We start from the raw sequence: 55,975 nt of genomic DNA, 5'->3' as shown, positions 1-55,975 counted from the left end.
TCGTCGCGGCCAGTTGCACCAGGTAGTCGTGGCACCGGGCGGCGCGCCGCGAGTCCTCCTCCATGACCGTGCGGAAGAAGTCGGCGATCTCCGTCTTGCCGGCGTTCTCCGCGTCGCGGACGTACTGCCCGTAGTCGTGCCCGCCCTTCAGCGCGTGGTACTGCACCGAGATCAGGTCGTAGGCGACGTCGCTGAATCCCGTCTCTCCGGTCGCCATGTCCATCACCTCCGGATCGGCTCACTGGACCGTCCGGGGTTTCCACGGACGGCGCGGGGAAACAGCCTCCGGCGCGATCCGTGCGCCTCCCGTCCCGCCGCGGTCGCCGGTCGCCCGGACCGCCTGCCCCGCCGGGGCTGCGAGCGGGAGCCGCGCAGGCTCCGGGAGCAGCCGGTGGTGATGCAGGAGTGGATGCGCGTCACCGGCGCCCGGCCGGTCGTCGTCTTCGAGGGCCGCGAGGCCGCGGGCAAGGGCGGCGCCATCAAACGCGTCACCGAGCACCTCAACCCGCGGCCGGGCCGGGCCTGCCGCCCCGCCCGCTGCGGGAGACGCAGACCCACGTGCCCGACCACGCGGCCTCGCCGCCGGGGGCGGACGGGACGGAATGACCGGGAGCGCGGCCGTGGCGCGGACCGGGCCGCACTCCCGGCCCGCGCCCCGCACGCCCGGCGTACGGGGGTGCCGCCGGGCGCACGGGCCGCCGGGAACCGCCCGCTTTCCGCGGGCTCCGGGCACGCGGCGCGCGGCCTGGGCTCCGCCCCACCGCGTCCGCCGGCCGTTCCCGGGGCCGTCACCAGGACACCACGCGCGCGGCACGGGCCACAGGACCGACCGGACCCTCCGGCAGGGCCGGACGTCCCGCGCACGGCACACCCGGACGGGGGAGTCCTAGGCTGGAGGCATGCGCGGGGACGCGGTCACCCTGTTCCTCTGCGGCGACGTGATGCTCGGCCGCGGCGTCGACCAGATCCTCCCGCATCCCGGCGACCCGGAGCTGCGGGAGACGTACGTCCGCGACGCCCGCGCCTACGTCGAACTGGCGGAGGCGGCGAACGGGCCGATCCCCGCCCCGGTCGACCCCTCCTGGCCCTGGGGCGAGGCCCTGGAGACGCTCGACGCGGCCGCGCCCGCCGCCCGCGTGCTCAACCTGGAGACGAGCGTCACCCGCAGCGGCGACTTCGCCCCAGGCAAGGGCGTCCACTACCGGATGGACCCGGACAACCTGCCCTGTCTGACGGCCGTCCGCCCCGACGTCTGCGTCCTGGCGAACAACCACGTCCTGGACTTCGGCCGCACCGGTCTGGAGGAGACCCTCGACGCGCTGGCGGACGCGGGCGTGGCGACGGCCGGGGCGGGACGGAACGCCGCCGCGGCGCGCCGCCCCGCGACCGTCCCCCTCGGCGGAGACCGCCGGCTGCTGGTGTTCTCCCTCGGCATGCCCTCCAGCGGCATACCGCCCGGCTGGGCCGCGACCGGCGACCGGGCCGGCGTGGACGTCGCGGCCGGAGCCTCACCGGCCGCGGCCGAGGCGGTGGCCGGCCGGATACGGCAGATCAGGCGGCCCGGCGACGTGGCGGTCGTCTCGGTCCACTGGGGCCCCAACTGGGGGTACCGGGTCCCGGGCGACGAGGTCCGTTTCGCGCACGCGCTGATCGACGGCGGCGCGGACGTCGTCCACGGCCACTCCTCGCACCACCCCCGCCCCCTGGAGGCGTACCGGGGCGGACTCGTCCTGTACGGCTGCGGCGACCTGGTCAACGACTACGAGGGCATCACCGGCCACGAGCGGTACCGGGACGACCTGCGGCTGCTGTACCTGGTCCGGCTGTACGGGGACGGCCGTCCGCCCGGGGTGCGGATGGTGCCCTTCCAGGCGCGGCGGATGCGGCTGCGGCACGCCCCGGATCAGGACTCCCGGTGGCTGGGGGCGGTCCTGGACCGGGCCTGCCGCGGCCTGGGCACGCGCGTCGACCGCGAGCCGGACGGCACGCTCGTCCCGCGGTGGCCGTAGGAAGACGTCGTAGGAGGATGCGGCAGGAGGACGCGGCAGGAACGTCGTAGGAGGACGCCGTGGGAGGACGCCGTACCGGGGCCGCCCGGCCGGCGTACCGCGGGCCGCCGGGAGGCGCACCGCCGCCCAACAGCCGGTGAACACTCGCCGGGAGCCCGGCTTCCCGCTTCGGCGGGGGGCCGGGCGATCGTATGTTTGGCGGCCCGGTCCATGTTCTCCAGGGGGAGGAGCGGCAGTGGGCGTCTTCCGGTGGGAGATCATCCTCGCGGTGCTCGGTGTGGTGGTCCCGATCGCCGCCGCGCTGTACGAGTTCGTCTTCGTCGGCCGCAAACGGCTCGGCTACCGGGTGCAGATGGACACCACGGCCACCGACGCGGTCCACTCCCGGTACGCGGGAGCCCTCCAGCAGCTGCAGGACGGGGACGGCACACGGCTGGCCGACCCGTCGTTCGTCCTGCTGCGCGTCGAGAACAGCGGCGCGACCCACATCGACAGCGGCGACTACGCGGCCCTGCCCGACGACAAGGTCGGCATCCGCGTCAGGTTCCCCGGCCGCAGGGTGGCCGGGATGGTGGTGACGGAGCTCAGCGACGACTTCCTGCGCCCCTGCTTCGCCGACGGCTCGGGCCTGAGCGTCCGCGACGGCGTCATCGAACTCCCCAAGGTGCCGCTCAACCGCTCCGCGCACTACAAGGTCCTGGCGGCCCTGGAGCGCACCGGGGAGGAGGGGAGCGGGAGCGGCCCGCGGGCGGAGTTCGACCCTCCCGAGGTCGTCGGCGGCATCAAGGGCGGAGTCGGGAACGGGGGCATCCAGGAGACCAGGAGCCAGACGGGGACGTCCTGGCGGGCCGTCGCGCTGATCTGCTTCCTCGTGCTGGTCGTCCTCGGCCAGCTCGCCGTCGCCCTCGGCGGCGACGACGCCGCCGCCCTGGACTGCGCCGAGGGGAAACTCGTCCTCTCCGGTTCCACGGCCTTCGGACCCGTACTGCGGGACGCCGCGGAGGCGTACCGGAAGACCTGCCCGGACGCGGAGTTCGCCGTCCGCACCGAGGCCAGCTCCGAGGGCCTGGAGGAACTGGACCGGGCGGGACGGGAGCAGGGCTCCGGAAGCCCCGCCCAACTGGCGTTCACGGACGGGGAGAAGGGAGGGGCCTACCCGCGGCTGCTGCCGCGCCCCGTCGCCTTCTCCCTCTTCACCCTCGTCGTCAACGGGGAGGCGGGGGTCCACGACCTCTCCCTGGAACAGATCAGGAGGATCTACGACGGGAAGGTCGCCAACTGGAAGGAACTGGGGGGCAACGACCTGCCGGTCCTCCTCGTCGGCCGCCTGAACGACTCCGGCACGCGCCGGGCCTTCGAGCAGAAGGTCCTCGGCGCCCAGGAGCCGCCGCTCACCTCCGACGACTGCCGCACCCCCAGGCCCGGCGCGGCATCCGGCCCGATCCGCTGCGAACGGAGCTCCACCGGCGGGGTGCTGGACGCCGTCGAGCAGGTCCCCGGGGCACTCGGCTACAGCGCGCTCGGGGAGGCGGCCGACCGCCGGGACCTGCGACCGGTGAGCATCGACGGCCACCGGGCCACCCTGGAGGGGGCCGACCACGGCGCCTACCCCTTCTGGGAGACGGAGTACGCCCACACCTACGGCGAGCCCCCGGCCGACTCCCTGGCCGCCGGCTTCCTGCGCTACCTGACGAACGAGGTCGGCAAGGACATCGTGCGCTCCCACGGGCACCGGCCCTGCGCCGAACTGCAGAACCCCGTGCTGTGCCGCCCCACGGGGCAGGCCGGGCCCCGGCCCGCGTCCCCGCCCGCCTCGCCGCCCGCGTCCGGCGGGGAGACGGACGGCGGGTGACGGGGAGTCAGGCGAGCCGGCCTCCGCGCGGGGCGAGGGGTTCGGTGGTGCGGTCGGCGGAGTCGTAGCTGCGGGCGGCGGTGAGGAGGCCCGGCAGCGGGCCGCGCAGCGGCGCGGGCAGCAGGTCGGCGTCCGGAAGGTCCCACGAGGCGCGGCGGGTGCGGCCGAGGGTGAGGTGCGGCACCCACCGGCCGGGGGCGTGGAGCGGATTCATCCGGCCCGCCTCCGGCGTCCCGGCCAGCGCCCGCCAGACCTCCCCGTGGAGGAGCAGCAGTCCGGGGCCGGGGCGGACGGCCCAGGCCAGCACCCGCACCCGCCCGGGGAACCGCAGCAGCCCCTCCAGGCGGATCCGCACCGGCAGCGCCGCGTCCAGGACCTCCTCCAGCCGCGCCCGCACCGCGTCCGGCAGCGCCTCGCCGGTGGCCAGGGTGAGATGGGGGCGGTTCGTCGGGTGCGGGTGCCCGGCCTGGCTCGGCAGACCCGCCTCGGCCAGGTGGCGCCACGCCTCCCGCACCGCCCGGTCGGTCGCGTCGTCCGGAAGCAGTTCCACGGTGCGCACACGGCCAGCGTACGGCCGCTCCCCGGACGGGGCCCGTTGGCCGGTTCCACACCCCTGCCGGGGGCCTTGAGGGGGTACACGGACGGTGCGGCGGGGAAGGCCGCCGACGATTCCGGGAGTGACAGATGACCGTCGAGAAGACGAGCGTGCTCGTTCTGGACTGCGCCGAGCCCGAGGCGCTGGCGGAGTTCTACGCCGGCCTGCTGGACGCCGGGGTGCGCCGGGGCGTGGACCCCGACCTGGTGGAGGTGACCGGGCACGACGGGGTGCGGATGGCCATCCGGCGCGACCGCGGCCTGACGCCCCCGAGCTGGCCCCGCCCGGACGACTCGCTCCAGGCGCACCTCCACGTCCTGGTGTCGCGGCACGACATGGACGAGGCGGAGCGCGAGGCCATCGCCCTGGGGGCGCGTCCGGTCGAGACCAGGGACAACGGGGGACCGCGCGACATCCGCCTCTACTCCGACCCGGCCGGGCACACCTTCGCCCTGGTGGCCCGGGAGGGCCGCACGGAGGACTGAGCCGCCCCCTCCCGCCGTGGCGCGGCCGCGCCACGGCCCGGCGCGGTGACGATTCCGCTGTTCCAGCCCGCCGAGGCGCGGGACGGGCTCCCCGGTACGGGCCGGCGCCCGCCGGCCCGGACCCGTTCCCGGCGCCCCGCGGCCCCACCGGAGGAGTGCGCGCGTGACCCGGTCCCCCCGAGGCGGCCCGCCCGCCGCCCCCCGGCACCGTCCGGCGGCGCTCCCCGGCGCCCGCCGGCGCACCGGCCCGGCCGCCGGGAGGACGCGGTGACGAGGACGCCGCCCGGCGCCCCGCGCCGCCCCGAGACGCTGCTGGTGATGGACCCCGGCACGCTGCGCACCCAGTTCGGGGAGGCCGAGTGGGCCAGGCTCCGCGCCACCGCCTCTCTCGGCGAGCCCGCCGCCGCCCATGAACTCGCCTCCCCCGCGGTGCGCGCGCGCCTGGCCGGCACGGAGGTGCTGGTCACCTCCTGGGGCTGCCCCCCGCTGGACGAGGAGGTGCTGCGCGCCGCCCCGCGGCTGCGCGCGGTGCTGCACGCCGCCGGCAGCGTGCGCCACCACGTCGGCGACGCCGTCTTCGACCGGGGGCTGCTGGTGACCACCGCCGCCGACGCCAATGCCGAGCCCGTCGCCCACTACACCCTCGCCGCGATCCTGTGGGCGTTCAAGAAGGTGCCGTTCCTGGCCGCCGACGCCCGCGGCTTCCGCGACGACTGGAGCTACCGCGAGCGGCACGGGGAACCGAGCGGCAGGGACCGCACCGTGGTGCTGGTGGGCTTCTCCCGCGTGGGCCGCCGGGTCGCGCGCCTGCTGACCGGGCTCGGCCTGGCCCGGGTGCTGGTCGTGGACCCCGTCGCCGACCCCGGCGCGATCCGCCGGGCCGGAGCCGAGCACGCCACCCTGGAGCGGGCGCTGCCCGAGGCCGACGTGCTGAGCCTCCACGCTCCCTCCCTCCCGGGGACCCGGCACATGATCGGGGCCGCCGAACTGGCCGCGCTGCCGCCCGGCGCGGTCCTGGTCAACACCGCGCGCGGCGCCCTCGTGGACACCGCCGCGCTGGAACGCGCCTGCGCCGGACGGGAGCTGTACGCGATCCTGGACGTCACCGACCCGGAGCCGCTGCCGGCCTCCTCCCCGCTGTACGACCTGCCCAATGTGGTGATCACCCCGCACGTCGCCGGCTCCCTGGGCGCGGAGACGCGGCGGATGGCCGCGGCGGCGCTGGAGGAGCTGGAGCGGTACGCGGCCGGGCTGCCGCCCCGCGCCCCCGTCACCCGGGAGGCCCTGGAGACGCAGGCGTGAACCGTCCGCGGCGGACGGCCCGGCGGACGGCCCGGCGGGCGGCGCCGGGGGATTCCGGGCGCCCGGCCGCGGCGGCCGGTACGCCGCGTGCCACGGGGCGGCGGTGTGACGGAGTGACCCCGGGTCGCGGCCGACCGGTCCGAGCGGCATCTTCCCCGAGCCTCTGGTATGCCTTGAATGCCAGCAAATGCCACAAAACGGACTGGAGATCACCGTGGCCGGACGCAACACGCTCGCCCGCAGCCTGCACGACCTGGGAATGGGCGCATGGTTCGGGGGCTCCCTGATGGGCGCCATCGGTCTGAACGGCGTCGCACGAGAGTGGGAGGACGAGAAGACCGGAAACAGGATCGCGAGCATCGGATGGGCGAAGTGGACCCCCGCCAACGGGGTGGCCATCGCCGCCCACCTCGTCGGCGCCGTGTCCCTGCTGGCGTCCGACTTCTACCGGGTGGGGCACCAGCGGGGGGTGGGCGCGATGTCGGTGGCCAAGACCGCCGTCACCGCCGCGGCCATGGGCGCCACCGCCTACAGCCGTGTGCTGGGCAAGAGGATCGAGAAGGCGTCGTCACCCGACCCGGAGGCGCCCACCGGGTCCGAGGAGCACCACGCGGCCGTCGAGGACATCGAGCGGCAGCTCCGCTGGGCGCAGTGGAGCATTCCGGTCCTGACCGGGACGCTGACCGTCATCAGCGCCCTGGCGGGCGAGCAGCAGCGGCCGACGCAGCAGAAGCTCGGGATGCTGCGCAAGGCCGCCGAACGCCTGGACCTGGACTGACGCCTTCCGCACGGCGGCGCCCCGGCCGCCCGGGTGTCCGCGTTCGGCGACCCGGGCGGCCGGAGTACCGGGTGGAGCGCCGGAGCCCGCGGCGCGAACGGCGCACGGCCGCGCCGCCCGCGCGCCGTTCGCGCCCTGGACAGGCGGACGGCCGTGGACGAGCCTTGCGGAGGCGGCGCCCCGGACACCGCCTCCCCACGGGGAACGCACTCGGGAAAGGCGTTCGGTGAGGTTCAGTTACGTATTGCTTCCCGACCACCCGCTCCAGGAGTCCCTCGCGTCGATCAGGCTCGCCGACGAACTCGGCTTCCACGCCTGCTACGCGGCCGACGAGACGTGGCACAAGGACATGTGGCTGCTCTTCGCCGCCGCCGCCGTGCAGACCGGCCGCATCCGCCTCGGCCCCAGCCTGTCCTCCGTGGTCCTGCGCGAACCCACCCTGATCGCCCAGGCGCTGGCCACCCTCGACGAACTCTCCGGAGGCCGTGCCGAAGGCGTGCTGTCCTGCGGGAACTTCGGCCTGCTGGCGCAGTACGGCGTCGACTGGTCGCGCATCAGGCCGCTGTCGCGCACCAAGGAGGCGCTGCACGTGGTGCGCACCCTGCTCGACGAGGGCGCCATCGACCACAGCGGCGAATTCTTCACCTACGACGGGCTGTTCACCTTCGCCCGGCCCGTGCAGGAGCACCTGCCCGTCAAGCTCGGCGCGATGCGCGGCCCGAAGTCGTTCGAGGCGGCCGGGGAGCTCTCCGACGGCTGCCACCACGCGCTGGGCTACACCCGCGAGGCCCACGACTACGCCGTCCGGCACATCAGGGCGGGCGCGGAACGCGCGGGGAAGGACTGGCGGAGCCTGGACATCGGGGCCTGGATCGTCTTCGCCACCGGCGCGGACGGCGCCGCGGCGAAGGAGGCGGCCCGCTCGATGGTCGGCATCTACGCCTCCTCGATGCCGGAGGAGCAGCTGCGGCGCAACGGCGTCGAACCCGAGGAGCTGAAACCGGTGATCGAGGCGATCGCCGCGGGCGACCTGGCCCGGGGCATCGAACTGACCTCACCCGAGGTCGCCGAGCGGCTGTCGGTGTCCGGCACCCCCGAGGAGTGCCTGGAGCGGATCCGCCAGGACATCGAACCCAGCGGCGTCAACCACGTCATCTGCGCCGTCACCGACAGCGTCCTGGTCAAGGCCTTCACCGGCCGGCAGGTGGACGGCGTGGCGAGCGTGGACGAACAGCTCCGGCTGATCCACGAGCGGATCATGCCCGCCTGGGGCTGACCCGGCTCCGGAACCTCCCGAGCGGGGGCGGGGGCGGCGCCCGGCGGTTTCGGGCCGCCGGGCCCGGTTATCCGGACCTCTGAAGGAGCCGGCCCGGCCCGCGGCCGGGTACGCGGGCCCGGCCGTCCGGCCCGCCGTCCCCAGGAGGTAATCGATGGACCACTCGCGTGTGCCCGTTCTGGAGGCGCTGGAGGAGTTCCGGCGCCGGGGGGACGTGGTGTACGGGCCTCCCGGGCACAAGCAGGGCCGGGGCGTCGACCCCAGGGTGCTGGAGATCCTGGGGAAGGACCTCTTCCGCGACGACGTCCTCTCCCTCAACGGCCTGGACGACCGCCGCCAGTCCCAGGGGGTCGTCAGCCAGGCGGAGGAGCTGATGGCGGACGCCGTCGGAGCCGACAAGGCGTTCTTCTCCACCTGCGGCAGCTCCCTGTCGGTCAAGACGGCCATGCTGGCGGTGGCCGGCCCGGGCGAGAAGATCCTGATCTCGCGGAACGCGCACAAGTCCGTGATCGCCGCCGTCATCGTCAACGGCGTCGACCCGGTGTGGGTGCACCCCAAGTTCGACGGCGAACGGCACCTGGCGCACCCGCCGGAGCCCGACGACGTGCGGCGGGCCCTGGAGGACCACCCGGACGCCAAGGGCATGCTGCTGATCACCCCCACGGACTGGGGCACCTGCGCGGACATCCGGGGCGTCGCCGAGGTGTGCCACGAGCGCGACGTCGCCCTCATCGTCGACGAGGCGTGGGGCGCGCACCTGCCCTTCCACCCCGATCTGCCGGCCTGGGGCATGGACGTGGGGGCCGATCTGGTGGTCACCAGCGTCCACAAGATGGGCGGCGCCGTCGAGCAGAGCTCCGTCTTCCACCTCAAGGGCGACCGGGTCTCGCCCGACGTCCTCAAGCAGCGCGAGGACCTGTTGGGCACCACCAGCGCCTCCTCGCTGGTCTTCGCCACCCTCGACGGATGGCGACGCCAGATGGTCGAGCAGGGGCACGAACTGCTGGGCGAGGCGCTGCGCCGCGCGGCCCGTGTCCGCGAGGCGGTCGCGGACATGCCCGGACTGCGGCTCCTCGACCGGGAGGTCGTCGAGGAGGGCCTGGCGGCGGAGCTGGACCCGCTGAAGATCAGCATCGACGTGCGGGAGCTGGGCATCAGCGGCATGCAGGCGGCCGAGTGGCTCCGCGCCGACCGCCACATCGACGTCGGCGCCGCCGACGCCTGCCGGATCAACGCCCAGATCACCCACGCGGACGACGACCGGACCGAGGAACTGCTGGTCGAGTCGCTGCGGAAGCTGGTCGACGAGGCCGGCTCCATCGAGCGGCAGCCCCGGGTGGTGCTTCCCGAACCGGGGGCGCTGGAACTGGAGCAGGCGGTCCTGCCGCGCGAGGCGTTCTTCGGGCCGGCCGAGCAGGTCCCCGCGGAGAAGGCCGTCGGACGCGTCGCCGCGGAGATGCTCAGCCCCTACCCGCCCGGCGTTCCGGCCGTGGCCCCGGGCGAGGTCGTCACCGCGGAGGTGGTGGAGTACCTGCGCAGCGGGGTCGCGGCCGGCATGCTGATCCCCGACGCCGCCGACCCCGAGGTGAGGACCATCCGGGTGATGGCCCGCTGACGGCGCTGCCCGCCCCGGGGCTCAGACGCGGTCCCCGAAGAGCGGCTCGCAGGGCTCGGCGCCGTCCGTGCCGGCCGCGACCGGCACGAAGTCCGGGGCGGTCCCGGCGGCCGCCGCCCGCAGCCGGGCCAGGGCCTCCTCCGCCGACGGCAGCGGGATGCCCAGGGCGGCCGCCAGACGGCCCCGGAGCCCGCCGATGTCGGGGTGGTCCTCGCGCATCTCCTCCTCCAGTTCGTCCAGGGGGTGGCCGGCGCCCGCGTCCCGCCAGTAGGGGGGGACGGCGACCAGTCGAACGGCCTCGACGAGGTCCTCGGCGATCAGGGCGGCCTGCCCCTCGGAGTCGGCGTACAGCACCGGCCTGTGCGGCGCGCCGGGCGCGCCGCACAGGAAGTAGGTGCCCCCGCCCCCGCAGCCGGCCACCGGGTGCAGCGGCATGCCGGTGGGGAGCCGGAGGTCCTCCACCGGGTCCCGGCGGCCGATGTCGAAGTCTCCGGGCCACGCCAGCAGCCCCGCGAGGACGGGATCGTTCTCGATCCGGCGCAGAAGGTCGTCCGATGCCGTCATGCCCGGAACCCAACAACCTCCCCGGTGGTGTCCGCAACCGGCCGCCCCCGGGGAGGCCCGGGGGCGGCCGGCGGGCGTCACGGCTCCAGCCGGACGATCTCGCCGACCTCCAGCGCGACGTGGAGGGCGCCGCCGGGCCCGAAGGCCAGCCCGTGGGGCTCCGGGGAGGGGACAGGCAGGTCGTACTCCTCGATGCGGCCGTCCGGGGTGATGGACCCGACGCGGCCCGCGCCCCACTCGGTGAACCAGATCGCGCCGTCGGGGCCCGGGACGACGGCGTGGGGGCGGGAGTCGCGCTCGGGGAGGGGGAACTCGGTCACGCGGCCGTCGGTGGTGACGCGGCCGATCAGACCGGCGCCGAGGCCGGCGAACCAGAGCGCGCCGTCCGCACCGCACGCGATGCCGACCGGAGCGGTGCCCCCGGTGGGGAGCGGGTGGACCGTGACGTCCCCGGAGAGGGAGATCCGGCCGATCGCGTCCGCCTGGTTGAGGGTGAACCACAGCGCGCCGTCGGGGCCCGCGGTGATGGCCGACGGGAAGGCGCCGGTGGCGGGCAGCGGGAACTCCGTCATCCGGCCGTCGGTGGTGACGCGGCCGATCCGGTCGGTGCGCGTCTGGGTGAACCACAGGGCGCCGTCGGACGCGGCGGCGATGCCGAACGGGCCGCCGTCCGGGGTCGGGACGGGGAAGGAGGACGCCTGCCCGTCGGTGGTGACGCGGCCGATCCGGTGGTCCTGGTACCGGGTGAACCACAGGGCCCCGTCGGGACCCGGTGTGATCACCGTCGGCCCGCAGGCCGCGGAGTCGAGCCGGTGGACGTCGATCCGGCCGTCGGGGGCCAGGCGGGCGATCCGTCCGGCGTGGACCAGCGTGAACCACAGGGCGCCGTCGGGGCCCGCGGTGATGGAGTAGGGGCCCGACGCGGGGTCGGGGACGGGTATCCGCTCGACGGACGCGGTACGGCGGGTCATGGGGCTCCTTCTTCGGGCTGCTCGGCGGGCGGGTGCGGGACGGTGCGGGGTGCGCGCGGCGTGCGGCGTGCGGCGCGGTGCGGGACGGCGGCGGTGGCGGGGCTGTCCCGGACCGCCGCCTCACAGCGCGGCGGGCGCGGGAGCCGGCCGCAGATCGAGCCGGCCGCCCCGCCACCGCCGGCGCAGCAGGCGGTCGTGGCTGACGACGACGAGCGCGCCCCGGTAGTCCTCCAGGGCCGCCTCCAACTCCTCCACCAGGGCGGGGGAGAGGTGGTTGGTGGGCTCGTCCAGCAGCAGGACGTCGGCCGGCTCGTCGACCAGCCGGGCCAGGGCGAGGCGCTGCCGCTGCCCCGTGGACAGGGCCCCGACCGGCACGGAGAGCCGGTCGGGGTCGAACAGCCCGAGGGAGAGCAGCCGTTCGGCGTGCTCGCCGGGCGTCCCCGCCCGGCCGCGGGCGAAGGCCTCCAGCACCGTCTCGCCCGGCCGGCCGGGAGCGGGGTCCTGGGGGAGGTATCCGACGCGGCCGCGGCGGACGAGGCGTCCGCCGTCGGGGGAGAGCCCGCCGGCCAGGACGCGCAGCAGGGTGCTCTTGCCCGCCCCGTTCGGCCCGGTGACCAGCAGCCGCCCGCCCGCGGGGAGGCTGAGGTCCGTGGGCCCGAGCCGTCCGGCGACGGTGACGCCCTCGGCGTCGAGCACGGCGCTCCTCTCCCCCTCCGGGCCCTGCGGGGAGCCGGTGCGCAGCACCGGGGAGAACCTCAGCGGCCGAGGGGGAGGCGGCACCGGATCCGCCAGGAGGCGGCGCAGGCGCTCCTCGGCGTTGCGCACCCGGGAGGCGAGGGACTGCTGCACACGGCCGGCCGCCCGGTCGTAGGCCATCTTGTTGCCGTCCTTCATCGCCCGGCCGGGGGCGACCCGGCGCGCGGTGGTCGCGGCGGTCTCCCGGAGCCGCTCCACGTCGGCCCGCCACCGCTCGTGCGCCTGGACCCAGCGCTGCCGGGCCGCGGCCTTCCCGGCGAGGTAGCCGGCGTAGCCGTCGCCGTACCGGGTCACGGTGCGGCGGTCGGCGTCCACCTCCAGCAGGGAGGTGGTGACGCGTTCGAGGAAGACCCGGTCGTGGGAGACCGCCACGGTGGTGCCGCGCCGGGTGCGCAGATGCTCCTCCAGCCAGGTCAGGGCGTTGTCGTCGAGGTGGTTGGTGGGCTCGTCCAGCAGCAGGACCTCCGGTGAGGAGGCGAGGAGGGACGCCAGGCGCAGCCGGGCCCGCTCGCCTCCGGAGAGGGCGCCCACCGTGCGGTCGCGGCGGAGCCGGCCCAGGCCGAGGCCGTGCAGGGCGCGCTCCACGCGGGCGTCGGCGTCGTACCCGCCGCGGAGTTCGAAGACCGTCAGCAGCTCCCCGTACTCGGCCAGGTGCGACGCGGCGCCGTCGGCCATGGCGGCCTCCAGGCGGCGCATCCGGTCCTCGATCGCGCGCAGTTCGCCCAGGGCGAGGTCGACGACCTCCTGGACGGTCAGGTGGGGCGGGAGGGGCTCGTGCTGGGCGAAGTGGCCGACGCCGCCCTCGGCCCGGACGACGACCTCCCCGAGGTCGGGCTCCTCCAGGCCGGCCAGCAGGCGCAGCAGCGTCGTCTTGCCGGAGCCGTTCTCGCCGACGATCCCGGTGCGCCCGCCCGCGGCGAGCGAGCACGTCACCGAGTCCAGGACGGTGCGGTCACCGTAGGTCTTGGTGACGGACAGAGCGGTGATCTGCGTGGTCATACAGGGCCTCCGAGGTGTTCGGGAACGGTGCGGCCGGCACGGGCCGCGGGACGGGGAGAACACCTCGGAAGAGCACGACCGACTCCTTAAAGCGACATCAGTTGCGTTAAGATGGTGGCATGTCCCCCTCCCTCCGGGCAACCCGGATTTCCGCATGACCTCCGCGGCCGGACCGCGACCGGACGACGGCGGCGCCCGGACGGCACCGGCCCGCCGCCCGGGCGGCCGCAGCGCCCTGGTCCGGGCGCGGGTCCTCGACGCGGTCCGCGCGCAGCTGCTGGAACACGGCTACGACGAGCTGACCGTGGACGCCGTCGCCGCCCGCGCGGGCGTGCACCGCACCACCGTCTACCGGCGCTGGCGCGACGTCGGCGGCCTGCTCGCCGACGTCCTCGACGCGGCGGGCGGCGACGACTGGCGCCCGCGGGACACCGGCAGCCTGGAGGGCGACCTGACGGCGCTGAACCGCGAGGTCCACCAGGCCCTGACGGAGCGGCCGTCGATCACCGCGGCCCTGATCGCCGCCTCGTTCCGCTCCGCGGAGGCCGCCGAGGCCCTGCGGCGCTTCTGGGACGACCGGTACGCGCGCTGCGAGGCCGTCGTCGACCGCGCGGTCCGGCGCGGGGAGATCCCGGCGGCCACCGACGCGCGCCGGCTGCTCGTGGCCGCCACCGCGCCCCTCTACCACCACCTGGTGCTCCTGCGCACACCGCCCGATCCCGGCCTGCCCGGCCACGCGGCCCGGGCCGCCGCCCTCGCCGCGTCCGCCGGGGCCTTCGCGGAGCCCTGAGGAGGCCGTCGCGCGCTCCGGCCCGCCGCCGCGCATGACGGTGGCGCACGCGGGTACACGGACGGGTGTCCGCGTGAAAAAAGGCGGAAACAGGGGGCACGGGGGGCAAGGGGCCATGGATCGGATGACGCTGGGCGACGCGTGCGGGCCGACATCGACGGGCCCCCGGCTGCGGGCCGGAGCCGCCTACGACGGCGAGGCGGGGTCCATCGCGGACGCCCGGCAGTTCGTCACCGGCTTCCTGTCCCGGGCCCGGGCGGTCCACGGCTTCCCCGTCACCCGGCGGACGGCCGACACGGCCCGGCTGGTCGTGAGCGAACTGGTGACCAACGCCTGCAAGTACGCCCCCGGGCCCTGCGTCCTGGACCTGGAGCTGCACGAGCGGGTCCTGGAGATCACGGTGTGGGACGGCAACCCCAGGCTGCCGATCACCCGCGCCGCCGAACCGGGCCGGGTCGGCCAGCACGGCCTGGAGATCGTCCTCGCCCTCTGCGAGGGCTTCGACGTCCGCCGCGACCCCGTCGGCAAACGGATCAAGGTCCGGATCGCCCTGGAGGCCGCGCACGGCTGACGCCTCCCCGCCCGACCGGCCCGGGGAGACCTCACTCCAGGGCGGCGAGCTGCAGCCGCAGGGCGAGCCGCACCCGCGGGGACGACAGGTCCACGGGCGCCGCCTCGCCGAGCCTCCGCAGCCGGTACCGCAAAGTGTTGGGATGGATCCGCAGGGCCCGCGCGGCCCGCTGCGGATCGCCGTAGTGGTCCAGCCATGCCGTGAGAGTGGCGAGGTAGGAGGTGCCGTGCGCCCGGTCGTGGTCCCGCAGCGCGGCGAGCGGGCTGCCGAGCAGGCCGGGATCGTCCCCGATCGCGGCACGGGCCCGTTCGACCACGACCGCGTCCCAGACGTCCTCCAGGGCGACGACTCCGTCCGCGGGGAGACCGGCGGCCGGCCGCCCGGCGCCGGGCAGCCGGCTCAGCTCGTCGGCCTCGGCCCGTGAACGCGGCAGCTCGGAGAGGGAGCGGGCGAGACCGCCGACCGCCGCGCGGAGCCCGGCGTCGTGCGGCCGCACCCGGCCGAGCACATGCCGCAGCCAGGCCGGCGAACCGGGCGCGTCGTCCGGGTCGTCGGGCCGCCGGTCCGGGCCGGGCTCGGCGAGGACCCCGTACAGCAGGCCGTCCAGGTCGGTGAGCAGGGGCCGGTGCCACCCGAACCGGCGCACGACCGACTCCCACACCTCCAGCTGCACCCGCACGTCCGGCACGTCCCCGTCGCTGGTCAGCCGCACCACGCGCCACGGCCCCGCCGGCAGGAGCGGCGCGCCGCCGGGGTCCGGGGCGCCGTCGCGCAGCGCCGTGCGCAGGGCCCCGGCCGTCAGCCGCCGCGCGATGTCGGCCTCGGCCCGCAGCCGGAGCAGGTGGAGGGCCAGGACGGACGCGATGTCGGTGAGCCGGCGGACGCGGTCGGCCGGCACGGGCCGGCGGACCACCACCCAGATCGAGCCGAGCCACTCGCCTCCGGCCCGCACCGGGATAACCAGCCGCGGCAGCGTCCCGTCCGGCCCCGCCGGGGCCAGGACGGGCTCGCCGGACCGTGCCAGCCTGCGGAAGACCCCGGCCGCGCGGTAGTGGGCGAGAACCTCCGGGGGCACGCGCCGCCCCACGATGGTCGACATCCGCGCCGGGTCGGTCGCGTCCTGGCGGGCGGAGTAGGCCAGGACCCGGGACCGGGTGTCCTCGATCGTCACCGGGGCGTCGGCGGCCTCCGCCGCGGTGTCGGCCAGCGCGAACAGGTCGCCGTGCGACCCCCACCCCTCCGGGGCCGCGCCGCCCGGGGCCGCCGCGCGGTCGACGACGCCCCGTAGCAGCCACACCAGATGGGCCCAGGAGACGTGCGGCTGGATCTCGGCGAGCGCCGTGTCCAGACGCCGGGCGGCGTCGGCGACCCGCCGGTCGCCGGCCAGCCGGGCCCTCACCACCACGCCCGCCGCGCCGGCCTCCGCCGCCCCCTCCAGAAGCGCGACGGCCGCCTCCGGACCGGCCAGGCCGATGCCGAGGACGAGTTCGCCGGGCCGTCCCGCGCTGTCCCCGTCGCCCGGTTCGGCCAGGACGACGTCGTGGACGTCCGTCCCGCGGCCCGGGACGACCACCCGGAGCAGACCGGCGCCCAGGGACTCCGCCAGATCGGTGACGGTGATCACGGCAGGCCCCGGTCGGCCGCCGCCCGGCGGGCTTCCCGCACGGCGGTGCGGGAAGCCGCGCGGGACACGGGGACGGGGACGCCGCGGAACACGGAGAGGGTGCGCATGGTCCTCATCGTGCCGTGTGCGTCCCCGGCGCTCCCCGGCACCCCTCGTCCGGCGCTCCGTGCGAGTGGCGGAGAGGCGCCGGCGGACCCGGTCACCCCGCCGGAGGGAGGCCCAGCGCGTCGCCCGTCCCGCTCCGCGCCGACCGGGTAGACCGGGCGCCATGCCCGAACTGAGCGAGATGTTCGCCCCCGACGCGCCCCTGCCGGAGACCGTCCTCAGGGGCGTGGTGATCTACCTGGCGCTGCTGGCCATGATGCGGGTCGTGGGCCAGCGGGAGTCCGGCGGCCTGGGGCTCACCGACGTGCTGATCGTCGTGCTGATCGCCGAGGCCGTCTCGGGCGGCCTCGGCGGCGACTCCGACTCGGTGACCGACGGCATCGTGCTGACCGCCGCGATCCTGGTGTGCAGCGTGGCCGTCGACGCGGCCGCCTACCGGTTCCCCCGGTTCGCCGCGGTGGTGAAGGCCAGCCCGCGCCCGCTGATCCGGGACGGCCGGCTGAACCGCCGGCTGATGCGGCGGGAGTTCATGACCACCGAGGAGGTGCTCAGCCAGTTGCGGCTGCACGGCGTCCACGACCCGGCGCAGGTCCGTCTGGCCTACCTGGAACCCAACGGGATGATCAGCGTGCTCCGCCGTGCGGACGGGTAGGCCGCCGGCCCGTCCGCCCGCTGAACGGGGCGCCGCCGCCGGTGCCGCGCGTGTTTGTGCGGGCCGAACCACCGTCCCCGCCCGGATGGGCCGCCCGGCACGAAGACAGCCGGGGCCGCCGGACGCACCATCGGAGGCACATCGGTCGAAAGGAGAGGCTCCCTCATGGCTTCCTCTGTCTCCGGCTCTGTCTCCGGCTCCGCATCCGGCCCCCGCCCGGACCGCGTCGCCGTCGTCGGCGCCGGCATGGTCGGACTGTCCACCGCCTGGTTCCTGCAGGACCGCGGGGTGGAGGTCACGGTGTACGACCGCGGGGGCGTGGCCGCCGGGGCCTCGCTGGGGAACGCCGGATGGCTGACCCCCGGCCTGGCCACCCCGCTGCCCGAGCCCGCCGTCCTCCGGTACGGGCTGCGCGCGGTGCTCAGCCCCTCCTCCCCGGTCTACGTCCCGCCCAGCGCCGACCCGGGCCTGATCAGGTTCCTGACCGGGTTCGTCCGCCACAGCACCACCGCCCGGTGGCGGCGGGCGATGAGCGCCCTCGTCCCCGTCAACCGCCTGGCCCTGGGGAGCTTCGACCTCCTGGCCGCGGGCGGGGTGGAGGCGCCCACCGTGGAGGCCAAGTCCTTCGTCGCGGCGTACCGCACCGCGCGGGAGCGCACCGTCCTGCTGGAGGAACTGGAGCACATCCGCTCCGCCGGCCAGGACATCGACTTCGACCTCCTGGACGGCGACGAGGCCCGCGAGGCGGAGCCGTGCCTGTCGCCGCGGATCGGCGCGGCGGTCCGCCTGCACGGTCAGCGCTACATCGACCCCGGCGCGTTCGTGCACGCGCTGGCCGACTCCGTCCGCGCCCGCGGCGGCGAGATCCGCACGGGCGCCGCGGTGACCGCCGTCCACGACCGCGCGGACGGCGCGCACCTCGTGCTGTCCGGCGGAACCACCGGGCGCTTCGACGCGGTCGTCCTGGCCGGCGGGGCGCACCTCGGCGACCTGGGCCGGAAGTTCGGCATCCGCCGCGTCGTGCAGGCCGGCCGGGGATACAGCTTCAGCGTCCCGGTGGAGCGGGCGCCGTCCGGGCCGGTCTACTTCCCGGCCCAGCGGGTGGCGTGCACGCCGCTGGGCGACCGGCTGCGCGTCGCGGGGATGATGGAGTTCCGCCGTCCCGGCGCGCCGCTGGACCGCCGCAGGATCCGGGCCATCGTCGACGCCGCGCGCCCCCTGCTCGAAGGCGCCGGGCTGGACGCGCGCCGGGACGAGTGGGTCGGCTCCCGGCCCTGCACCGCCGACGGCCTGCCGCTGATCGGCGCCACCCGCTCCCCCCGGGTCTTCGCCGCCGGCGGGCACGGCATGTGGGGCATCACCCTGGGGCCGGTCACGGGCAGGCTCCTCGCGGAGCGGATCGCCACCGGCCGCGAGCCCGCCGAGCTGAGGCCGTTCGACCCGCTGCGGTGACGGCTCCCGCCCGCCCCGCGCGGGGCGGGCGGGGCCCGCGCCTACCGCGCGCCGGCGTCCGCGCCGTTCCGCGCGCCGTCCTCCTCGCCGTTCCCCCCGTCGTCCTCCGCGCCGGCGGCGATGCGGTCGGTCAGCCGTTCGTAGCGCTGCCGGGCCGCCTGCGGGGTGCCGAGCCCGAGGCCGAAGGCGATCTCCTGCCAGGTCATGCCGCGGCCCCGCGCCATCCGCAGGAGCCCGGCCTCGATCTCGTCCATCTCGCCACGGGCCCGGGGGACGAGGCTCAGGGCGGCGACGATGTCGGCCCGGTCCACCTCCGGTTCGTCGTCCTCGAGCCGTGCGGCCCCGCTGAGCAGGAACGACACGAGTCTGACGGCCTCGTGCGGAGCGATGACCGAGGGGTGGACCTGCCGACGGCGCTGTTCCTCGGTGGCCGCGTGCCGCTCGGCGATGCGGAACAGGGACGCGTGCACGCGGTGCGCCCGCGCCTGGTCCGGGTCCGGGGGCGTGAAGGGATCGGGGGACTGTCCGGGATTCGACGGCATGGCACAACGATGTCCGACACACCATCAAGTGTCAACAAGACGTATTGAACGAAGTGTTCAAGCAGTCCCGGCGGACCGGTCCGGGGGAGACCGGTGAAGCGCCCCCACCGCAGGGATGATGGCGCGATGAGACGAATCACCCGTTCGGTGTCACCGGTCTGCGCCGGAATCGCCGCCCTGCTGTCCGGGCTGTCCGGCTGCACCGCGGACGGCGTCCCGGGATCCTGCCTCTCCCCGGGCCCCACGGCCACCTCGACCGCCGTGCCCGACGCCGCGGCCCGGCTGGCCGAGCGCTACCGCCGGTGGGGCGGACTGGAGGACGTGTACGGAATCCGGCGGAGCCCCGGTCCTGACGGCGCTCCCCTGCTGGTCGTGTGGAGACGCGACGAGGGGCCCTTCGGCGAACTCCAGGAGTCGGTCATCGGGTTCGTGCGGCAGGAGGAGGGACTGCCGCTCGCGCGGGGCTACCTGATGGACGTCTTCGGCGCGGACGGAGGCCTGCGGAACCGGTTCGACGCCAGGCCGTAGGCCCGTCCGCTCCCCGGAGCGGTCCGCCCGGCCCCGCCGCGCCCGTCCGCCGCGCACCCGCGCCGCGGACGCCGCCGGGCCGGGCGGGACCCGGCGGCTCCGGCCGTGCTCAGTCCTCCCCGTCGCGCCCCCCGCCGGCGGAGCCGGGTTCGGCCGTCTTCCGGTGCCCGGCGGCCTTGAGGCGGTCGGGGAGCACGGCGTTGACCCGTCCCATGGCGCGCGACTTCGCCGAGCCGGCGAGCTTCTTCTCCTTGCCCCGCATCAGGGCCTCGAAGCCCTGCCGGGCGACCAGCGCCGGGTCGTCCGTGGCCTGTTCGGCGAGCCGGGTGTCCTCCAGACCGCCCCGGCGGAAGAAGTCGGTGTCGGTCGGTCCGGGCATCAGCGAGGTGACCGTGACCCCGGTGTCCCGCAACTCGTCGCTCAGCGCCTCGGCGAAGGACTGCAGGAACGACTTCGAGGCGTTGTAGACCGCCTGGTAGGGGCCGGGCATGGTGGACGCGACGGACGAGGTGATCAGCAGCCGCCCCTCGCCGCGGGCGGCCATGTCCCTCAGCAGACGCTTGGCCAGGTGCACGGTGGAGGTGACGTTGAGGGCGATCAGGTCGAGTTCGTCGGCCAGGTCGGTGTCGGTGAACGCGCCGCCCCGGCCGATGCCGGCGTTGAGGGCCGCGGCGTCGACGGGGCGTCCCGTCGCGGTGACGGCCGACCACAGCCGTTCGACCTCGTCGTGGCGGCGCAGGTCGGCCCGGACGGGCACGACCTCGGTTCCGGCGGCGCGCAGCCGTTCGGCGGCGTCGGCCAGCCGGTCGTCCTCGGCGTTGACCAGCAGGTCGAAGCCGTGCTCGGCGAACTGCCGGGCCAGTTCCAGGCCGATGCCGCTGGAGGCCCCGGTGACCAGGGCCAGCGGGCGGGGGCCGGTGGTGGGATGCTCGCTCATGCCGTCCGGGTACCCCTCGTCGGGCCCGGTCACCTCGGGCGGAGCCCCGGCCGGTCCGGCCCGCGCGTCCGGCGCGTGCGGCACGCCCTCTGGAAAGCGCTTACTGCATGTGGTTGGGTTCCCCGGGTCGTCCGACTCCCCGCACGGAAAGGGAACGCCATGAGACGTGCCGGTACCGCCCTGCTGGCCGCCGTAGCCTCGATCGCCGCTCTCTCCGGCACACCCGCCCGGGCCGGCGCGGACCCCGCCCGGGCCGACGCGTACCCCGCCCGGCCCGCGAGCCAGGCCCGGACACCGCAAGCGTGTTCCGGAGAGCGGCCGGTGGTCTGCCACTTCGACGTCGCCCCGGGCACGTACGACGTCACCGTGGTGCTGGGCGGCGGGACCGCGGGCAGCACCACCGTCACCGCCGAGGCCCGCAGGACCGTTCTGGCCGAGACGGCCACGGACGCGGGGGAGAGGGTCCGGCGCGGCTTCACCGTCGACGTGCGCGAACCCGAGGGCGAGCCGACCGGCCCCGCCGGCAGCCCCGGCCTCGACCTGTACTTCGGCGGACCGGCACCCCGGCTCCACAGCGTCAGGGTTACCCCGGCCCGGCACGGGCCCGCACTCTTCCTGGCCGGCGACTCCACCGTCTGCGACCAGCCCGCCGAGCCCTACTCCGGCTGGGGGCAGCAGCTCCCGCAGTTCCTGAAGCGGGGCCTCGCGGTCGCCAACCACGCCGACTCCGGCGAGAGTTCGGCGTCCTTCCAGGCCGACCCCGCCCTGTTCCCGGCCATGTACGAGCGCGTCCGGCGCGGCGACCTCGTGCTCCTCCAGTTCGGCCACAACGACAAGCGGACGACCGCCGAGGAGTACCGGGCCAACCTCACCGGGCTCGTCCGGCGGGTGAGGGACAAGGGGGCCCGTCCCGTCCTGGTGACTCCCGTCGTCCGCCGCTGGTTCAACGCCGACGGCACCCTGGACAACGGCACCGCCCTCCACGTCAACGGACTCGGCGTGGACCTCCCCGCCGAGCAGCGCGCCCTCGCCACGGAGCTCGGCGTCCCGCTGATCGACCTCACCGAGCTCACCCGGCGACTCGTCGAGCGGTACGGACCGGAGGCCTCCAAGGCGCTCTACCTCTACGACGAGAAGCGCGACAACACCCACACCTCCGTCACCGGCGCGACCGAGTTCGCCCGCCTCGTCGTCGCCGAACTGCGGGCCCGGGAACTGGTGCCGGAGCGTCTGCTGCGCTGACCCCCCCGCCCCCGCCCCCGCCCCGGGGCGGGCACGGGCGGCGGCCCCCGCGCGCGTGGGACAATGGCGCGGTGCCGGTCCGACCGCTCGCCGGCCCGGCCCAGGGGGTGGAGTCATCGCCGTTCGTGTGCTGGTCGTCGACGACCAGGCCGTGGTCCGCGCGGGTTTCGCCGCGATCGTCGACGCCGAACCGGACCTGTCGGTGGTCGGCGAGGCGGGCGACGGCGCCTCGGCCGTGGCGATGGCGGCCGAACTCCGCCCCGACGTGGTGCTGATGGACATCCGGATGCCCGGCATGGACGGACTGACGGCCACCCGCCTGATCGCCGGGAACGAGGACGGCCCCCGCGTCCTGGTGCTCACCACCTTCGACCTGGACGCCCACGTCTTCGAGGCCCTGCGCGCCGGGGCGTCCGGCTTCCTGCTCAAGGACGCCCGGGCCGACGACCTGCTGGCCGCCGTCCGGGTGGTCGCCTCCGGGGACGGCATCCTGGCGCCGGCGGTGACCGGCCGCCTCATCGCCGCCTTCGCGCACGGCGCGCCGGCCCGGCCGGAGACCGACGAGGCGCTGGAGCGGCTCACCCCCCGCGAACGGGAAGTGCTGTTCCACATCGCCTCGGGACTGAACAACACGGAGATCGGCGAGCGGCTCGGGGTGTCCGTGGGGACGGTCAAGACGCATGTGAACGCGCTGCTCCGCAAACTGGGCCTGCGCGACCGCGTCCAGGCGACCGTCCTGGCGTACGACACCGGCCTGATCAGGCCGCGCACCACCCCGGCGGAACAGGGCCGCACCGGCGCCTGAGGAACCGCGTCCGGGGGAACCGGCACCGTCCCGCGGCGGACGAGGGGAAGCGCCGCGCACCGCACGCCACGGGACCGGGGGACGCTCCGCCGCGTCCGCCGCGGCCGCATTCGGCTGCCCTCCGAAAACCCCTGGCCGAGGCGTTGTCGGCACCGCATGATATTCGTTCTGCGGGGGCGGTGATCAGCGGCCCTGACGGGGTTCCACAGGGGGGACGACATCGTGGCATTCGCCGGCCACCGCTCCACGGAGCAGGAGCAGTCGGACAGCGACCGTCGCCGGTCGGTGTTCTCGTTCGGCAGATGGGGGCGCAAACCGCAGGCGCGCCTGGTGACGGACTACGGCGACCCGGAGCTGGCCCGGCTCCGGGCCGCGGCCCGCGCGGGGGACTGGCCCGCGATGCGGGGAATCCTGGAGGCGGTGACCGACGGGGAGAAGCTGGGGCGGTTCGTGTGGAACGTCTCCGACACCCCGGGCATGGCCGGCTGGATGGGCGGCGTGCTGGAGCGGGAACCGGACGGCACACTGGCCCTGCTGACGGCCGGCGCGCACCACATCCACTGGGGATGGGAGGCCCGCACCGCCGCCCGGGCCTCCCAGGTCTCCCGCGAGCAGTTCCAGGTCTTCCACGAGCGGCTGGGAGTGGCCGAGGACCTGCTGTACCGGGTGGCCGAACGCGAACCCGACTGGGTCGCCCCCTGGTTCATGCTCCAGGTCTCCGGGCGCGGCCTCCAGGTCGGGCAGGAGATCGCCCGGCGCCGCTTCGAGGCGACCGTGCGCCGCTGCCCCGGGCACCCGGGCGCCCACCGGCAGCAGCTGCAGCAGGTGTGCGCCAAGTGGGGCGGCTCGCACGAGGAGATGCACGCCTTCGCCCGCGACTCGATGCTCGCGGCGCCCGGCGGGAGCCCGCTGGGCGAACTCGTGGCCCTCGCCCACCTGGAGCGCTGGCTGGACCTGGAACCGGACGAGGACGAGAAGTACATGCGCCGCCCCGAGGTGCGCGCCGAACTGCACGAGGCCGCCGACCGCTCCATCCGGCACCCCGATTTCGACCCCGGACGTCCGCACGAGTGGATCCCCGTGCACAACACCTTCGCGATGGCCTTCTCGCTGGCCGGTGAGCGCAAGGCGGCCGCGGCCGCGTTCGCGGCGCTCGACGGCCGGGTCACCGAGTTCCCCTGGAGCTACCTCGGTTCCGGCGACCCGGTCGCGGCGTTCCGCAAGTGGCGCTGGCACGCCGGCCGCTGACACCCCGCCCCGCTCCTCACGGAAGAGAACGACCTTGGCGCCCCAGTCCCACTCGTCCCACACCTTCCAGGTCGACCTGCGCGGCCTGGTCGACCTCCTCTCCCACCACCTCTACTCCAGCCCGCGGGTCTACCTGCGCGAACTGCTCCAGAACGCGGTGGACGCCATCACCGCGCGGCAGGCACTGGACCCCGGCGCCCCGGCCCGCATCACCGTGGAGACCGGCGACGGCACGCTCGCCGTGACCGACACCGGCGTCGGACTGACCGAGAAGGACGTCCACTCCTTCCTGGCGACGATCGGCCGAAGCTCCAAGCGCTCCGCCGACGGCGGCCTCGACGGCACCGCCATCGCCTCCGCCCGCTCCGAGTTCATCGGCCAGTTCGGCATCGGACTGCTCGCCTGCTTCGTGGTGGCCGACGAGATCACCGTCGTCAGCCGCTCGGCGACCACCCCCGGCGCGCCGGCCGTCGAATGGTGCGGACGGGCCGACGGCAGCTACACCATCCGCACCCTGCCCCCGCACGCCAAGCCCGAGCCGGGGACGACGGTGCGGCTCACCCCGCGGGCGGACGGCACCGAGTGGACGCGCCACGACCGGGTCCTGGAACTGGCCCGGCACTACGGCGGCCTGCTGCGGCACGAGGTCACCGTGACCGACGCGCGCGGCACGGCCACCCGCGTCAACCACACCCCGCCGTGGGAGCGGCGGCACGCCTCGCCGCTGGCCCGCCGCGAGGCGCTGGCCGAACACTGCCGGTCCACCTTCGGCTTCACCCCGCTGGACACCATCGACCTGAACCTGCCGGTGGTCGGACTGCGCGGCGTCGCCTACGTGCTGCCGACCGCGGTCAGCCCCTCGCAGCGCGCCGGGCACCGCGTGCACCTCAAGGGCATGCTGCTCTCCGACCAGGCGCCCGAACTCCTGCCGGACTGGGCGTTCTTCGTCCGCTGCGTGGTGGACACCACCGGCCTGCGCCCGACCGCCTCCCGGGAGGCGCTGTACGAGGACGAGACGCTCGGCGCCGTCCGCGACGCGCTCGGCGCCCGGCTGCGCGACTGGCTCACCGGCCTGGCCGCGAGCGACCCGACCCTCCTGCACCGCTTCATCGACATCCACCACCTGGCCGTCAAGGCGCTGGCCCGCCACGACGACGCCCTGCTGCGGATGCTGCTGCCGTGGCTGCCGTTCGAGACGACCGACGGCAACGTCACCCTGGAGGAGTTCGCCCGCACCCACCCCACGATCCTGGTCACCCGCACCGTGGACGAGTTCCGGCAGGTCGCCCCGGTCGCCGCGGCGGCCGGCCTGGGAGTCGTCAACGGCGGCTACACCTACGACCACGACCTGGTGCACCGGCTGCCGGAGGTGCGGCCCGGCACCGCCGTCGAGAACCTGGACCCGGCCACCGTCACCGCGCACCTGGACGCGGTGGACCCCACCGCCGAACTGGCCGCCGCGCCCTTCCTGACCGTCGCCCGCGAGGTGATCGGCGTCCACGACTGCGACGTGGTGCTGCGCAGCTTCCAGCCGGTGACCGCCCCCGCACTGCTCCTGGACGACCGGGAGGCCCGCCACGAGCGCACCAGGTCCGAACTGGCCGGCGCCGCCGACGGACTGTGGGCCGACATCCTCGGCTCGCTGCGCACCGAGGCCCCCCGCGCCCAGCTGGTGCTCAACCACCTCAACCCGCTGGTCCGCCGAGCGGTGACGATCACCGAGCGCGGACTGGCCGGCGTCACCGCCGAGGCGCTCTACGGGCAGGCGCTGCTGCTCACCCGCCGTCCGCTGCGCGCCGCCGAGAGCGCCCTGCTCAACCGGGCCTTCCTCGGACTGCTCGACCACGCCATGCACGACCACGACGACACCCAGGGCGGTTCGGCCACCCGGAAGGAACTGTGATGCTGGACACCCCGGAGGCCGTGCTCGACGCACTGAGGGAGAACCACGAACGTCCCTACGGGCTGCCCAGGACCGTCACCGCCGAGGAACTGGTGGCCGCGGCCGAGCAGTTCGAGGAACCCGACATGCTCGTCACCGCCCTGCTGGAGCTGCTGGAGGCGTACGAGTACACCGGCGAGCACCGCAAGTCGCCGGTGGTCTTCGCCCGGCTGCTCAAGCTCTACGACGAGCGGCCCAAGGCGTTCAGCGAATGGGAGGTCCACCGGCTCTACTGGTGCTTCAAGTGGGTGACGACCTCCCTGATCGAGGTGCCGGACGTCCCGCTGGCCACCATCGAGCAGTGGATCGGGCGGATGCGGGAGCGCTACCGGGACGCCGGCCACGGCATGCAGCCGGTGGCGGCGATGGCCCACCGCCTCGCGATGCACACCGGCAGCGGCCTGGAGGCGGCCTACGACCTGTGGGCGACCCGCCCCCGGGACGGGCTCAGCGACTGCGAGGCGTGCGAGATCCGGCACCGGGCGCTCCACCACGTCGCCCTGGGGGACGACGAGAAGGCCCTGGAGATCTGGGCGCCGCTCTTCGCCGGAATGGTGAGCTGCCAGGAGGAGCCGTACGTCAGCCACGCCTTCGCGCTGCTGCCGCTGCTGCGCACCGGCCGCGCGGACGAGGCCCGCTCGCACCACCTGGCCGGATACCGCTACGCGCGGGGGAAGACCGGGATGGCCGAGGAGATCGGCCTCCACCTGGAGTTCTGCGCGCTGACCCGCAACGAGGGCCGCGGGCTGGAGATCCTCGCGGAGAACCGGGAGCTGTTCGGCGTCACCGGCGCCCCCAAGGCGCGGCTGGCCTTCCTCACCGGCGTCCAGGTGCTCCTCGGCCGCCTCGTCGAGGAGGGCCACGCCGGCACGCCCGTCGCCGGGCCGCCCGGCAGGCAGTGGACCGCCGAGTCCCTGCTCGCCCACACCGGCGCCGAGGCGGAGGAACTGGCCGCGGCCTTCGACCGGCGCAACGGCACCACGGCGGTCGGCGAGCGCCGCCGCGAGCGGCTGGCGCGCCGCCCGCTGCTGGACGAGCCCCTTCCGCTCGGGCTGCGCGTCGCACCGCTGACCGGCCCGGGCCACCGGGAGCCCGCCTCGGCCGCCCCCGCCGCCGGGCACCGGGTGGCCGTCCCGGAGGACTTCGCGGAACTGGTCGCCACCGCACGGCGGATGGCGGCCGACGGCCATCCCGGCGACGTGGTGCTGTGGGAGCGGGTCGCCGAGCGCGTCGCCGCCGAGGGGTACGTCCACGACCCGGCGCTCGGCCACCCCGACCACCTCCTGGCGGAACTCGCCGAGCAGCGCGGCTTCACCGCCTACGAGGAGAACCGGCCCGCCGACGGCCGGGCGGCGATGGCCGAGGCGGCCGGCCTGTACGACCGGGCCGGCCTGCCCTGGCACGCCCTGGCCGCGCGGGCCCGGGTGGCCTGCCGGCCCGGGGAGGAGGACGCGGAGGCGGCCGGCGCCCCGGACGGCCCGGCCGCCGCGCGGGAGGAACTGGACTCCCTGCTGCGGCAGGCCGAACGGATGCTCCCCGGAGAGGGGCGGGAGCCGGACGCGGAGTTCCACCCCGACCGGTACCTCGTCGTGGTCCACTGCCGGGCCTTCGCCGCGCACGCCGAGCTGGTGGACCGGCTGCCGGACGCCGACCCGGCGGCCGTGAAGCGCTTCGAAGAGGCGGTGGAGGCCCTCCACGCCGCGGCCGAGCGGTGGAAGGTCCCCCACCAGACCGCCGCCGCCCACCTGTACACCGCGGACATCGCCGCCCGCACCGGGCGGCTGGAGGAGGCCGTCGAACAGCAGCGGCGCTCCCAGGAGATCCTGGAGGAGATCGGCACCCCCTGGCGGGCCACCCGGGGCATGCTGCTGCTCGGCCAGGTCCTGATGCGGACCGGGCGGGCCGCGGAGGCCGTGGGCGTCCTCCAGCAGGCCATGGCCCAGGCCGTGCGGTACGGCGACCGGGCGTTCCCGGTCACCTCCGTCCACGCGATGCTCGGCCACGCCTGCAAGCACGCCGGTGAACTCTCCGGCGCCGTCCGCCACCTCTCCGAGGCCGCCGCCCGGCTCGACCGGGAGGGCGACCACGACAGCGCCGCCGAGTGCCGCCTGGAACTCGCCGAGGCCCTGTCCCTGTCCGGGCAGACGCAGGACGCCGTCGCCGTGCTGGAGTCCGTGGCCCGCGACGGCGAGGGGGACTCCGCGAGCCCGCTGGACGAGCGGCTGCTCGCCCAGGTCCGCCTCACCCTCGCCCGCGGCCTGTCGGACCTGGAGGAGCACCGCGCGGCCGCGGAGGAGTTCCTGCGCCTGGCCGACACGGTGGCCCGCTGGGAGGAGCAGACCACCCACACCATGGTCGCCGCCCAGGCCGCGGTGGCGCTGGCCCGCGCCGACCGCCCGGAGGCCGCCGAGGCCGCCCGGGAACGCGCCCTGGCCTCGCACGCCAAGGCCCCCAACCCGGCGCCGGTCGCGGACATGCTGCGGGAGTTCGCCGACTTCGCCACCCGGGGCGGGGACGAGGAGACCGGCGCGGGCGGTGGTCTGGAGGCGGCCCTCGGCCACCTGGACACGGCCGACCGGCTGCTGGCCGAGATCGCCGCGGACGCGGAGTGGGAGGGCTTCCCCCACTGGTACCACGCCGGGCAGAACCACCGCTGCCGCGCCCGCTGCCTGGCCCGCGCCGAACGCTTCGAGGAGGCCCTGGCCGAGGCGGAACGGGCGGACGCGCGCTTCACCGAGGGCGGCCCGGACGGGGAGGTGGACCGGGCGGAGACGGCACGGCTCGCCGCGCTGATCGAGGGCAACGGACTGAACCGGCCGCAGGCCGCGGTGTCCCGGCTGGACGCGGCGATCCACCGCTGCGGGGAGTCCGGTCTCGACGAGGCCGCCAGGATCCTGAACGCCCTGCGCGAGGACCTGGTCTCCCGCTGAGCCGGGCTCCCGCCGGGCCCCGTCCCCGGTCGGGCCCGGTTTCCGCTGCCGGCCGGGGTGGGGGCGCACGGCCTGCTGTGCGCCCCCACCCCGGCGTCCGGGTCGGGGCCGGGCCGTCCGGGTCAGAGCCCGGGCCGGCGGCCGAAGTGCACGGTCCGCGCGGCCAGCAGGAACAGGTCCGGGCGCCGGTCGACGCCCGCCGGGTCGTCCGGGTCGAGCAGCCGGTCCAGCGTCGCCGTGTCCTCGGCGTCCAGGGAGCCGTCGAGGGCGTGGCGGTACCGCTCCAGCGTGCTCCGCACCGCCCGCCGCGGCACCTCCTCCAGCGGCGCGGGGCGGTCCACCAGGAAGGTCCTGCTGTACACGCCGGTGAGCCCGGCGGCCCGCAGCATGCCGGGCCAGTCCTCGGTCACCGCCACCGACCCGGGCAGCTCGGCCCGCATCCGGGCGAACCGCTCCTCCGTCGCCGCGTCCAGCCGGGCCTGCAGGCCGGGACGCCCGAAGCCCGGATCGCGCGGCAGCCAGCGGGCGGGCAGGCCGCCCTCGACGACGGCCAGCACCCCGCCGGGTTCGAGCAGTCCGGCCAGTTGCTCCAGCGCTCCCTGCTGGTCGCCGATGTGGTGCACGACCTGTCCCGCCCACACCAGATCGGCCCGCCCCAGATCGGCGAGTCCCTCCGGGAACTCGGCCACCCGGGTCCGCAGCCGGACGCCGAGCCGTCCGGCCCGCTCCCGGGCGCGGTCCAGCAGCTCCGGCGTCCCGTCCACCGCGGTGACCTCGGCCCGCGGGAAGACCGCCGCCAGCCGGCAGGCCGTGACCCCCGGCCCGCTGCCGACGTCCAGGATCCGCCGCGGGTCCAGGTCCGCCAGCTCCGCGAGGGCCTGCTCCACGCAGGGCCCGTACGTCTCGCCTTCGAGTTCCAGCAGGTCGGCCATCGCGGCCCAGTCGACATCGTTCATCGCACTCCGTCCCGTACGTTCTCCGCCTCGGAAGTTCCTCGGCACCGACCATGCGCCCGGACGGATCAGGACGCAAACATCGTTGCCGTTTCCGCAACACGGGCACGTCCGCCGCCACGGCCCCGGATAACGCCGAAGAACGCCGGAAGGCCCCCGAGGACGGGGGACGACGAGGGGAATGACGAGGGGAATGAAGCATTCCTGTTGATCGGCGCGGCGGTGGCCGGAAGCATGGCCTCCGCGCACGGTGGCGCACCGGCCAGGACGGTCGGCGAGGACGGGCGGGGAAGCCGGGAGAAGGCATGAGCGGCAGCGGACCGGGGGGCACGGCCGGGATGGACGAGAGCGTGGCGCACAACGCCCGGGTGTGGAACTACTGGCTGGGCGGCAAGGACTACTACGCGGTGGACCGCGCGGTCGGCGACCACGTCACCTCCGTGTACCCCGCCATCCGCGAAGTGGCCCGCGCCGACCGGGCGTTCCTGGGCCGGGCGGTGCGGTACCTGGCCGGCGAGGCGGGCGTCCGGCAGTTCCTCGACATCGGCACGGGCCTGCCCACCGCCGACAACACCCACGAGATCGCCCAGCGCGTCGCCCCCGAGTCGCGGATCGTCTACGTCGACAACGACCCCCTGGTCCTGACGCACGCCCGCGCCCTGCTCACCAGCTCCCCCGAGGGCGCCACCGACTACCTCCACGCGGACGTCCGCGACCCGGACGCGATCCTCCGAGCCGCCGCGGAGACACTGGACTTCACCCGGCCCGTGGCGATCATGATGCTGGGCGTCCTGAACTTCGTCCCCGACACCGGCCGGGCGCGGTCGGCCGTACGGCGGCTGCTGGACGCCGTTCCGTCCGGCAGCCACCTGGCGGTGACCCATCCCACGCTGGAACTCGGCGGCGAGGCGAACGCCGAGGCGATGCGTTTCTGGAACGAGAACGCCACCCCGCCGATCACCGCCCGCACCCGGGACGAGGTCGCCCGCTTCTTCGGCGGCACGGAACTGCTGGAGCCCGGCATCGTCTCCTGCGCGCTCTGGCGTCCCGACCCCGGGACCGGTGCCCCCGCGGAGGTCGCCCAGTTCGGCGCGGTCGGACGCAAACCCTGAGGGAACCGCCGGACACGAACTCGGGAAGGGCCGGCCGGCCCCTCCGGAAGCGGTGACGGGGAGCGTCCCCCTTTCCGGGGAACACGTTCCCGGAAAGGCACGGGGACGCGGAGGCGCCCCGGGGGGGAACGGGGCGTCCGCGCGGACGGCTCCCCGCCCGGACGGCGCGGTCGGGACACACCACCGGGAGGAGCAGCGGGATGAGGACGAACCGGCTCGGGCGCAGCACGGTCGAGGTCACGGAACTGGGGTTCGGCGGCGGACCGCTCGGCGGCCTGTTCGAACCACTGGACGACGACACGGCCGCGGAAGCGCTGGCGGCGGCCTGGGAGCACGGCATCCGCTACTTCGACACCGCGCCGCACTACGGCATCGGGCACTCCGAACGCCGCACCGGCGCCTTCCTCCGCGGGAGGCCGCGGGGGGAGTTCACCCTGTCGACGAAGGTCGGCCGGATCCTCGTCCCCCAGGACCCGGAGGGCCGGACGGACGAGAGCTTCCGGGTGCCCGCGACGCACCGCAGGGTGTGGGACTTCTCCCGCGACGGCATCCTCCGCAGCGTCGAGGACTCGCTCACCCGGATGGGGGTCGACCGCGTCGACGTGCTGTTCCTCCACGACACGGACGAGGAGGACCGCTTCGAGGCAGCGCTCCGCGACGGCTGGCCGGCGCTCGCCGAGCTCCGCTCCCAGGGCGTGGTGGGGGCCGTCGGCGCGGGGATGCACCACACGGGCCTGCTGACCAGGTTCGTCCGGGAGACCGACGCCGACGTGGTGATGCAGGCCGGCTGCTGCACCCTGCTGGACCACAGCGCCCTGGACGACCTGCTGCCCGCGTGCGCCGAACGCGGTGTGTCCGTGCTGGCCGCCGCGGTCTTCAACTCGGGCCTGCTGGCCGTGCCCCGCCCCGCCGAGGGGGCGCGCTTCGAGTACGCTCCCGCCCCGCCGGAGGTCCTGCGGCGGGCGCACCGCATCGCCGACGTCTGCGAGGCGCACGGCGTGACGCTTCCCCGGGCGGCCATGGCGTTCCCGCTGCACCAGCCCGCGGTCGCGGGCGTGGTGCTCGGCATGCGCTCCGCCGAGGAGGTGCGCCGCAACATCGCCTCCTTCCAGGAGGGGATTCCCGCGGGGCTGTGGGCCGACCTGCGCGACCAGGGACTGGTGGACGAACGCGCCCCGCTGCCGGGGTGACGTACGGCCGGGCGTGTGCGGGACCGCTTCCGCCCACCCGCCCATCGCCCCCACGAAACCGCCCTGACCTGCGGGAACACCATGACAGGCAGTCCTGTGCCATCACCCGATCAGCCCTGCAGACCGCGAGATCGGCGGCCGGTGCGCGCACGGTGGAGGCATGTGGTCACCACGACTGGCACTGGGCGCCGCCCTCCTGCCCCTGGCCCTGCTGGTGATGCGGGACGTTCCCGCGCCGCCGGAGCGGGAGGCTGCCGACTCGGCACCTCCCCCCGGCGCGCCGCGGCCCGCGATCGTCAGCCGGGCGGACTGGCGCGCGGACGAGAGCATGGTCCGGGAGCGTGCCAGGTACACGGGCCCGGCGAGCGCCGTCTTCGTCCACCACACCGGCCATCCCAACGGCTACGACTGCGACGACGTCCCGGACATGCTCCGGGCGCTGGAGGTGGAGCACATCAAGGGAGAGGGGTGGGACGACATCGGCTACAACTTCGTCGTGGACCGCTGCGGCACCATCTACGAGGGCCGGGCGGGCGGCATCGGGCGTCCCGTGTACGGGGCGCACACCAAGGGGTTCAACCGCGACAGCGTCGGCGTGGCCGCGCTGGGCACCTACGGCGAGGGAGTGGAGGTGCCCCGGGCGCTCATCGAGGGGATCGCCAGGATCGCGGCGTGGAAACTCCGGCCCGGAGCCGACCCGCTCGGAAAGGTGCGGCTGGTCTCCACCAACGACGAGAGCCGCTACGACAAGGGCGAGGCGGCGACGTTCCACGTCGTCTCCGGACACCGCGACAGCCATCAGACGGACTGCCCCGGGCAGGCGCTCTACGACCTCCTGCCCGTGATCCGCGAGGAGACCGCCCGCCTGCGCCGCTCCTGACGGCCCGTGGACGCGCGGACCGTCTCCGCGCCCGCTCCGCCCCCGTGCCCCGGCCCGTCACCGTGCCGGGGCACGGGGGACGGTGCTGAAGGCGACCAGGTCGCGGGCGGAGGCGCCGTCGGCGATCCACCAGTGGGTGGGCAGCTCGCCGTACAGGTCGAACAGCCTGCTCGCCCCCCACCCGAGGACCAGCTCGTCCCGGCCGTCGCCGTCGAAGTCGCCCGCGCCGTACGGGCGTGCCGCCCGGGCGTCCCCGGCCACCTTCCTGCCGTCCGTCCTGGCGGGCGCGGTGCGGGAGACCTCCGTCCGCCTCCCGCCGTCCCCGCCTGCGCCCGGGTCGATCAGCAGCGCGCCGTCGTCCGTGCCGACCACCAGCGCGTCGCGGCCGTCCCCGTCGGGGTCGGCGGCGAGGTAGCCGCCGGACCCGTACGGGTTCCCGCTCCGGGGGATCCGGTACGTGCGGGGAGCGCCGCCGTCGCCCGGGTGGATCGCGAGCGAGCCGTCCACCTCGGGCGCCTCGGTCTCGTGGCCCGGTTCGTCGTTGCGGCTGCCGTCGTCGCCGATGGCCACGTCGCGGGTGCCGTCGCCGTCGAAGTCGCCGAAGGCCACCGCGTTCCCCCTGCGCAGCCGGACGCCCTCGCGGGCGGGGCCGGAGCCGGGCCGCGCGGGGTGGAGCGTGGCGGCGGTCTGCTCGCCGTCGTCGCCGTCGTGGACCAGCAGCGCGGTGGCGCGGGGCTTCCCGGTCGGGTCGATCGCGTCGGCGGCCAGCCGGCCCCGGACTCCGGGGAGGGCGCCGGTGCGGGCCGGGACGCCGGCCCGGGTGAACGGGCCGTACAGCAGCACCACTTGGGGATGGTCCCGCCGCAGGGCCGCCAGGTCGTGGTGGCCGTCGCCGTCGAAGTCGCCGCGCACCGTGCCCTCCAGGCCGTCCGCGGCCTCGATCCGCGTCGCCGGGGCGCCGTGCCGCGGGCCCCGGGGGCCGCCCCAGGACACCCACACGGTGGGCTCGGTCGCGTAATCGTCGGCTCCGCCGGGCGGTCGGCGGTCGACGGAGGAGACCAGCTCGGGGAAGCCGTCGCCGTCCAGGTCGGCGCTGAGGACGGCGCCCGCGTCCAGATGGTCGGGATCCCCCTCCCCGCCGTACGGGACGGGGGCGGGGAGGCCCAGGTCGCGGCGCCCGTGGACGGTGCGGGTCGCCGGGTCCGGCCCCTTCGCCGACCCGTACACGACCACGACCCGCCGGTGCGCGCCGTCCCGGCCGGAGAACACCGGCAGCAGCAGGTCCCGGTGGCCGTCGCCGTTGACGTCGTCGGGGTCCTCGCTCCCCTCGCCGCGCGGCACGGGCCGGGAGGGGCCGGGGGAGAGGAACGGCCCGGTGGCGTGCGCGGTGGGCGCGCCCCCGCCGTCCCCGGCGCCGTCCGCCCCGTTCCGGCCGCATCCGGCGAGCAGTGCCCCCGCGGCGGCGGTGGCGAGCAGGGCGGCGAGCGCACGGCGGCGCGGTGTGGCGGGACGCATGGGGCCAGCCCACACCAGGACCCGCCGTTCCGGGAAGGGAGGAGACCGAACCGTTGCCCGCCGCCGGGCCCGGCCCCGCGCCGGGCCCGGCGGACGGCCCCGCTCAGCGGCCGGTGGCGGAGAGCAGGAGGCGGGCGACCCGCTCGGGGGTGTCGGGCATCGGCGAGTGCCCGCACCCCCGCAGCACGACGCGCCGCGCCCCCGGCAGGAGACGCGCCGCCCGCCGGGCCTGGTACGGCGGCGTCATCAGGTCCAGCCCGCTCCAGGCGACCGTGACGGGGACCTGCGGGCGGAAGCCCCGGAGCCGGTAGGGCTGGACCGCGCGGCGTGTCGCCTCCAGCTCGGGCAGGCGGGCCAGACCGCGCAGCGTCCCCTCGGCCGTCGGCCCGGCCATCCTCCAGGGACGTGCCACGAGCTGCCAGAACACCAGGGTGCGGCCCACAGGGCTCCCGGCGACCCGGGGGACGTGCCGGCCGAGTGCCCGCGCCGCCGCCCCCGCCAGCCGCAGCGAGCCGGTGACGTACGCGGCCTCCGGACGCGTCCACAGCCCGATCGGGGAGAGCGCGATCGCGCCCCCGACCGCGCCGGTCCTCGCCAGTTCGAGCGCGACGGCTCCGCCCAGGGAGTTCCCCGCCACGGGAGGGCGGCCGAGGCCTGCGGTGCGGAGCCAGGAGGCGACGGCACCGGCGAGCGCCTCGATCGTCGGCGCGGTCCCCGGCGGAAGCGGCGGGCTGTCGCCGAAGCCCGGCAGGTCCACGGCCACGACCTCGCGCTCGCGGGCGAGGAGGTCGAGGGCGGGCTGCCACAGGTCCCGGTCGAGCTGCCGGACCACCACCAGCACCGGACCGCTGCCGGAGCGCGTGTGCGCGAGGTCCGCGCCGGAGGCGCCGGGAGGGGGCGGAGGCGGCGGCATCGTTCCCTCAGCGCTGGTAGAGCCCGGAGAGCGTGCCGCCGGCGAGCTGCCGGTCCTCCACCGCGGCGTGCACCGCGTCGGCGCCCGCGCCGTCCTGGAGGGAGACCGGCTCGGGAAGGGCGTAGAGGCGGAAGAAGTACCGGTGGGCCCTGTCGCCGGGCGGGGGGAGCGGGCCGCCCCAGCCGCGCTCCCCGTAGCCGTTGGTCATGGGCGTCCCGCCGGGGGGCGTCTGTCCGGCGTCCACGCCGTCGCTCGCCGGGTCGATGCCGGTGACCAGCCAGTGGACGAAGGTCCCCATCGGCGCGTCGGGGTCCTCGCACAGCAGCAGGAGTTCCGCCGTTCCGCCGGGGACGCCGGACCAGCTCAGGGGAGGGGAGAGGTTCTCGCCCTCCTTCGAGTGGCGGCGGGGGATGAGGGCCCCGTCGCTGAACGCGGTGCTCCGCAGATCGATACCGGCCATGCCGCCAGGGGTACCCGGGAACGGCCCGCGTGTGCGGAAGGGGGGCCGTGTTTCACCGGTTCGTCGAACGCCCTCCCCCGGCCGGCGGCCCGGACGGGTCAGCGGCCGCGGTCCCGGTCGGTCCGCGCCTCGAGCGCGTGGAGGACGGCCGCCATGTCGGACCCGCCGTGCCCCAGCGCCACGGTCTCGTGGAAGAGGGCGTGGCAGACGTCCAGCAGGGGCGAGGCCAGGTCCGCCTCCCGGGCGGCCCCGGCGATCAGCCGGTTGTTCTTCAGGACGTCCGAGGCCGCGGCCTGCACGGAGAAGTCGCGGGCCAGCAGCTTGGGGGCCTTCGTGCGGGAGACGGCGCTGGCCATCGGCCCGGCGTCGAGCACGTCCAGGAACAGGCGCCTGTCCAGCCCGTGCCGGTCGGCGAAGTGGAACGCCTCGGTGAGGCCGGTGACCATGGTGATCAGGAACAGGTTCACCGCGAGCTTCGTCAGCAGCGCGTTCGGGACCGCCCCGCACAGGAAGGTCTCGTGGCACATGGGCGACAGCAGCGGGCGGACCTCCTCCACCGCCGCGTCCTCGCCGGACAGCATCGCCACGAGCCGCCCCGCCTCCGCGGGCCCGCGCGAGCCGGAGACGGGGGCCTCGACGTAGCGGCCGCCGGCCGCGCGGACGTCGGCCTCCAGCCCGCGCGAGTGGCCGGGCGAGACCGTCCCCATGTGGACGACCGTGCGCCCCGCGACGCGGCGGGCGAAGTCCGGCGTACCGCGGCCCAGGACGGTGTCGAGCGCGGCCTCGTCGGCCGGCATGAGGATCACGGTGCGGGCCCGGGCGAAGACCTCCGCGGGGCCGTCCGCCACCTCCGCGCCGGCGGCGCGCAGCGGCTCGCACCTGGCCGCGGTGCGGTTCCACACGACGAGCGGCGTCCCGGCCCGCACCAGGTTGAGCGCCATGGGCTGCCCCATGACGCCGAGGCCGATGAATCCGACGTCCATCCCGTGCCGCCCTCTCCGGCCGGCGCCTCCGCCGAAGCCGCCGGCCCACCGCTTATGACAGTCGTCATAATAGGGCTCCCTGTGACGGCCGCCACAGGGAGCGCCGGGGCCCGGCGGCCGGAAGCGGCCCGGACCGGCCGCTGTAGGGTGGCCCGGCCGGAGCGGGAAACGTTCCGCCCGGTCGTCGGTCCGCGGGAGGTCGGTGATGGCGGTTTCCGAGCGGGGGCCGCGCGAGAGGATGGTCTTCAGCGCCGCCCAGCTCATCCGGCGCAACGGGGTCACCGCGACGGGGATGCGGGACGTCGCCGCGCACGCGGACGCGCCGCGCGGATCGCTCCGGCACTACTTCCCGGGCGGCAAGGAGCAGCTCGTCAACGAGGCCGTGGCCTGGGCCGGACGCTACGCGGCCAAACGCGTCGACCGGTTCCTGGCCGAACTGCCCGAACCCTCCCCGGGCCGCCTGTTCGCCGCGATGGTGCGCCAGTGGACCGACGAGTTCGAGACGGCGGGATTCGCGTCGGGCTGCCCCGTCGTCGCGGCGACGGTGGACTGGGCGGACTCCACCGACTCCACCCGGGCCGCTGCCGCCGCCGCGTTCGCCGGCTGGAGCCGGCCGGTGGCCCGGGCGCTGACGGGGATGGGCGTGCCGGCCGAACGGGCCGAGCCGCTCGCGACGCTCATGATCAGCGCGCTGGAGGGGGCGATCGTGATCGCCAGGGCCGAGCGGGACGTGCGCGCCCTCACGACCGTGGCGCGGGAACTCGCCCCCCTCCTGGACGGCGCCGCCACCCGCCGCGCCTGACCCCGCCGCCCGGGCCCGCGCACACGGCGGGACAAGGAGCGGCGCATGCCGCCGGCGGTCCCCGGGACCCGGCGGGCACGTCCCGGCCGGCGCGGACGCGGAGACCGTCCCCGGCGCGCGGAGGCCCGCGGGATCCCGGCGGCGGGGCCGCCGTCCGGGGCCGCCGTCCGCGGTCGTCCCGGACGCGGCTACCGGTCGGCGCCCCCGGCCGCGTCCTCCGGGGAGGAGCCCTCCGGGGAGGCGTCCGCGGACGAGGAGTCCTCCGAGGGGGAGTTCTTCGAGGAGGCGTCCTCGAAGTAGACGTCCAGGACCGCGTCGAGCTCGTCCGACCACTGCTTGAGGAGCTTCCTGGACGGCGCCTGGACGTCGGCGTCGTACCAGCGGCGGGCGGTGGTGTGGACGGTGACGGAGAACCGGCGTCCGAAGCGGGGGAGGTCGATCTGGACCGCGCCGATCTCCCGCCACGGGAAGAAGGCCTCCTCGCCGTCCAGGCGGAACGTGACGCCCGTGCGGCCCGCGGCGATCGAGCCGCGGTGGTCGGAGACCTCGAAGGCGGGGCCGCCGGCGCCGTCCTCCGCGTCCTCCTCCGCCTCCTCGAAGTCCCCCTCGGCGTCGGCGGCGTCGCCGAGGCCGTCGGGGAGGACCTCCTCGGGCGGACGCTCCGCGGCCTCCTCCGGAGCGGCCTCCTGCGCTCCGTCGGGGCCCGGGGGCGTGATGCCGGGGATGAAGGCCGGGTCGGTCCCGGCGGGGGGCGGGGTGATCGAACCTATGCGCTGCTCCACGGCGGGCAGTATGGCCGATGGGCCCGCACCGGTGACAGTCGGCCCGTCGGTTCCGGGGAAATCGCGCACCGCGGCCCCGCTCAGTCCGCGTCGCGCGCGAGGAGGACGTCCCGGTCGAGGAAGGCCATCCGGGCGCGCTTGTGCGGCAGTTCGACCTCGGGGCCGAGGACGAAACCGGTCCGCAGCAGGCGGGCGAGGGCCTTCTCGTTGCGGGCGTCGGGTTCGGCGACGATCCGTCTGCGGGAGGGGTCCTCGGCCAGCACGTGGGTGAGGAAGGTCCTCACCAGGGCGTCGGTGAAGCCCGGTTCCGGGGCGCCGTCCACCGGACCGATCATCAGGTGGAAGCCGAAGTCGCCCGGCCGCACGTCGTAGTACTCGCCGACCGGGTCGGCCTCCGGCTCGTACGTCTGGAAGAGCGCGACCGGACGGTCGTCGAGGTGGATCAGGTACGCGTGGTGCGTGGTCAGGGAGTCCAGGTACTCGTAGATCTCCAGGACCTGTTCACGGGTGTGGTCCCGCATCCCCCAGAAGCGGGCCCTCTCCTGGGTCACCCAGCCGTACAGCAGGTCGATGTCGCGGGTGGGGTCCACGGGGACGATGCGGAACATGCCGAAGCCCTCGACCCGGGTCTCGTACACGGCCTCGCGGGGCCCGGGCGCGGGCGCGCCGGGGGCGGGTGCGGTCTCGGGGGTCACTTCTCTCCTTGGTCGGACGGGCCGGACGGGCCGGATCGGGGTGCTCGGCCGGAGGGACCGGACGGACCGGAGCGGTCGCCGCCCTCCCGGGTGAGGTGCTCCCGGCCGGTGACGACCGGGACGAGCTCGCAGCGCGCCCACAGAGGGAGCTGGTCGCGGTGGTGCGGGTGCCCGGGGACGCCCGAGGCGCCGAGCGGCACCACCCAGGCGCTGTCCTCCCGGCGGGCGAGGTCCCACACGTAGCGGGCGGCGGAGGCGCGGGCGCAGAGGTCGGTGACGCCGGGCACGCTGGAGGACGCCAGCACGCAGTCGTGGTCGCCGGAGAGGCCGGGCCAGGGCTCGGGGGGCTCCGCGGGGAGCGCCTGCCAGGGGGCGAGCCGGTGCGTGTCGCCCCACTTCGCGGGCGGGCCGTCCGCGGCGGCCTGACGCGCCGCCACCTCCTCGACGGCCGCCCGTACGGCCCCGGCGCGGTCGGCGAGCGGCAGCCGCCCGGTGGTCAGCAGGTGCTCCAGGGCGTAGCCGACGCGGGGGACGAGCGCGAGCCAGGGCCGGAACACCTCGGGGACGGGCGGGAGGTCCGCCAGCGGCCGCAGGAGCGGGTGGTCCGCCAGACGCCGCACGGTCTCGTGGCGGACGGCGGCGAAGGACGCGGCGTCGGCGCTGTCCGCGTCCATCCGGCGGTCCCAGCGCAGCAGCCGATCCCGCAGCCGCCGGGCGTCGGGCGTCAGTTCACCGGGGGCGGTCCGCGCCAGGAGGTCCAGCAGGGGCGCGGCCGAGGCCAGGCGGGTGTCCCGGTGGACGGCGGCCATGTCCCCGGCGGACCAGCGGTCCGACTCCTCCAGCAGTTCCCGGATGCGGTCGGCCCGGTGCGGCGGTGCGAACTCGGTGCCGAGGGGTCCGGCGATCCCCCGCTGGTTGGCCATGACCGCGATGTCCTCGACGCGCTCGCGCGGCATCGGCCCGTACCAGCCCCGCCAGGCGTACCGGGGCTCCCAGGCGGGCACGACGCGCAGCCGGTTGTCCGGGTGGCGCACGGGGACGGCGCCCGCCACCCGGTGGAGCGTCCCGCCGGCGGTGTCGGCGGCCAGGACGACGTTGACGGGCTCCGCCCAGCCGTCGAGGGCGCGGTCGACGTCGGCGACGCGACGGGCCCGCAGCAGGGCGGGCAGCACGCCGAAGCCGAGGTCCCGCCGGACCCGTGGAGGGTGGCGGAGGCTGATCGCCCAGCAGGTCCCCGCATCCGCACCGTCCGGACCGCCCTGCGGACCGCCCTCCGGGCCGCCGGACGTGCCGCCCGCCGCGTCCCCGGCGGCCCAGGCCGCGGCCTCGGGCCCGTCGACGACGACCGGGCCGCGTTCGGTCTCGACCACCTCGACGGTCACGGAGTCGGCGCCGGCCACCTCGATCGTCTCGGTGCGGTGTGCGGCGGGCCGCCAGCCGTCCGGGCCGAGGGCCTCCACCCGCGCGCCGTCCGGTCCGGTGCGCCGGAGCCGCTCCAGGTAGAGGTCCTGGTAGTCGGCCATGGCGTTGGTGATGGCCCAGGCCACGTGGCCGGTGTGGCCGAAGTGGGCGATGCCGGGGACACCGGGGACGGCGAGGCCCACCACGTCGAACTCCGGGCAGGCCAGCCGGATCTGCTGGTAGACGCCCGGGTTCTCGACGAACCGGTGGGGGTCCCCGGCGATGATCGCGGCCCCGTGGGCGGTGCGGTGCCCGGGGACGAGCCAGCCGTTGCTGCCGGAGGTGCCGGGGCCGTCGGTGGCGAACACCCCCACCCACTCGGGGCCGAGCCGGCGGGCCACGGCGTCGCGCCAGAACTTGGCGGGGAAGCCCGCGAACAGGACGTGGGCGGACAGCCAGACGGCCATCGGCGTCCACGGCCGCCAGGTGCCGGGGGCGAGCCCGGTCGCGGCGAACTCCGGTGCCCGGCGGGCCCCTTCGGCGAGACCGTCGTTGACCCCGGCGACGTAGGCGCGCACCCAGGCGGCGGTGCCGGGGTCGTCCCGCTCCAGGGTGATCAGGCACCTGCGGGCGGTGTCGTCCAGCCGGGCCTGCCGCGCGAACCGGTCCCAGGCAACGGCCTCGGCGCCGAGGAACGCCGCCGTGGTGCCCTGGGCGCGGTGCCGCTCGACCTCGATCTGCCAGGCGCGGTCCAGGGCAGCGTTGCGTCCCTGGGCGAAGGCCAGTTCGTCGGCGCTGTCCGCGCGCAGGTGCGGGACGCCCCAGGCGTCCCGGTGGAACTCCGTGACCACCTTCGTCACCTCTCCCCCGGGGATCCGGGGACTGCCGGGGCTTCGGCGGCTCCCGGGGCTCCCGGGGCTCCCGGGGAGGCCGGCGGGCCCGCGGCCCCGCCCCGCACGGGGCGCACGGCGCGGCCGAGGAGGAGCCCGGCCACGCAGCCGCCCAGGAGGACGGCCGCCGCCCCGGCGAGCTGCCCGGTCTGGAGGCCGGAGGCGAACGCCCCGGCCACCGACGCGCGTTCGGCGGCCCCCGGGGCCTGCGCCAGGGCGGCGGGCAGCGACTCGGAGGTGCCCACCGAGTCCGGCAGCAGGGCGCCGAACCGGGAGACGAAGACGGCGCCGAGCACGGCGACACCCAGCCCGGTGCCCAGCTCCGACAGGGTGCCGTTGACCCCCGCGCCCGCTCCGGCCCGCTCCTTGGGGATCGCGCCCATGATGGCCTCGGCGATGGCCGGGTTGGCGCAACCGCAGCCCGCCCCCATCAGCACCAGCCCGCACAGCACCCCGCCGTAGCCTCCGTCGCCGACGAGGGCCACGACCGCGAGACCGGCCGCCATCAGGGCCATCCCGGAGGCGATCACGGCCGGCAGGCCGAGGCGGGAGATGAGCCGGGCGGAGGTGCCGGTGAAGTTCACCAGCACCACGGTCAGGGCGAAGGGCGCGATGTTCAGCCCCGCCTGGAGCGCCGAGTCGCCGCGGACGAACTGGAACTGCTGGGTGAGGAGGTAGAGGGCGCCGCCGCTGCCGAAGGTGATCAGGACGACGCCCGTCACGGCACCCGTGAAGCGGCGGCTCCGGAACAGCTCCAGGTCGAGCATCGGGTGCTCCGCCCGGCGCTCCCACCGCGCGAAGGCGGCCAGGACGGCGGCGCCGAACAGGGCGGGGACGAGGACGCCGGAGGAGGTCCAGCCGTGCTCCGGGCCGGTGATGACGGCGTAGACGACCGAGGTCGTGCCGACGACGGAGAGCGCCGTGCCCGGCAGGTCCGGACGGCCCCCGCGCGGATCCCGGCTCTCGGGGACGAGGACCGCGACGGCCACGAGGCCGACCAGCACCACCGGGATGTTGATCAGGAAGACGGCGCCCCACCAGTAGTGGTTCAGCACCAGCCCCCCGACGACCGGACCGGCGGCGTAGGCGAGGGCGTTGACGGCCCCCCAGATGCCGATGGCCCGGGGACGCTCGTCGGCGTCGAAGACCTGCATCACGACGGCGAGGGTGGTCGTCAGCAGCAGCGCCGCGCCCACGCCCATGCCCGCGCGGGCCGCGATGAGCCCGGCGGAGGAGCCGGCGAGCCCGGCCGCGAGCGAACCGGCCCCGAAGAGGACCAGCCCCGCCAGCAGCATCCGCTTGCGGCCGTAGCGGTCGGCGGCGCTGCCCGCGCCGAGCAGCAGGCCCGCCTGGACCAGCGCGTAGGCGTTGATCATCCACTGGACGTCGGCGGTGGTCGCGCCCAGCTCGGAGGTGAGGGACGGGATCGCCACGTTGAGCACGGTGTTGTCGAGCACCACGACGAGCTCGGCGAGGCAGACCACGGCGAGGATCGCCCAGCGTGCGGGGTGCCCGCCGGCGGGCCCGGCCTCCGGAACGCCCGTGGAGGCCGGGCCGGCGGCGCCGGCGGTCGGATCGGTCGTCGCCATGCCCGGTCAGGACCTCGCGGGGGCGAAGGGGGCGATGGGATTGCGCAGGGTGCCGACGAGCTGGAGCGCGCCGGACGGGTCCGCCAGGTCCACCATCTGCCGGTTGTTGCGCAGCTGGAGCCGGTTGAGGCAGGACAGCGCGAACTCCTCGGCGAAGATGTCGTACCGCTCGAACCGCTCGGCCAGTTCCGGCACGGACCGCTGGTAGCGGATCACCGCCTCGGCGACCGTGCGCCAGAACGCGTCCTCCGGCAGTACGCCCCGGTCGGCGAGGATCGCGCCCAGGTGGCGCAGGAAGCAGTCGAAGACGTCGGTGAGGATGGCCAGCAGCCGCATGTCCTCGGGGGTCTCGGCGCGGATGCGCTCCACCTCCGGGGGAAGCTCCACGCCGTCGTCCATGACGACGATCTCCTCGGCGATGTCCTTGAACACCGCCCGCGCCACGGCGTCGTCCTCCAGGACGAGGATGACGTTCTCGCCGTGCGGCATGTACGCCAGGTCGTAGGCGTAGAAGCTGTGGAGCAGCGGGGTGAGGTAGGCGTCGAGGTAGCGTCCCAGCCACTCCTCGGGGGTGAGGCCGGAGCGTTCGATCAGCGCGGCGGCCAGCGAGTTCCCGTCGCGGTCGGTGTGGAGCAGGGACGCCATGGTGGCGAGCCGCTGCCCCTCCTCCAGGAGGGGGACGGGGCTCTCCCGCCACAGGGCCGCGAGCATCTTGCGGTACGGCGAGTAGCGGTCGGTGGCGGCCTCGTAGCCGGGGTGGCGGTAGCCGACGGCGGCGCGTTCGCGGATGACGGCCAGCCCGGTGGCGCGCAGCACGGGGTCCTTGGCGATCAGGTCGGCCAGCCAGTCGTTGATGGCCGGGGTGGCCTCCATGTAGGCGGCGGACAGGCCCCGCATGAAGCCCATGTTGAGCACGGACAGGGCCGTCTTCACATAGTGCTTGGACGGGTGGCTGGTGTTGAAGAAGGTCCGGATGGACTGCTGGGCCAGGTACTCGTCCTCGCCCTCGCCGAGGAGGACGATCCGGCGCTCGGCGACCTCCGAGGAGAACGTCACGGCGATCTTGTTCCACCACTGCCAGGGGTGGACCGGGATCAGCAGGTAGTCGGCGAGGTCCAGGCCGAGGCCGCTCATGACGGACGCGAAGCGGCCGAGGGTGTCCGGGCCGAGTTCGGCGCGGAGCAGGCTGTCGTAGTCGGTGTCGGCCGAGCAGGTGAAGGTGGCGTGGTCGCGGTGCGCGGCCACCCACAGCAGCCGCACGGGCGAGGCCGCCTCGGGGGCGTAGGCCAGGTACTCGTGGGCGCCGAAGCCCAGCCGGCCGTTGTTGGCGACGAAGCAGGGGTGGCCCTCGGTCATGCCGGTCTCGATCGCCTGGAAGTCGGCGGCGGCGAGCTCGCCGGCGGTGACGGGCTCCTTGGCGAGTTTGTACGCGGTGCTCGCGAGGGTGGAGCCGATCTCCTCCAGGTAGACGGGGAGGATCTCGTCGCTCAGGCCGAGGGCGCCGCGGAACTCGGTGAAGAAGGCGAGGGCGTCCAGCGGGGCCTCGGCGCCGCCGCGCAGGCGGGTGATGCTGCCGGCGTCGACCTGCCAGTGGTCGAGGGCCATCAGCCGGGCGGTGAAGCGGTATTCGGTGTCGCCGTCGTCGCTGGTGACGGCGTAGCGGCCGCCGCCCAGCGGGGTGGGGGAGAGCAGGCGCTCGTGGGAGAACTCGGACAGGGCCTTGCGCAGCAGCAGCCGGACGGCGGTGTCCCAGTTCCCGGGGGTGAGGTGGGCCACGGCCTCGTGCGGGGCGGGCAGGGGGGCGGGGCGGGGGGAGGGCTGGGAAGGGGATGTCACAGTGCGGCTCCTCGTACGGCTGCCTCGAACCGCCGGCGGGTGCAGACGCTCAGCAGGGCTTCCTTCTCGGGCTTGGCGATTCTTCCGACGACCTCGAAGCCGACGGCGGCGTTCAGGGCGTGCACGGCGGTGTTGCGGACGTCGGGCTCGACGACCACGCGCCGGGTGGCGGGGTCGTCGAAGAGCATGGCCATCACCGTGGTGATGACGGCCCGGGTGAAGCCGTGGACGGGGGTGTCGGAGGGCGCGGTGAGGAAGTGCATGCCGACGTCGCCCTCCTCGTGGTCGTAGAGCCCGGCGAGCTCCACGTGCGCGGGGTCGTAGCGCTCGACGAGGAACGCGGGACGGCCCCGGTGGAGGCCCAGGAAGGCGTCGTGGTGCGGGTGTTCGGCGAGCTTGCCGTACTCGTGGGCGACCTCGGCCTCGTCGGCGTCCTGCATCATCCAGTACACGGCCTTGGGGTGGGTCACCCAGCGGTGCAGCAGGGGCGCGTCGGCCTCCGGGTCGAGGGCGGTCACGGAGAACTCGCCCAGTGCCGGGTCCTCGCGGCGGAAGAGGGTCTCCCTCATGCGATGCCCCCCTCGGGGGCGCCGAAGTCCTGGAAGGCGATGGTCTTCTCGATCGGGTAGACCTCGCGGCCGAGGATGTCGCGGATGATGCAGGAGTTGCGGTACGGGCCCATGCCCAGGTCCGGCGAGGTGACGCTGTGGGTGTGGACGGCGCCGTTCTGCAGGAAGACGCCGCGTCCGGTGACGTCGACGCTGAAGTTGCGGGCGACGTCGAAGCGGCCCGAGCCGTCGAAGCGGAGCCGGTCGCGGATGCCGTCGAGGAAGGCGGGGACGCGGTAGTGGTAGCCGGTGGCCAGGATCAGGCCCTCGGTGGTGAGCGTGAACTCCTTGTCCTGCTCGTGCTGGTGGAGGCCGAGGGTGTAGGTGCCGCTCGTCTCGTCGTACGCGGCGGAGGCGAGGGCGGTGTTGGTCAGCAGCCGGGTGGGGACGGGGCCGGAGAGGCTCTTGGCGTACAGCAGGTCGAAGATCCCGTTGATGAGCTCCGAGTTGATGCCCTTGAAGAGGCCCTTCTGCTCGCTCTCCAGCCGGTACCGGGTGGTCTCGGGCAGGGCGTGGAAGTAGTCGATGTAGTCGGGGGAGGTCATCTCCAGGGTCAGCTTGGTGTACTCCAGCGGGAAGAACCGCGGGGAGCGGGTGACCCAGGTGAGGCTGTAGCCGCGGGTGTCGATCTCGGAGAGCAGGTCGTGGTAGATCTCGGCGGCGCTCTGGCCGCTGCCGACGACGGTGATGCTCCGCTTGGCCTGGAGGGCCTCCTTGTGCTCCAGGTAGCGGGAGTTGTGGATCGCGTCGCCGCCCAGGTCCCGGCAGGCCTCGGGGAGGTACGGCGGGGTGCCGGTGCCCAGGACGAGGTGGCGGGCCCGGTGCTCGGTGTGCTCGCCGGTGGAGGTGTCGCGGGCGGTGACGGTGTAGAGGCCGTCCGCCTCGTCGTAGGAGACGGCGGTGACCTCGCGGCCGAAGCGGACCGAGGAGAGCCGGCCCGCGGCCCAGCGGCAGTAGGCGTTGTACTCGGCGCGCAGCGGATAGAAGCTCTCGCGGATGTAGAACGGGTACAGCCGCCCCGACTGCTTGAGGTAGTTGAGGAAGGAGTACGGGGAGGTGGGGTCGGCCATGGTCACCAGGTCGGCCATGAAGGGCGTCTGCAGGGTGACGCCGTCCAGGAGCATGCCGGGGTGCCAGTCGAATTCGGAGCGGCTCTCCAGGAAGAGCCCGTCGAGGTCGTCGACCGGCTCCGTCAGGCAGGCCAGGCCCAGGTTGAACGGGCCCAGTCCGATGGCTATGAAGTCGTGCGGGGTGTCGTGAGGGGTGGTCACGTCGTCTCCGGTGGTGGGCGGTTCAGGCGGCCGGCGAGCCGGTGAGGCGGGCGGCGGCCAGGTGGTCCTCCGCGTGGGCGGCGATCAGGTCGAGGACGGCGCGGATGTCGTCCAGCGTGGTCTCCGGGTTGAGCAGGGTGAACTTCAGGTGGTGGCGTCCGTCGACCACCGTTCCGGCGACCACGGCCTCGCCGGAGGCGGCCAGGGCCTCGCGGGCGTGGAGGTTGGCCAGGTCCACGGCCGTCTCCCCGGCGGGTTCCGCGGGTGCGTAGCGGAAGACCAGGGTGGAGAGGGCGGGCCTGGTGACGACGGTGAACCGGGGGTCCTCCGCCAGCAGCCGCCAGGCGTCGGCGGCGAGGTCCACGACCTGGTCGAAGAGCGTGCCCACGGCGTCGGCGCCCATGATGCGCAGGGTCAGCCACAGTTTGAGCGCGTCGAAGCGGCGGGTGGTCTGGATCGACTTGTCGACCTGGTTGGGGATGCGCTTCTCGGCGCTGCGGGCCGGGTTGAGGTAGTCGGCGTGGTAGGTCGCGTGGCGCAGGGTGGTGCCGTCGCGGACGATGACGGCGCTGGAACTGACCGGCTGGAAGAAGGACTTGTGGTAGTCCACGGTGACCGAGTCGGCCCGCTCGATGCCCGCCAGGAGGTGGCGGCGGGTGGGCGAGGCCAGCAGCCCGCAGCCGTAGGCGGCGTCGACGTGGAACCACACCCCGGCGTCCTCGCACAGGTCGGCGATCTCCGGGAGGGGGTCGATGGAGCCGAAGTCGGTGGTGCCGGCGGTGGCGGAGACGGCCATCACGGTCAGGCCCGCCTCCCGGCAGCGCCGCAGTTCGCGGGCGAGGGCGTCGGTGCGCATCCGGCGGTCGCCGTCGCAGGGGACGGAGATGACGGCGTCCGGCTCCAGGCCGAGGAGTTTGGCGCCCTTCAGGACGGAGAAGTGGCCGGCCTCGGAGGTCAGGACGCGCAGCTTCGGCAGCATCGCGGAGACCGGCGGCGGGGTGGGGGAGTTCTTCCGCAGCACCCGGAAGGCCTCCTCCCGGGCCAGCAGCAGGGCCTGGAGGTTGGACTGGGTCCCGCCGCTGGTGAAGACGCCGTCCGCGGCCCGGCCCAGACCGATGCGCGCGGCGGTCCAGTCGATGAGCCGCCGTTCCATCAGGGTGCCGCCGGCGCTCTGGTCCCAGGTGTCCAGGGAGGAGTTGACGGCGGAGAGGACGGCCTCGCCGAGGAGGGCGGGGAGCACCACCGGGCAGTTGAGGTGGGCGAGGTAGCGGGGGTGGTGGAAGTAGACCGCGTCGCGGAGGTAGACCCGCTCCAGTTCGTCGAGGGCGGCGGCCGGGTCGCCCAGGGGACGGTCGAGGTCGATGGCGCTTATCCCCGGGGCCAGTTCCTCCGGGGTGACCCCGGTGAACGGGCGGGCGGTCCCGGCGACCGTGCGGGCGACCCGTGCCACGCCTTCGGCGACCAGTCGCCGGTAGTCCTCGGCGGTGGCGTTGTTCAGCAGGTGGGCGCGGGGGTCGCCGTCGGTCGCGGCGACCGTGCCGGCGAGGGGGGCAGGGGATCCCTGGAGACTCACGCTCGGGTCCTCCGAGTAGAGGGGCATGCGGACTTAGGTAAGGCTATCCTAACTTAACTTCGATCATGTGAGAGCCCCGCGTACCGCAGGAAGGAGTACCGGGGCTCTTCGCGGGGCCGTCCCGCGCGTCACGCGGCGGCGAGCGCCTCGGCGCGCAGCTCCTCCTCGGAGGCGCCCAGCCGCCAGTAGCCGGAGAAGGCCACCCGCTCCCGGCCCAGACCGCGTTCGCCCACCAGATGGCGGCGCAGCGCGCGCACCGCGGCGGACTCGCCCGCCAGCCACGCGTACGGAGTGCCCGCGGGCAGCGCGGCCCCGCGCACGGCGTCCACCACCGCGCCGTGCCGGTGGAGGCCCTCCCGCGCCAGCCAGGTGATCTCGGCGTCGGCCGCGGTGGGCAGCGGACGTGCGTCCCCGGCGCGGGGCACCTCGATCCACACCCGCGCCCGGGTCCCGGCCGGCAGCCAGGCCAGGATGCCCTCGACCGCCGGCAGTGCCGTCTCGTCGGCGGCGAGCAGCACCCAGTCCGTGTCCGAGGGCGGGCGGAAGCAGACGCTCCTGTTCTCCGCCGTCCGCGGGCCCAGGAGGCGGACCCGCGCCCCCGGCCGGGCGGTGCGGGCCCAGCGGGTGGCGGGCCCGGTGTCGCCGTGGAGGACGAAGTCGATGTCCACCTCGCCCGCCTCGGGACGCTGTCCGGACACCGTGTAGGAGCGGATGACCGCGCGCACCGCCGGGTCCATCGTCCGCCAGGCCGCGAACCAGGCGTCGCCCAGCTCCACCGGGACGACGGGCTCGGCCTGGCCGGGGTGCGGCAGGAAGAGCGAGAGGCTCTGGTCCCGGCCGCCGCCCGCGAACTCCCGGAGCTCCTCCCCGCCGAAGGTGATCCGGACGGTGGAGGGCCCGAGCCGCCGGCGGCGCACGACCGCCGCCTCGAAGAAGCGGAACGGGGACGCGGGCGGGGCGGCGGCGCGGCGCGCCGCCCTCCGGGGCGTGGCGAGCGGGACGGCGGTGCGCGGAGTCATCTGCGGTTCTCCCCTTCGGAGTTGGCTGTCCTGCGCGGGTCCTGCGCGGGTCCTGCGCGGGTCCTGGGCGGGCCGGGCGGCGCCCCGCCCGGCCTCAGCCGAGCTTCTTGGCCTTGGAGATGGCGTCGGCCAGGTTCTCCAGCAGCGGAGCGGCGCCCTGGTAGGAGAAGCGCGGCACCGGGTCCCACTCGGCGACCTGGCCGGCCTTGACCGCCGGGAGGGCCTTCCAGGTGGGCTTGGACTCCAGGTCCTTGGGCTGCAGGGCCGTGCCGCGGTTGTCGAGGATGATGAGGTCGGCCTCGTACTCGCCGGCGTTCTCCCAGCTCAGGCTCTGGAAGTAGCCGCCGCTCTCCTTGGTGTCCTTCGGGATGACGAAGTTCACGCCGAGCTCGGCGAAGTAGTTCAGGTCGGCCGCGGGCTCGGGCGTGGAGACGTAGAAGTAGTCGGCGCTGCCGGAGGCGGCCATCACCCGCAGTCCGCCACTGGCCTTGGCGGCCCTGCGGAGCTTCTCGGAGGCCGCCTCGAAGCGGGCCTTGCCGTCGGTGACCTGCTTGGACTTCAGGTCGGCGCCGAGGGACTCGGCCAGTTCGGCGTAGCGCCGGATCGGCTTGAGCAGCGAGACGTGGGCCACCTGGACGGCGACGCTGGGGGCGAGCTTGAGGATCTTGTCCTTGCTCTCGTCCGGGACGTACCACAGCGACCCCTCGTCGTACTGGTGGGTGACCAGCAGTTCGGGGTTGAGCGCCGCGTACTTCTCGATGTCGAACTCGCCCCAGGCGTTGCCGATGACCTCGATCTTCTTCACGTCCAGGTCGCCGGCCTGGGGGTGGGCCGAGCCGTCCTCCAGCGTCGTCTCGCCGAAGACGCCGACGATCCTGTCCTTGAGCCCGAAGTCGGCCAGGGCGGCGGCGGTCCCGGTGAACGCCACGATCCGCCGGGGCGCGGTGTCGGCGGTGACCTTCTCCTTGCGGTCGTCGGTGAACGACCAGGGGCCGCCGTCCTTGCCGGACCCGCCCGACGTCCCCGAACCGCCGTCCCCGCACGCCGACAGCAGGGCGCCCAGGCCCAGGGCGCCGCCCGCCGCGAGCAGGCCCCGGCGGGACAGGTTGACGGTTCTTTCACGGGACATGGTTGTGCCTCTCTAGCAAACGCACATGGATACGACGGGGGGTCAGACGACCGGTCGCGGCTGTTAGGTTAACCTAACCAAAGTCCGAGCCCAAGGGGGCGGGTCGCCGACCCCCGGCACCACCGGAGTCCGCACGTGTCAGTGATCAAGCCATCCCCTCCGGAGAGGGCAGCGGCGCCGCCGCCCCCTCCCGCCGGGGACCCCGCGCCGAAGGCCCGCACGGCCCTGCGCTCCGCCGGGCTGGCGGGCGCCCTGGCGCTCCTGCTCGTCCTGCTGGTGCTGAGCATCGGCTTCGGCGCCCGGTCGCTCTCGGTGGGCGAGGTGTGGGACGGGCTCTTCGACAGAGGCTCCGCCACCTGGGCCGTCGTCCACGAGATGCGGTTGCCGCGCACCCTGCTCGGACTGCTCGTCGGCATCGCCCTCGGCCTGGCCGGCGCGGTGATGCAGGCCCTCACCCGCAACCCCCTCGCGGACCCCGGCCTCCTGGGGATCAACGCCGGGGCGTCGGCGGCCGTGGTCACCGCCATCGCCTTCCTCGGGGTGACCGGCTTCACCGGATACGTGTGGTTCGCCCTGGTCGGCGCGGCCGCCGTCTCCGCCCTCGTCTACGCGATCGGCGGCGGACGCGGAGCCACCCCGGCCCGGCTGGCCCTGGCCGGCGCCGCCCTCAACGCCGCCCTGTACTCCTACGTCAACGCGGCGATGATCATGGACAGCGCCTCGCTGGAGCGGATGCGCTTCTGGACCGTCGGCTCCCTGGCCACGGCCCGGATGGACACCGTGGTGCGCGTGCTGCCGTTCGTGGCCGCGGGCCTGCTGGTCGCCCTCGCCCTCGCCCGGCCGCTCAACGCCCTCGCGCTCGGCGACGACCAGGCCCGCGCACTCGGCGCCCGGCCCCAGAGGGTCAGGACGGCCTGCATCGTCGCCATCACCCTGCTGTGCGGCGCGGCCACCGCCGCGGCCGGACCCATCGTCTTCGTCGGCCTGATGGTGCCCCACCTCGTCCGCGCGTTCACCGGCCCCGACCTGCGCTGGCTGCTGCCCTACTGCGCGGTGCTCGCCCCCGTGCTGCTGCTCGGCTCCGACGTGCTCGGCCGGCTCCTCGGCCGCCCCGGCGAACTCCAGGTCGGCGTCGTCACCGCCGTCCTCGGCGGCCCCCTCTTCCTCTACATCCTGCGGCGCCGGAAGGTGGCGGCGGCATGAGAACCCTCCGCGTCGGACAGGCGCTCAGCCTGCGCTACCGCCCCCGCACCCTGGCCGCCGCCACCGGCTGCCTGCTCGTGGCCCTGGCCGCCGGCGTCGTCACCATCGGCAGCGGCGACTACCCGATGAGCCCCGCCGAGGTGCTGACCACCCTCACCGGCGGCGGCACCCCCTCCCAGGACTTCATCGTCAACGAACTGCGGCTGCCCCGGGTGCTCGCCGCCCTCCTCGTCGGCGCCTCCCTGGGCCTGGCCGGCGCGGTCTTCCAGTCCGTGGTGCGCAACCCGCTCGGCAGCCCGGACATGCTCGGCATCACCCAGGGAGCCTCCACCGGGGCGCTGATCGCCGTCCTCGCCGGCGGCAGCAGCGCGGCCCTGGCCGGCGGAGCCATCGCCGGGGGCGTCCTCACCGGCCTGCTGATCCACGCCCTCGCCCGGCGCCAGGGCCTCCACGGCTTCCGGCTGGTCCTCGTCGGCATCGGCGTGATGGCCATGCTCACCGGCGTCAACAACTACCTGCTCACCCGCGGCAAGCTGATGGAGGCCTCCCGGGCCGTCCTGTGGATGACCGGCAGCCTCGACGGCCGCGGCTGGCCCGAACTCACACCGCTGCTCATCGCACTGGCGGTGCTGGGCCCCGTGATCGTCGTCGGCTTCGGACGCGGCCTGCTGATGACGGAGATGGGCGACGACGCGGCCCACTCCCTCGGCGTCGGGGTGGAACGGTCCCGCGCCGTGCTGCTGGGGTCCGCCGTCGTCCTGGTGTCCTTCTCCGCCGCCTGCGCCGGACCGGTCTCCTTCGTGGCGCTCACCGCGCCCCAGCTCGCCAAGCGCCTCACCCGCGCGCCCGGCCCCAATCTGGTGCCCGCCGCCTGCATGGGGGCCACCCTGCTGGTGCTCGCCGACTGGGCCGCGCAGAACCTCTTCGCGGACCGGCAGCTCGCGGTGGGCGTCATCACCGGCCTCCTCGGCGGCGGCTACCTGGTGTGGCTGCTCGCCACCCAGCGGAAGGCGGGACGCATATGAGGACGCCCGCGGCGGAGGACATCGAAGGCGGACACACCCAGGACGGAGCGGAACGGATGACGCAGGGCACGCACGGCACACCCGCGGCGGCGGCCGGAGGGACGAGGCTGAGCGGAGAGGGCCTCACCCTCGCCTACGACCGGCGGACGATCGCCGAGGACCTGACGGTCGCGATACCGGACCGGTCGTTCACCGTCATCATCGGCCCCAACGCCTGCGGCAAGTCCACCCTGCTGCGGGCCCTGTCGAGGATGCTCAAGCCGGCCGCCGGCTCGGTGCTGCTGGACGGCAGGGACATCTCCTCGCTCAACGCCAAGCAGGTCGCCCGGACCCTCGGCCTGCTGCCGCAGTCCTCCACCGCTCCCGAGGGAATCTCCGTCTCGGAGCTGGTCTCCCGGGGCCGCTACCCGCACCAGGGACTGCTGCGCCAGTGGTCGAAGGAGGACGAGCGGGTCGTCGCCGAGTCGATGGCCTCCACCGGCGTCGCCGAACTCGCCGACCGCTCCGTGGACGAACTCTCCGGAGGGCAGCGGCAGCGGGTGTGGATCGCCATGGCCCTGGCCCAGCAGACGCCGCTGCTGCTGCTGGACGAGCCGACGACGTACCTGGACCTGGCCCACCAGATCGACGTCCTGGACCTGTGCGCCCGCCTCCACGAGGAGGAGGGCCGCACCCTGGTCGCCGTCCTCCACGACCTCAACCACGCCGCCCGCTACGCCACCCACCTGATCGCCATGCGCGACGGCCGGGTCGTCGCCTCCGGCCCGCCGGCCGAGGTCGTGACCGCCGAACTGGTGGAGGAGGTCTTCGGGCTGCCCTGCCGGGTCATCGACGACCCGGAGACCGGCACCCCGCTGGTGGTGCCCGCCGCGCGCCGCCCCGCGCGGGAGCCGCTGGCGGCGGAGAGCGCCTCCTGATTCCGCCGTGCGCCGCCGCACGGCGGGGGTCCCCGGGCGGCGGCGGATCTTGACGCGGGGCCGGGGCCGTGAAGGATGAACCCATGCGCCTCGACACCGACCGGATCCGCAGTTGCTTCCCCGCCCTCGACGAGGGGGCGGCCCACTTCGACGGACCCGGCGGGACGCAGGTCCCCCGGCAGGTGGGGCGGGCCGTCGCCGACACCCTGTGCGGGGCCATCGCCAACCGCGGCGCCGTCACCGCGGCCGAGCGGCGGGCCGAGACGGTGGTGCGGGAGGCCAGGTCGGCCATGGCCGACCTGCTCGGCTGCCGTCCCGAGGGCGTGGTGTTCGCACGGTCGATGACGCAGGCGACGTTCGACATGGCGCGGACCCTGGCCAGGGGGTGGGGCGCGGGCGACGAGGTCGTGGTGACCCGGCTGGACCACGACGCCAACATCAGGCCCTGGACCATCGCCGCCGAGGCCGCCGGCGCGACCGTGCGGTGGGCCGACTTCGACCCGGTGACCGGCGACCTCACGGTCGACCACGTGGCCGCCGTGCTGACGCCGCGCACACGGCTGGTGGCGGTGACGGCCGCGTCCAACCTGCTGGGCGCCCGGCCCGACATCCCCGCGATCGCCGAGGCGGCCCACGCGGTGGGCGCACTGGTGTACGTGGACGGTGTCCACCTCACCCCGCACGCCCCTGTGGCGATGACGGACTGGGGCGCGGACCTCTACGCCTGCTCGCCCTACAAGTTCTTCGGACCGCACCACGGCGTGGTCGCCGCCGCCCCCGGACTGCTGGAGACGCTCCGCCCCGACAAGCTGCTGCCGTCCACCGACGCCGTTCCCGAGCGCTTCGAGCTCGGCACGCTCCCCTACGAACTGCTGGCCGGGACGACGGCCGCCGTCGACTTCGTCGCCGGCCTGGGCGACCCGCCGGCCGGTGCGCGACGCGCCCGGCTGCTGGAGTCGATGCGGAGGGTGGAGGCACACGAGGAGGAACTCCTCGGCCGGCTGCTGGACGGACTGGCGGCACTGGACGGCGTCGTCCTCCACGGCTCGCCGGGGCGGCGCACCCCCACCGTCCTGTTCTCCGTGGCGGGCCACGCGCCCCGCGCGGTGTACGAGCACCTGGCCCGGCTGGGGGTGAACGCGCCCGCGGGCAGCTTCTACGCGATCGAGGCGGCCCGTCGCATCGGCCTGGGGGAGCAGGGCGCGGTACGGGCCGGACTCGCCCCCTACAACAACGCGGAGGACGTCGACCGGCTGCTCTCCGGCGTCGCGGAGCTGGTGGTGTAGAGCGCCTCGTTCGGCGCCGTCCGGCGCGTTCGGTCGGGCCCGGCGGACTGAGCGTTGTTCAACCTGAATGCGCTGGTCATGGGGCCGGCGTGGGCGGGGGCTGAGGTGCTCGTGCCGGTCAGGGACGTGATCGGCAGCAGATGATCACCCGGCGCGTCGCCGGTTCGCTGGAATCGCGATGCCGGGTTGGGGGTGCCTCGTAGGCTCCGAGGAGAGCCGGGTGGGAAGGGGCTGCTGGTGGCGGATGTGCTGGTCTGGGCGATGCGGCGGAGGGTCGTGCCGACCGACGCACCGGGGACGAGAACCGGCCGAACTATTCGGGCAAGCACAAGGCCCACGGCCTGCTGTCCCTCGCCCTGACCGACGAGCGCGGCAACCTGCTGCGGATCTCGGCGACGAAGCCGGGACGCTCCAGCGAGATCACCACCGCCCGCCACAACAAGATCACCACTTGCCTGCGGGAAGCCGGTCTGGGCGCCCTGGCCGGTCTCGGCTTCGTTGGCCTGGACGACGACCCCGACGCCCCGGTGATCGTCACCGGCCGCAGGGCGAGTCGCGGTCATCCGCTCACCGTCGCCTTCGCCGACCTGAAGAACTGGCGAATCCTCACCAAGGTCCGCATGAATGTCCGGCACGCCATCGCACTCCTGCGCGCCCTGCTCGTGCTGGCGAATGCGGAAATCAGCCGCTGACGGATGACCACCTGCCGACGATCACGCCCCTGACCGGCACGAGCATCCCAGCCCCCGCCCACGCCGGCCCATGACCAGCGCATTCAGGTTGAACAACGCTCACCGAACCTCTTTCGTCCTGTGCCGGCGGGTGAAATGGGCTGGTCAGCGAGTGTGGTGACGAGGCAGGGCCCCTCGTCGTCGGCGTGGTGATTCCGCTCAGCACACCGGCGACCGAAGGGGCCCTGGTGGTTCCGTATCCTGCCACGCTCGACGTCCCGCACGAACTCATCGAGCATGTTGCCTGGCTGCTGTACGAGCACCGCCGGACCCGCAGCACCCGCCGGCGCAAGCTCGGCTGCTTCGACCAGGCACTGCTCACGCTGGTCCACCTGCGCAAGAACGAGACGTTCGCCCAGCCCGGTGCCGGGTTCGGGATATCGCAGGCCACCGCCGGGCGGTACGTCGACGAGGCCCTGGAGGTGCCGGGTTCCTGGGCCCCAGGCCTTCACGAAGCCGGCACCGGCCCCGGTGAGGGCGACCACGTCAGCGTTGACGGCACACCGATCCCCACCGACCGCGTCCGCGCCGAGCAGCCGTACTACTGAGGCTTTTCCATCATCGGTCTGAGCTGGCCAGATGCAGAGTGAGGACGGCCTGGACGAGGCCGGTGATCCGGGTGGTCGCGCACCGGAGCTTGTG

49 protein-coding genes and 3 pseudogenes (1 of these 52 cut by a window edge) are annotated in these 55,975 nt (G+C 75.2%); 28 read left to right on the top strand and 24 right to left on the bottom strand.

From position 1 onward, the window contains the following. Window positions 1-217, bottom strand: the 5' portion of a protein-coding gene (locus tag ABD358_RS17545; protein ID WP_344631991.1) for an acyl carrier protein. It extends 26 nt beyond the left edge of the window; only the first 217 of its 243 coding nucleotides appear in the window; its start codon is at window positions 215-217; its stop codon lies beyond the left edge, outside the window. Here ABD358_RS17545 and ABD358_RS28450 point away from each other — a divergent pair. The 3 genes and pseudogenes from ABD358_RS28450 to ABD358_RS17535 all read left to right on the top strand — a co-directional run. Beyond that, a pseudogene (locus ABD358_RS28450) lies at window positions 137-502 on the top strand (hypothetical protein); the annotation flags it as partial. The gene ABD358_RS17545 and the pseudogene ABD358_RS28450 sit on opposite strands and share 81 nt — an antisense overlap. A gap of 397 nt (window positions 503-899) precedes the next feature. Continuing rightward, entirely contained in the window at window positions 900-2,009 is a 1,110-nt protein-coding gene (locus tag ABD358_RS17540; protein WP_344631990.1) for a CapA family protein, read from the top strand. 235 nt (window positions 2,010-2,244) lie between these two features. After that, the gene (locus tag ABD358_RS17535; protein ID WP_344631989.1) at window positions 2,245-3,861 is read left to right on the top strand and encodes a PstS family phosphate ABC transporter substrate-binding protein; all 1,617 of its coding nucleotides are present in this window, start codon (window positions 2,245-2,247) and stop codon (window positions 3,859-3,861) included. A gap of 7 nt (window positions 3,862-3,868) precedes the next feature. Here ABD358_RS17535 and ABD358_RS17530 read toward each other — a convergent pair whose 3' ends face one another. Further along, the gene (locus ABD358_RS17530) at window positions 3,869-4,420 is read right to left on the bottom strand and encodes a 2'-5' RNA ligase family protein (RefSeq protein ID WP_344631988.1); all 552 of its coding nucleotides are present in this window, start codon (window positions 4,418-4,420) and stop codon (window positions 3,869-3,871) included. Window positions 4,421-4,545: 125 nt separating this feature from the next. On the opposite strand from ABD358_RS17530, the gene ABD358_RS17525 reads away from it, so the two are divergent. The 5 genes from ABD358_RS17525 to ABD358_RS17505 all read left to right on the top strand — a co-directional run bounded on the left by ABD358_RS17525 (window position 4,546) and on the right by ABD358_RS17505 (window position 9,912). Further along, on the top strand, window positions 4,546-4,941 hold the full coding sequence (locus ABD358_RS17525) for a VOC family protein (protein ID WP_344631987.1): 396 nt from the start codon (window positions 4,546-4,548) through the stop codon (window positions 4,939-4,941). Window positions 4,942-5,259: 318 nt separating this feature from the next. Then, on the top strand, window positions 5,260-6,243 hold the full coding sequence (locus ABD358_RS17520) for a hydroxyacid dehydrogenase (RefSeq protein WP_425576363.1): 984 nt from the start codon (window positions 5,260-5,262) through the stop codon (window positions 6,241-6,243). 187 nt (window positions 6,244-6,430) lie between these two features. Continuing rightward, window positions 6,431-7,021, top strand: a complete 591-nt coding sequence (locus tag ABD358_RS17515; protein WP_344631985.1) for a hypothetical protein — start codon at window positions 6,431-6,433, stop codon at window positions 7,019-7,021. 226 nt (window positions 7,022-7,247) lie between these two features. Further along, entirely contained in the window at window positions 7,248-8,297 is a 1,050-nt protein-coding gene (locus ABD358_RS17510; RefSeq protein ID WP_344631984.1) for an LLM class flavin-dependent oxidoreductase, read from the top strand. Window positions 8,298-8,451: 154 nt separating this feature from the next. Next, the gene (locus ABD358_RS17505; protein WP_344631983.1) at window positions 8,452-9,912 is read left to right on the top strand and encodes an aminotransferase class I/II-fold pyridoxal phosphate-dependent enzyme; all 1,461 of its coding nucleotides are present in this window, start codon (window positions 8,452-8,454) and stop codon (window positions 9,910-9,912) included. A gap of 21 nt (window positions 9,913-9,933) precedes the next feature. On the opposite strand, the gene ABD358_RS17500 is transcribed toward ABD358_RS17505, so the two are convergent. The 3 genes from ABD358_RS17500 to abc-f form a co-directional block, all read right to left on the bottom strand. Then, on the bottom strand, window positions 9,934-10,476 hold the full coding sequence (locus tag ABD358_RS17500) for a hypothetical protein (protein WP_344631982.1): 543 nt from the start codon (window positions 10,474-10,476) through the stop codon (window positions 9,934-9,936). Between the two features lie 77 nt (window positions 10,477-10,553). Continuing rightward, window positions 10,554-11,447, bottom strand: coding sequence for a virginiamycin B lyase family protein (locus ABD358_RS17495; protein WP_344631981.1), 894 nt, complete (start codon window positions 11,445-11,447; stop codon window positions 10,554-10,556). 120 nt (window positions 11,448-11,567) lie between these two features. Next, the gene (gene abc-f, locus ABD358_RS17490; protein ID WP_344631980.1) at window positions 11,568-13,202 is read right to left on the bottom strand and encodes a ribosomal protection-like ABC-F family protein; all 1,635 of its coding nucleotides are present in this window, start codon (window positions 13,200-13,202) and stop codon (window positions 11,568-11,570) included. A gap of 154 nt (window positions 13,203-13,356) precedes the next feature. On the opposite strand from abc-f, the gene ABD358_RS17485 reads away from it, so the two are divergent. Both ABD358_RS17485 and ABD358_RS17480 read left to right on the top strand, forming a co-directional pair. After that, window positions 13,357-13,992: a TetR/AcrR family transcriptional regulator gene (locus ABD358_RS17485; protein WP_344631979.1), complete on the top strand. Its 636-nt coding sequence runs from the start codon at window positions 13,357-13,359 to the stop codon at window positions 13,990-13,992. A gap of 124 nt (window positions 13,993-14,116) precedes the next feature. Further along, window positions 14,117-14,563: an ATP-binding protein gene (locus tag ABD358_RS17480; RefSeq protein WP_344632071.1), complete on the top strand. Its 447-nt coding sequence runs from the start codon at window positions 14,117-14,119 to the stop codon at window positions 14,561-14,563. 31 nt (window positions 14,564-14,594) lie between these two features. Here ABD358_RS17480 and ABD358_RS17475 read toward each other — a convergent pair whose 3' ends face one another. Further along, a complete protein-coding gene (locus ABD358_RS17475; protein ID WP_344631978.1) occupies window positions 14,595-16,187 on the bottom strand; it encodes a PucR family transcriptional regulator in 1,593 nt (530 codons plus the stop codon). Between the two features lie 268 nt (window positions 16,188-16,455). On the opposite strand from ABD358_RS17475, the gene ABD358_RS17470 reads away from it, so the two are divergent. Both ABD358_RS17470 and ABD358_RS17465 read left to right on the top strand, forming a co-directional pair. Then, window positions 16,456-16,944 (top strand): DUF421 domain-containing protein, encoded by a 489-nt coding sequence (locus ABD358_RS17470; RefSeq protein WP_344631977.1) that lies wholly within the window; start codon window positions 16,456-16,458, stop codon window positions 16,942-16,944. Between the two features lie 165 nt (window positions 16,945-17,109). After that, window positions 17,110-18,396 (top strand): NAD(P)/FAD-dependent oxidoreductase, encoded by a 1,287-nt coding sequence (locus ABD358_RS17465; RefSeq protein ID WP_344631976.1) that lies wholly within the window; start codon window positions 17,110-17,112, stop codon window positions 18,394-18,396. A gap of 41 nt (window positions 18,397-18,437) precedes the next feature. On the opposite strand, the gene ABD358_RS17460 is transcribed toward ABD358_RS17465, so the two are convergent. Further along, window positions 18,438-18,938, bottom strand: coding sequence for a DNA-binding protein (locus ABD358_RS17460; protein WP_344631975.1), 501 nt, complete (start codon window positions 18,936-18,938; stop codon window positions 18,438-18,440). 126 nt (window positions 18,939-19,064) lie between these two features. Between ABD358_RS17460 and ABD358_RS17455 the strand changes: the two genes are divergently transcribed. After that, window positions 19,065-19,466, top strand: a complete 402-nt coding sequence (locus ABD358_RS17455) for a hypothetical protein (RefSeq protein ID WP_344631974.1) — start codon at window positions 19,065-19,067, stop codon at window positions 19,464-19,466. A 109-nt stretch (window positions 19,467-19,575) separates the two neighbouring features. Here ABD358_RS17455 and ABD358_RS17450 read toward each other — a convergent pair whose 3' ends face one another. Continuing rightward, entirely contained in the window at window positions 19,576-20,403 is an 828-nt protein-coding gene (locus ABD358_RS17450) for an SDR family NAD(P)-dependent oxidoreductase (RefSeq protein WP_344631973.1), read from the bottom strand. Window positions 20,404-20,562: 159 nt separating this feature from the next. Here ABD358_RS17450 and ABD358_RS17445 point away from each other — a divergent pair, with 159 nt between their 5' ends. The 5 genes from ABD358_RS17445 to ABD358_RS17425 all read left to right on the top strand — a co-directional run bounded on the left by ABD358_RS17445 (window position 20,563) and on the right by ABD358_RS17425 (window position 28,570). Next, window positions 20,563-21,645, top strand: a complete 1,083-nt coding sequence (locus ABD358_RS17445) for a rhamnogalacturonan acetylesterase (protein ID WP_344631972.1) — start codon at window positions 20,563-20,565, stop codon at window positions 21,643-21,645. Between the two features lie 115 nt (window positions 21,646-21,760). After that, window positions 21,761-22,450, top strand: coding sequence for a response regulator (locus ABD358_RS17440; RefSeq protein ID WP_344632070.1), 690 nt, complete (start codon window positions 21,761-21,763; stop codon window positions 22,448-22,450). Between the two features lie 222 nt (window positions 22,451-22,672). Beyond that, window positions 22,673-23,698, top strand: coding sequence for a hypothetical protein (locus ABD358_RS17435; protein WP_344631971.1), 1,026 nt, complete (start codon window positions 22,673-22,675; stop codon window positions 23,696-23,698). Window positions 23,699-23,732: 34 nt separating this feature from the next. Beyond that, window positions 23,733-25,601: an HSP90 family protein gene (locus tag ABD358_RS17430; protein ID WP_344631970.1), complete on the top strand. Its 1,869-nt coding sequence runs from the start codon at window positions 23,733-23,735 to the stop codon at window positions 25,599-25,601. Further along, the gene (locus ABD358_RS17425) at window positions 25,601-28,570 is read left to right on the top strand and encodes a hypothetical protein (RefSeq protein ID WP_344631969.1); all 2,970 of its coding nucleotides are present in this window, start codon (window positions 25,601-25,603) and stop codon (window positions 28,568-28,570) included. Before ABD358_RS17430 ends, ABD358_RS17425 begins: the two co-directional genes overlap by 1 nt. A gap of 122 nt (window positions 28,571-28,692) precedes the next feature. Here the strand turns inward: ABD358_RS17425 and ABD358_RS17420 are convergent, their stop codons facing one another. Further along, entirely contained in the window at window positions 28,693-29,526 is an 834-nt protein-coding gene (locus tag ABD358_RS17420) for a class I SAM-dependent methyltransferase (RefSeq protein WP_344631968.1), read from the bottom strand. Between the two features lie 302 nt (window positions 29,527-29,828). Here ABD358_RS17420 and ABD358_RS17415 point away from each other — a divergent pair, with 302 nt between their 5' ends. From ABD358_RS17415 to ABD358_RS17405, 3 genes are all read left to right on the top strand, one after another. Further along, the gene (locus ABD358_RS17415) at window positions 29,829-30,635 is read left to right on the top strand and encodes an SAM-dependent methyltransferase (RefSeq protein ID WP_344631967.1); all 807 of its coding nucleotides are present in this window, start codon (window positions 29,829-29,831) and stop codon (window positions 30,633-30,635) included. Between the two features lie 200 nt (window positions 30,636-30,835). After that, window positions 30,836-31,825: an aldo/keto reductase gene (locus ABD358_RS17410; protein WP_344631966.1), complete on the top strand. Its 990-nt coding sequence runs from the start codon at window positions 30,836-30,838 to the stop codon at window positions 31,823-31,825. Between the two features lie 160 nt (window positions 31,826-31,985). Next, the gene (locus ABD358_RS17405; RefSeq protein WP_344631965.1) at window positions 31,986-32,705 is read left to right on the top strand and encodes a peptidoglycan recognition protein family protein; all 720 of its coding nucleotides are present in this window, start codon (window positions 31,986-31,988) and stop codon (window positions 32,703-32,705) included. A 57-nt stretch (window positions 32,706-32,762) separates the two neighbouring features. On the opposite strand, the gene ABD358_RS17400 is transcribed toward ABD358_RS17405, so the two are convergent. The 4 genes from ABD358_RS17400 to ABD358_RS17385 all read right to left on the bottom strand — a co-directional run bounded on the left by ABD358_RS17400 (window position 32,763) and on the right by ABD358_RS17385 (window position 36,576). After that, on the bottom strand, window positions 32,763-34,220 hold the full coding sequence (locus ABD358_RS17400; RefSeq protein WP_344631964.1) for a hypothetical protein: 1,458 nt from the start codon (window positions 34,218-34,220) through the stop codon (window positions 32,763-32,765). A gap of 103 nt (window positions 34,221-34,323) precedes the next feature. Then, complete coding sequence (locus ABD358_RS17395) at window positions 34,324-35,133, bottom strand: alpha/beta fold hydrolase (RefSeq protein ID WP_344631963.1); 810 nt, start codon at window positions 35,131-35,133, stop codon at window positions 34,324-34,326. A 7-nt stretch (window positions 35,134-35,140) separates the two neighbouring features. Further along, on the bottom strand, window positions 35,141-35,593 hold the full coding sequence (locus ABD358_RS17390) for a YbhB/YbcL family Raf kinase inhibitor-like protein (RefSeq protein WP_344631962.1): 453 nt from the start codon (window positions 35,591-35,593) through the stop codon (window positions 35,141-35,143). 98 nt (window positions 35,594-35,691) lie between these two features. Next, window positions 35,692-36,576, bottom strand: a complete 885-nt coding sequence (locus ABD358_RS17385) for an NAD(P)-dependent oxidoreductase (protein ID WP_344631961.1) — start codon at window positions 36,574-36,576, stop codon at window positions 35,692-35,694. Between the two features lie 205 nt (window positions 36,577-36,781). Between ABD358_RS17385 and ABD358_RS17380 the strand changes: the two genes are divergently transcribed. Next, window positions 36,782-37,378, top strand: coding sequence for a TetR/AcrR family transcriptional regulator (locus ABD358_RS17380; protein ID WP_344631960.1), 597 nt, complete (start codon window positions 36,782-36,784; stop codon window positions 37,376-37,378). 188 nt (window positions 37,379-37,566) lie between these two features. Here the strand turns inward: ABD358_RS17380 and ABD358_RS17375 are convergent, their stop codons facing one another. The 10 genes from ABD358_RS17375 to ABD358_RS17330 form a co-directional block, all read right to left on the bottom strand. Then, window positions 37,567-38,160, bottom strand: a complete 594-nt coding sequence (locus ABD358_RS17375) for a hypothetical protein (protein WP_344631959.1) — start codon at window positions 38,158-38,160, stop codon at window positions 37,567-37,569. Between the two features lie 80 nt (window positions 38,161-38,240). Next, on the bottom strand, window positions 38,241-38,855 hold the full coding sequence (locus ABD358_RS17370) for a GNAT family N-acetyltransferase (protein ID WP_344631958.1): 615 nt from the start codon (window positions 38,853-38,855) through the stop codon (window positions 38,241-38,243). Further along, entirely contained in the window at window positions 38,852-41,107 is a 2,256-nt protein-coding gene (locus tag ABD358_RS17365) for a penicillin acylase family protein (protein WP_344632069.1), read from the bottom strand. The genes ABD358_RS17370 and ABD358_RS17365 overlap by 4 nt, the downstream gene beginning before the upstream one ends. A 5-nt stretch (window positions 41,108-41,112) precedes the next feature. Beyond that, window positions 41,113-42,735: an MFS transporter gene (locus tag ABD358_RS17360; RefSeq protein ID WP_344631957.1), complete on the bottom strand. Its 1,623-nt coding sequence runs from the start codon at window positions 42,733-42,735 to the stop codon at window positions 41,113-41,115. A 6-nt stretch (window positions 42,736-42,741) separates the two neighbouring features. Next, window positions 42,742-44,571 (bottom strand): IucA/IucC family protein, encoded by a 1,830-nt coding sequence (locus tag ABD358_RS17355; protein WP_344631956.1) that lies wholly within the window; start codon window positions 44,569-44,571, stop codon window positions 42,742-42,744. Continuing rightward, window positions 44,568-45,140, bottom strand: coding sequence for a GNAT family N-acetyltransferase (locus ABD358_RS17350; protein WP_344631955.1), 573 nt, complete (start codon window positions 45,138-45,140; stop codon window positions 44,568-44,570). The genes ABD358_RS17355 and ABD358_RS17350 overlap by 4 nt, the downstream gene beginning before the upstream one ends. Beyond that, a complete protein-coding gene (locus tag ABD358_RS17345) occupies window positions 45,137-46,450 on the bottom strand; it encodes a lysine N(6)-hydroxylase/L-ornithine N(5)-oxygenase family protein (protein ID WP_344631954.1) in 1,314 nt (437 codons plus the stop codon). The genes ABD358_RS17350 and ABD358_RS17345 overlap by 4 nt, the downstream gene beginning before the upstream one ends. Window positions 46,451-46,472: 22 nt before the next feature. Then, the gene (locus ABD358_RS17340; protein WP_425576362.1) at window positions 46,473-47,951 is read right to left on the bottom strand and encodes a pyridoxal phosphate-dependent decarboxylase family protein; all 1,479 of its coding nucleotides are present in this window, start codon (window positions 47,949-47,951) and stop codon (window positions 46,473-46,475) included. Between the two features lie 200 nt (window positions 47,952-48,151). Next, the gene (locus ABD358_RS17335; RefSeq protein WP_344631952.1) at window positions 48,152-49,042 is read right to left on the bottom strand and encodes a siderophore-interacting protein; all 891 of its coding nucleotides are present in this window, start codon (window positions 49,040-49,042) and stop codon (window positions 48,152-48,154) included. Between the two features lie 94 nt (window positions 49,043-49,136). Continuing rightward, window positions 49,137-50,171 carry an ABC transporter substrate-binding protein gene (locus ABD358_RS17330; protein WP_344631951.1) on the bottom strand — a complete coding sequence of 345 codons (1,035 nt, stop codon included), beginning with the start codon at window positions 50,169-50,171 and terminating at the stop codon, window positions 49,137-49,139. A gap of 141 nt (window positions 50,172-50,312) precedes the next feature. Between ABD358_RS17330 and ABD358_RS17325 the strand changes: the two genes are divergently transcribed. The 6 genes and pseudogenes from ABD358_RS17325 to ABD358_RS17300 form a co-directional block, all read left to right on the top strand. Next, on the top strand, window positions 50,313-51,374 hold the full coding sequence (locus tag ABD358_RS17325) for a FecCD family ABC transporter permease (RefSeq protein WP_425576361.1): 1,062 nt from the start codon (window positions 50,313-50,315) through the stop codon (window positions 51,372-51,374). Continuing rightward, the gene (locus ABD358_RS17320; protein WP_344631950.1) at window positions 51,371-52,399 is read left to right on the top strand and encodes a FecCD family ABC transporter permease; all 1,029 of its coding nucleotides are present in this window, start codon (window positions 51,371-51,373) and stop codon (window positions 52,397-52,399) included. The genes ABD358_RS17325 and ABD358_RS17320 overlap by 4 nt, the downstream gene beginning before the upstream one ends. Before the next feature lie 56 nt (window positions 52,400-52,455). Further along, the gene (locus tag ABD358_RS17315; protein WP_344631949.1) at window positions 52,456-53,316 is read left to right on the top strand and encodes an ABC transporter ATP-binding protein; all 861 of its coding nucleotides are present in this window, start codon (window positions 52,456-52,458) and stop codon (window positions 53,314-53,316) included. 83 nt (window positions 53,317-53,399) lie between these two features. Continuing rightward, window positions 53,400-54,602: a cysteine desulfurase-like protein gene (locus ABD358_RS17310; RefSeq protein WP_344631948.1), complete on the top strand. Its 1,203-nt coding sequence runs from the start codon at window positions 53,400-53,402 to the stop codon at window positions 54,600-54,602. 254 nt (window positions 54,603-54,856) lie between these two features. After that, window positions 54,857-55,294, top strand: coding sequence for a transposase family protein (locus ABD358_RS17305; protein WP_344632067.1), 438 nt, complete (start codon window positions 54,857-54,859; stop codon window positions 55,292-55,294). A 185-nt stretch (window positions 55,295-55,479) separates the two neighbouring features. Continuing rightward, a pseudogene (locus tag ABD358_RS17300) lies at window positions 55,480-55,878 on the top strand (helix-turn-helix domain-containing protein); the annotation flags it as partial. A gap of 13 nt (window positions 55,879-55,891) precedes the next feature. On the opposite strand, the pseudogene ABD358_RS17295 reads toward ABD358_RS17300, so the two are convergent. Beyond that, window positions 55,892-55,975, bottom strand: a pseudogene (locus ABD358_RS17295) (IS5/IS1182 family transposase); the annotation flags it as partial.

Source organism: Streptomyces glaucosporus (genome assembly GCF_039533345.1).
Lineage (GTDB): Bacteria > Actinomycetota > Actinomycetes > Streptomycetales > Streptomycetaceae > Streptomyces > Streptomyces glaucosporus.
This window is presented reverse-complemented; position numbering and strand designations above follow the sequence as displayed.

Excerpts from the sequence above, each read along its gene's own strand:
- ABD358_RS17460 (WP_344631975.1), bottom strand. The coding sequence starts at position 18,938 with ATGCCGTCGAATCCCGGACAGTCCCCCGATCCCTTCACGCCCCCGGAC.
- ABD358_RS17330 (WP_344631951.1), bottom strand. The coding sequence starts at position 50,171 with ATGTCCCGTGAAAGAACCGTCAACCTGTCCCGCCGGGGCCTGCTCGCG.
- ABD358_RS17500 (WP_344631982.1), bottom strand. The coding sequence starts at position 10,476 with ATGACGGCATCGGACGACCTTCTGCGCCGGATCGAGAACGATCCCGTC.
- ABD358_RS17335 (WP_344631952.1), bottom strand. The coding sequence starts at position 49,042 with ATGACTCCGCGCACCGCCGTCCCGCTCGCCACGCCCCGGAGGGCGGCG.
- ABD358_RS17315 (WP_344631949.1), top strand. The coding sequence starts at position 52,456 with ATGACGCAGGGCACGCACGGCACACCCGCGGCGGCGGCCGGAGGGACG.
- ABD358_RS17320 (WP_344631950.1), top strand. The coding sequence starts at position 51,371 with ATGAGAACCCTCCGCGTCGGACAGGCGCTCAGCCTGCGCTACCGCCCC.
- ABD358_RS17525 (WP_344631987.1), top strand. The coding sequence starts at position 4,546 with ATGACCGTCGAGAAGACGAGCGTGCTCGTTCTGGACTGCGCCGAGCCC.
- ABD358_RS17310 (WP_344631948.1), top strand. The coding sequence starts at position 53,400 with ATGCGCCTCGACACCGACCGGATCCGCAGTTGCTTCCCCGCCCTCGAC.
- ABD358_RS17380 (WP_344631960.1), top strand. The coding sequence starts at position 36,782 with ATGGCGGTTTCCGAGCGGGGGCCGCGCGAGAGGATGGTCTTCAGCGCC.
- ABD358_RS17515 (WP_344631985.1), top strand. The coding sequence starts at position 6,431 with ATGCCACAAAACGGACTGGAGATCACCGTGGCCGGACGCAACACGCTC.
- ABD358_RS17410 (WP_344631966.1), top strand. The coding sequence starts at position 30,836 with ATGAGGACGAACCGGCTCGGGCGCAGCACGGTCGAGGTCACGGAACTG.
- ABD358_RS17400 (WP_344631964.1), bottom strand. The coding sequence starts at position 34,220 with ATGCGTCCCGCCACACCGCGCCGCCGTGCGCTCGCCGCCCTGCTCGCC.
- ABD358_RS17425 (WP_344631969.1), top strand. The coding sequence starts at position 25,601 with ATGCTGGACACCCCGGAGGCCGTGCTCGACGCACTGAGGGAGAACCAC.
- ABD358_RS17470 (WP_344631977.1), top strand. The coding sequence starts at position 16,456 with ATGCCCGAACTGAGCGAGATGTTCGCCCCCGACGCGCCCCTGCCGGAG.
- ABD358_RS17420 (WP_344631968.1), bottom strand. The coding sequence starts at position 29,526 with ATGAACGATGTCGACTGGGCCGCGATGGCCGACCTGCTGGAACTCGAA.
- ABD358_RS17385 (WP_344631961.1), bottom strand. The coding sequence starts at position 36,576 with ATGGACGTCGGATTCATCGGCCTCGGCGTCATGGGGCAGCCCATGGCG.
- ABD358_RS17395 (WP_344631963.1), bottom strand. The coding sequence starts at position 35,133 with ATGCCGCCGCCTCCGCCCCCTCCCGGCGCCTCCGGCGCGGACCTCGCG.
- ABD358_RS17450 (WP_344631973.1), bottom strand. The coding sequence starts at position 20,403 with ATGAGCGAGCATCCCACCACCGGCCCCCGCCCGCTGGCCCTGGTCACC.
- ABD358_RS17405 (WP_344631965.1), top strand. The coding sequence starts at position 31,986 with ATGTGGTCACCACGACTGGCACTGGGCGCCGCCCTCCTGCCCCTGGCC.
- ABD358_RS17465 (WP_344631976.1), top strand. The coding sequence starts at position 17,110 with ATGGCTTCCTCTGTCTCCGGCTCTGTCTCCGGCTCCGCATCCGGCCCC.
- ABD358_RS17360 (WP_344631957.1), bottom strand. The coding sequence starts at position 42,735 with ATGGCGACGACCGATCCGACCGCCGGCGCCGCCGGCCCGGCCTCCACG.
- ABD358_RS17520 (WP_425576363.1), top strand. The coding sequence starts at position 5,260 with ATGGACCCCGGCACGCTGCGCACCCAGTTCGGGGAGGCCGAGTGGGCC.
- ABD358_RS17445 (WP_344631972.1), top strand. The coding sequence starts at position 20,563 with ATGAGACGTGCCGGTACCGCCCTGCTGGCCGCCGTAGCCTCGATCGCC.
- ABD358_RS17505 (WP_344631983.1), top strand. The coding sequence starts at position 8,452 with ATGGACCACTCGCGTGTGCCCGTTCTGGAGGCGCTGGAGGAGTTCCGG.
- abc-f (WP_344631980.1), bottom strand. The coding sequence starts at position 13,202 with ATGACCACGCAGATCACCGCTCTGTCCGTCACCAAGACCTACGGTGAC.
- ABD358_RS17540 (WP_344631990.1), top strand. The coding sequence starts at position 900 with ATGCGCGGGGACGCGGTCACCCTGTTCCTCTGCGGCGACGTGATGCTC.
- ABD358_RS17390 (WP_344631962.1), bottom strand. The coding sequence starts at position 35,593 with ATGGCCGGTATCGATCTGCGGAGCACCGCGTTCAGCGACGGGGCCCTC.
- ABD358_RS17480 (WP_344632071.1), top strand. The coding sequence starts at position 14,117 with ATGACGCTGGGCGACGCGTGCGGGCCGACATCGACGGGCCCCCGGCTG.
- ABD358_RS17350 (WP_344631955.1), bottom strand. The coding sequence starts at position 45,140 with ATGAGGGAGACCCTCTTCCGCCGCGAGGACCCGGCACTGGGCGAGTTC.
- ABD358_RS17485 (WP_344631979.1), top strand. The coding sequence starts at position 13,357 with ATGACCTCCGCGGCCGGACCGCGACCGGACGACGGCGGCGCCCGGACG.
- ABD358_RS17495 (WP_344631981.1), bottom strand. The coding sequence starts at position 11,447 with ATGACCCGCCGTACCGCGTCCGTCGAGCGGATACCCGTCCCCGACCCC.
- ABD358_RS17415 (WP_344631967.1), top strand. The coding sequence starts at position 29,829 with ATGAGCGGCAGCGGACCGGGGGGCACGGCCGGGATGGACGAGAGCGTG.
- ABD358_RS17455 (WP_344631974.1), top strand. The coding sequence starts at position 19,065 with ATGAGACGAATCACCCGTTCGGTGTCACCGGTCTGCGCCGGAATCGCC.